Annotated in this window: 49 protein-coding genes, 1 tRNA gene and 1 pseudogene (2 of these 51 cut by a window edge); 20 read left to right on the forward strand and 31 right to left on the reverse strand. The window is 63.4% G+C overall.

The window, feature by feature from the left end; translation table 11 throughout:
* Positions 1-2,730 carry the 3' portion of a [protein-PII] uridylyltransferase gene (locus ACV1FX_RS23320; RefSeq protein ID WP_473119908.1) on the forward strand. The gene continues 60 nt to the left of window position 1, outside the view, so the window shows 2,730 of its 2,790 coding nt (coding positions 61-2,790); its start codon lies beyond the left edge, outside the window; the stop codon is at positions 2,728-2,730.
* A gap of 26 nt (positions 2,731-2,756) precedes the next feature.
* Here ACV1FX_RS23320 and ACV1FX_RS23325 read toward each other — a convergent pair whose 3' ends face one another.
* Positions 2,757-3,284, reverse strand: coding sequence for a methylated-DNA--[protein]-cysteine S-methyltransferase (locus ACV1FX_RS23325; RefSeq protein ID WP_473119909.1), 528 nt, complete (start codon positions 3,282-3,284; stop codon positions 2,757-2,759).
* A gap of 181 nt (positions 3,285-3,465) precedes the next feature.
* Between ACV1FX_RS23325 and ACV1FX_RS23330 the strand changes: the two genes are divergently transcribed.
* The gene (locus tag ACV1FX_RS23330; protein WP_473119910.1) at positions 3,466-4,692 is read left to right on the forward strand and encodes an ABC transporter substrate-binding protein; all 1,227 of its coding nucleotides are present in this window, start codon (positions 3,466-3,468) and stop codon (positions 4,690-4,692) included.
* A gap of 148 nt (positions 4,693-4,840) precedes the next feature.
* On the opposite strand, the gene ACV1FX_RS23335 is transcribed toward ACV1FX_RS23330, so the two are convergent.
* Entirely contained in the window at positions 4,841-5,266 is a 426-nt protein-coding gene (locus ACV1FX_RS23335) for a DUF1330 domain-containing protein (RefSeq protein WP_473119911.1), read from the reverse strand.
* 167 nt (positions 5,267-5,433) lie between these two features.
* Between ACV1FX_RS23335 and ACV1FX_RS23340 the strand changes: the two genes are divergently transcribed.
* On the forward strand, positions 5,434-7,650 hold the full coding sequence (locus ACV1FX_RS23340; RefSeq protein WP_473119912.1) for a transglycosylase domain-containing protein: 2,217 nt from the start codon (positions 5,434-5,436) through the stop codon (positions 7,648-7,650).
* 326 nt (positions 7,651-7,976) lie between these two features.
* Here ACV1FX_RS23340 and ACV1FX_RS23345 read toward each other — a convergent pair whose 3' ends face one another.
* From ACV1FX_RS23345 to ACV1FX_RS23360, 4 genes are all read right to left on the reverse strand, one after another.
* Complete coding sequence (locus tag ACV1FX_RS23345; protein ID WP_473119913.1) at positions 7,977-8,816, reverse strand: M48 family metallopeptidase; 840 nt, start codon at positions 8,814-8,816, stop codon at positions 7,977-7,979.
* Between the two features lie 206 nt (positions 8,817-9,022).
* Positions 9,023-10,351 carry a polyhydroxyalkanoate depolymerase gene (locus ACV1FX_RS23350; RefSeq protein ID WP_473119914.1) on the reverse strand — a complete coding sequence of 443 codons (1,329 nt, stop codon included), beginning with the start codon at positions 10,349-10,351 and terminating at the stop codon, positions 9,023-9,025.
* Positions 10,352-10,472: 121 nt separating this feature from the next.
* Positions 10,473-11,291, reverse strand: coding sequence for an ABC transporter permease (locus tag ACV1FX_RS23355; RefSeq protein ID WP_473119915.1), 819 nt, complete (start codon positions 11,289-11,291; stop codon positions 10,473-10,475).
* Positions 11,288-12,094: an ABC transporter ATP-binding protein gene (locus ACV1FX_RS23360; RefSeq protein ID WP_473119916.1), complete on the reverse strand. Its 807-nt coding sequence runs from the start codon at positions 12,092-12,094 to the stop codon at positions 11,288-11,290. The genes ACV1FX_RS23355 and ACV1FX_RS23360 overlap by 4 nt, the downstream gene beginning before the upstream one ends.
* A gap of 109 nt (positions 12,095-12,203) precedes the next feature.
* Here ACV1FX_RS23360 and ACV1FX_RS23365 point away from each other — a divergent pair, with 109 nt between their 5' ends.
* Together ACV1FX_RS23365 and ACV1FX_RS23370 are read left to right on the forward strand one after the other, a co-directional pair.
* Complete coding sequence (locus ACV1FX_RS23365; RefSeq protein WP_473119917.1) at positions 12,204-13,526, forward strand: ActS/PrrB/RegB family redox-sensitive histidine kinase; 1,323 nt, start codon at positions 12,204-12,206, stop codon at positions 13,524-13,526.
* 225 nt (positions 13,527-13,751) lie between these two features.
* The gene (locus ACV1FX_RS23370) at positions 13,752-14,306 is read left to right on the forward strand and encodes an ActR/PrrA/RegA family redox response regulator transcription factor (RefSeq protein WP_254101122.1); all 555 of its coding nucleotides are present in this window, start codon (positions 13,752-13,754) and stop codon (positions 14,304-14,306) included.
* Positions 14,307-14,487: 181 nt separating this feature from the next.
* On the opposite strand, the gene ACV1FX_RS23375 is transcribed toward ACV1FX_RS23370, so the two are convergent.
* Entirely contained in the window at positions 14,488-14,979 is a 492-nt protein-coding gene (locus ACV1FX_RS23375; RefSeq protein WP_473119918.1) for an MmcB family DNA repair protein, read from the reverse strand.
* A 184-nt stretch (positions 14,980-15,163) separates the two neighbouring features.
* Between ACV1FX_RS23375 and ACV1FX_RS23380 the strand changes: the two genes are divergently transcribed.
* Complete coding sequence (locus tag ACV1FX_RS23380; protein WP_473119919.1) at positions 15,164-16,864, forward strand: alpha-amylase family protein; 1,701 nt, start codon at positions 15,164-15,166, stop codon at positions 16,862-16,864.
* Positions 16,865-17,087: 223 nt separating this feature from the next.
* Here the strand turns inward: ACV1FX_RS23380 and ACV1FX_RS23385 are convergent, their stop codons facing one another.
* Positions 17,088-18,689: an alpha-amylase family glycosyl hydrolase gene (locus tag ACV1FX_RS23385; RefSeq protein WP_473119920.1), complete on the reverse strand. Its 1,602-nt coding sequence runs from the start codon at positions 18,687-18,689 to the stop codon at positions 17,088-17,090.
* Between the two features lie 173 nt (positions 18,690-18,862).
* On the opposite strand from ACV1FX_RS23385, the gene ACV1FX_RS23390 reads away from it, so the two are divergent.
* Positions 18,863-19,537: an MBL fold metallo-hydrolase gene (locus ACV1FX_RS23390; RefSeq protein ID WP_473119921.1), complete on the forward strand. Its 675-nt coding sequence runs from the start codon at positions 18,863-18,865 to the stop codon at positions 19,535-19,537.
* 12 nt (positions 19,538-19,549) lie between these two features.
* Here ACV1FX_RS23390 and ACV1FX_RS23395 read toward each other — a convergent pair whose 3' ends face one another.
* The gene (locus ACV1FX_RS23395; protein ID WP_473119922.1) at positions 19,550-19,915 is read right to left on the reverse strand and encodes a winged helix-turn-helix transcriptional regulator; all 366 of its coding nucleotides are present in this window, start codon (positions 19,913-19,915) and stop codon (positions 19,550-19,552) included.
* A 130-nt stretch (positions 19,916-20,045) separates the two neighbouring features.
* On the opposite strand from ACV1FX_RS23395, the gene ACV1FX_RS23400 reads away from it, so the two are divergent.
* Positions 20,046-20,348 (forward strand): hypothetical protein, encoded by a 303-nt coding sequence (locus ACV1FX_RS23400; protein WP_473119923.1) that lies wholly within the window; start codon positions 20,046-20,048, stop codon positions 20,346-20,348.
* Between the two features lie 68 nt (positions 20,349-20,416).
* Here the strand turns inward: ACV1FX_RS23400 and ACV1FX_RS23405 are convergent, their stop codons facing one another.
* Both ACV1FX_RS23405 and ACV1FX_RS23410 read right to left on the reverse strand, forming a co-directional pair.
* A complete protein-coding gene (locus ACV1FX_RS23405; RefSeq protein WP_473119924.1) occupies positions 20,417-21,613 on the reverse strand; it encodes an extracellular catalytic domain type 1 short-chain-length polyhydroxyalkanoate depolymerase in 1,197 nt (398 codons plus the stop codon).
* Between the two features lie 178 nt (positions 21,614-21,791).
* The gene (locus ACV1FX_RS23410; RefSeq protein WP_473119925.1) at positions 21,792-22,136 is read right to left on the reverse strand and encodes a hypothetical protein; all 345 of its coding nucleotides are present in this window, start codon (positions 22,134-22,136) and stop codon (positions 21,792-21,794) included.
* A gap of 192 nt (positions 22,137-22,328) precedes the next feature.
* Between ACV1FX_RS23410 and ACV1FX_RS23415 the strand changes: the two genes are divergently transcribed.
* From ACV1FX_RS23415 to ACV1FX_RS23440, 6 genes are all read left to right on the forward strand, one after another.
* Positions 22,329-23,570, forward strand: coding sequence for an LLM class flavin-dependent oxidoreductase (locus tag ACV1FX_RS23415; protein ID WP_473119926.1), 1,242 nt, complete (start codon positions 22,329-22,331; stop codon positions 23,568-23,570).
* A 120-nt stretch (positions 23,571-23,690) separates the two neighbouring features.
* Positions 23,691-25,067, forward strand: coding sequence for a cytochrome P450 (locus ACV1FX_RS23420; protein ID WP_473119927.1), 1,377 nt, complete (start codon positions 23,691-23,693; stop codon positions 25,065-25,067).
* 421 nt (positions 25,068-25,488) lie between these two features.
* On the forward strand, positions 25,489-26,451 hold the full coding sequence (locus tag ACV1FX_RS23425; RefSeq protein WP_473119928.1) for a sensor histidine kinase: 963 nt from the start codon (positions 25,489-25,491) through the stop codon (positions 26,449-26,451).
* Between the two features lie 221 nt (positions 26,452-26,672).
* Complete coding sequence (locus ACV1FX_RS23430; RefSeq protein ID WP_473119995.1) at positions 26,673-28,409, forward strand: putative bifunctional diguanylate cyclase/phosphodiesterase; 1,737 nt, start codon at positions 26,673-26,675, stop codon at positions 28,407-28,409.
* A gap of 279 nt (positions 28,410-28,688) precedes the next feature.
* Positions 28,689-31,799, forward strand: coding sequence for a bifunctional diguanylate cyclase/phosphodiesterase (locus tag ACV1FX_RS23435; protein ID WP_473119929.1), 3,111 nt, complete (start codon positions 28,689-28,691; stop codon positions 31,797-31,799).
* 179 nt (positions 31,800-31,978) lie between these two features.
* A tRNA-Arg gene (locus ACV1FX_RS23440) sits at positions 31,979-32,055 on the forward strand.
* Between the two features lie 101 nt (positions 32,056-32,156).
* Here the strand turns inward: ACV1FX_RS23440 and ACV1FX_RS23445 are convergent.
* The 8 genes from ACV1FX_RS23445 to ACV1FX_RS23480 all read right to left on the reverse strand — a co-directional run bounded on the left by ACV1FX_RS23445 (position 32,157) and on the right by ACV1FX_RS23480 (position 41,649).
* Positions 32,157-32,912: a hypothetical protein gene (locus ACV1FX_RS23445; protein ID WP_473119930.1), complete on the reverse strand. Its 756-nt coding sequence runs from the start codon at positions 32,910-32,912 to the stop codon at positions 32,157-32,159.
* Positions 32,902-35,367: an HsdM family class I SAM-dependent methyltransferase gene (locus ACV1FX_RS23450; protein WP_473119931.1), complete on the reverse strand. Its 2,466-nt coding sequence runs from the start codon at positions 35,365-35,367 to the stop codon at positions 32,902-32,904. Before ACV1FX_RS23450 ends, ACV1FX_RS23445 begins: the two co-directional genes overlap by 11 nt.
* The gene (locus ACV1FX_RS23455; RefSeq protein WP_473119932.1) at positions 35,364-35,813 is read right to left on the reverse strand and encodes a MerR family transcriptional regulator; all 450 of its coding nucleotides are present in this window, start codon (positions 35,811-35,813) and stop codon (positions 35,364-35,366) included. The genes ACV1FX_RS23450 and ACV1FX_RS23455 overlap by 4 nt, the downstream gene beginning before the upstream one ends.
* A gap of 638 nt (positions 35,814-36,451) precedes the next feature.
* Complete coding sequence (locus ACV1FX_RS23460) at positions 36,452-36,805, reverse strand: hypothetical protein (protein WP_473119933.1); 354 nt, start codon at positions 36,803-36,805, stop codon at positions 36,452-36,454.
* Positions 36,806-37,128: 323 nt separating this feature from the next.
* On the reverse strand, positions 37,129-38,820 hold the full coding sequence (locus ACV1FX_RS23465) for a methyl-accepting chemotaxis protein (protein ID WP_473119934.1): 1,692 nt from the start codon (positions 38,818-38,820) through the stop codon (positions 37,129-37,131).
* A gap of 833 nt (positions 38,821-39,653) precedes the next feature.
* Positions 39,654-39,947, reverse strand: coding sequence for a hypothetical protein (locus ACV1FX_RS23470; protein WP_473119935.1), 294 nt, complete (start codon positions 39,945-39,947; stop codon positions 39,654-39,656).
* A gap of 224 nt (positions 39,948-40,171) precedes the next feature.
* Positions 40,172-40,912, reverse strand: a complete 741-nt coding sequence (locus ACV1FX_RS23475; RefSeq protein ID WP_473119936.1) for an SDR family oxidoreductase — start codon at positions 40,910-40,912, stop codon at positions 40,172-40,174.
* Positions 40,913-40,962: 50 nt separating this feature from the next.
* The gene (locus ACV1FX_RS23480) at positions 40,963-41,649 is read right to left on the reverse strand and encodes a DNA-3-methyladenine glycosylase I (RefSeq protein ID WP_473119996.1); all 687 of its coding nucleotides are present in this window, start codon (positions 41,647-41,649) and stop codon (positions 40,963-40,965) included.
* A gap of 185 nt (positions 41,650-41,834) precedes the next feature.
* On the opposite strand from ACV1FX_RS23480, the gene ACV1FX_RS23485 reads away from it, so the two are divergent.
* Complete coding sequence (locus tag ACV1FX_RS23485; protein WP_473119937.1) at positions 41,835-42,662, forward strand: metallophosphoesterase family protein; 828 nt, start codon at positions 41,835-41,837, stop codon at positions 42,660-42,662.
* Here ACV1FX_RS23485 and ACV1FX_RS23490 read toward each other — a convergent pair.
* From ACV1FX_RS23490 to ACV1FX_RS23505, 4 genes are all read right to left on the reverse strand, one after another.
* Entirely contained in the window at positions 42,601-43,086 is a 486-nt protein-coding gene (locus ACV1FX_RS23490; RefSeq protein ID WP_473119938.1) for a cyclic nucleotide-binding domain-containing protein, read from the reverse strand. The two genes, ACV1FX_RS23485 and ACV1FX_RS23490, sit on opposite strands and share 62 nt — an antisense overlap.
* Before the next feature lie 110 nt (positions 43,087-43,196).
* Positions 43,197-43,928, reverse strand: coding sequence for a di-trans,poly-cis-decaprenylcistransferase (locus ACV1FX_RS23495; protein ID WP_473119939.1), 732 nt, complete (start codon positions 43,926-43,928; stop codon positions 43,197-43,199).
* 29 nt (positions 43,929-43,957) lie between these two features.
* Positions 43,958-44,332 carry a transcriptional regulator gene (locus ACV1FX_RS23500; RefSeq protein ID WP_473119940.1) on the reverse strand — a complete coding sequence of 125 codons (375 nt, stop codon included), beginning with the start codon at positions 44,330-44,332 and terminating at the stop codon, positions 43,958-43,960.
* Positions 44,319-44,936: a hypothetical protein gene (locus tag ACV1FX_RS23505; protein ID WP_473119941.1), complete on the reverse strand. Its 618-nt coding sequence runs from the start codon at positions 44,934-44,936 to the stop codon at positions 44,319-44,321. Before ACV1FX_RS23505 ends, ACV1FX_RS23500 begins: the two co-directional genes overlap by 14 nt.
* Positions 44,937-45,138: 202 nt before the next feature.
* Here ACV1FX_RS23505 and ACV1FX_RS23510 point away from each other — a divergent pair, with 202 nt between their 5' ends.
* Positions 45,139-46,380, forward strand: a complete 1,242-nt coding sequence (locus tag ACV1FX_RS23510) for a S1C family serine protease (protein ID WP_473119942.1) — start codon at positions 45,139-45,141, stop codon at positions 46,378-46,380.
* 115 nt (positions 46,381-46,495) lie between these two features.
* Here the strand turns inward: ACV1FX_RS23510 and ACV1FX_RS23515 are convergent, their stop codons facing one another.
* From ACV1FX_RS23515 to ACV1FX_RS23530, 4 genes and pseudogenes are all read right to left on the reverse strand, one after another.
* Entirely contained in the window at positions 46,496-47,233 is a 738-nt protein-coding gene (locus ACV1FX_RS23515; RefSeq protein ID WP_473119943.1) for a DUF899 domain-containing protein, read from the reverse strand.
* A gap of 15 nt (positions 47,234-47,248) precedes the next feature.
* Positions 47,249-47,581, reverse strand: a pseudogene (locus tag ACV1FX_RS23520) (SRPBCC family protein); the annotation flags it as partial.
* 11 nt (positions 47,582-47,592) lie between these two features.
* On the reverse strand, positions 47,593-48,042 hold the full coding sequence (locus ACV1FX_RS23525) for an ArsR/SmtB family transcription factor (protein ID WP_473119944.1): 450 nt from the start codon (positions 48,040-48,042) through the stop codon (positions 47,593-47,595).
* Positions 48,043-48,207: 165 nt separating this feature from the next.
* Positions 48,208-49,182, reverse strand: coding sequence for a Bug family tripartite tricarboxylate transporter substrate binding protein (locus ACV1FX_RS23530; RefSeq protein WP_473119945.1), 975 nt, complete (start codon positions 49,180-49,182; stop codon positions 48,208-48,210).
* Between the two features lie 103 nt (positions 49,183-49,285).
* Between ACV1FX_RS23530 and ACV1FX_RS23535 the strand changes: the two genes are divergently transcribed.
* Positions 49,286-49,714 carry a VOC family protein gene (locus tag ACV1FX_RS23535; protein WP_473119946.1) on the forward strand — a complete coding sequence of 143 codons (429 nt, stop codon included), beginning with the start codon at positions 49,286-49,288 and terminating at the stop codon, positions 49,712-49,714.
* 118 nt (positions 49,715-49,832) lie between these two features.
* Here ACV1FX_RS23535 and ACV1FX_RS23540 read toward each other — a convergent pair whose 3' ends face one another.
* The 3 genes from ACV1FX_RS23540 to ACV1FX_RS23550 form a co-directional block, all read right to left on the reverse strand.
* Positions 49,833-50,927, reverse strand: a complete 1,095-nt coding sequence (locus ACV1FX_RS23540) for an HD-GYP domain-containing protein (RefSeq protein ID WP_473119947.1) — start codon at positions 50,925-50,927, stop codon at positions 49,833-49,835.
* Between the two features lie 364 nt (positions 50,928-51,291).
* Positions 51,292-53,577 carry a xanthine dehydrogenase family protein molybdopterin-binding subunit gene (locus ACV1FX_RS23545; protein WP_473119948.1) on the reverse strand — a complete coding sequence of 762 codons (2,286 nt, stop codon included), beginning with the start codon at positions 53,575-53,577 and terminating at the stop codon, positions 51,292-51,294.
* Positions 53,574-54,065, reverse strand: a complete 492-nt coding sequence (locus ACV1FX_RS23550) for a (2Fe-2S)-binding protein (RefSeq protein WP_084808318.1) — start codon at positions 54,063-54,065, stop codon at positions 53,574-53,576. Before ACV1FX_RS23550 ends, ACV1FX_RS23545 begins: the two co-directional genes overlap by 4 nt.
* Before the next feature lie 312 nt (positions 54,066-54,377).
* Between ACV1FX_RS23550 and ACV1FX_RS23555 the strand changes: the two genes are divergently transcribed.
* From ACV1FX_RS23555 to ACV1FX_RS23565, 3 genes are all read left to right on the forward strand, one after another.
* Positions 54,378-55,163: an alpha/beta fold hydrolase gene (locus ACV1FX_RS23555; protein WP_473119949.1), complete on the forward strand. Its 786-nt coding sequence runs from the start codon at positions 54,378-54,380 to the stop codon at positions 55,161-55,163.
* Positions 55,160-55,498 (forward strand): hypothetical protein, encoded by a 339-nt coding sequence (locus ACV1FX_RS23560; protein WP_473119950.1) that lies wholly within the window; start codon positions 55,160-55,162, stop codon positions 55,496-55,498. The genes ACV1FX_RS23555 and ACV1FX_RS23560 overlap by 4 nt, the downstream gene beginning before the upstream one ends.
* 186 nt (positions 55,499-55,684) lie before the next feature.
* Positions 55,685-56,356, forward strand: coding sequence for a dienelactone hydrolase family protein (locus ACV1FX_RS23565; RefSeq protein WP_473119951.1), 672 nt, complete (start codon positions 55,685-55,687; stop codon positions 56,354-56,356).
* A gap of 154 nt (positions 56,357-56,510) precedes the next feature.
* Here the strand turns inward: ACV1FX_RS23565 and ACV1FX_RS23570 are convergent, their stop codons facing one another.
* Positions 56,511-57,125, reverse strand: partial view of a polysaccharide biosynthesis/export family protein gene (locus ACV1FX_RS23570; RefSeq protein WP_473119952.1) — the 3' portion only. Its footprint extends 126 nt past the window's final position; the window shows 615 of its 741 coding nt (coding positions 127-741); the start codon falls outside the window, past its right edge — the gene reads right to left on this strand; the stop codon is at positions 56,511-56,513.

Genomic DNA, 57,125 nt, shown 5'->3' on the forward strand with positions numbered 1-57,125 from the left:
GTGACCGCCGCAGTCGACGCGCTCGCCGCAAAGCATGAGGGACGCGAGGACGCGTTCCGCACGGCGATGGCGCAACTGCTCAAGACAGAGCTGATCGCGGCGCGCGCGGAAGCGCAGAAGATCCTGCTGAAGGACCGCCACGGCCGGCGCTGCGCCGAGCGGCTGTGCCACGTGCAGGACGAGATCATCCGCATCCTCTATTCGGCTGCGACCCGCCATCTCTACCGCTCGCCGATCCCGACCGGCGCCGAGCGCATGGCCGTGGTGGCGACCGGCGGCTATGGCCGCGGCCTGATGGCGCCGGAATCCGACATCGATCTCTTGTTCATCCTGCCCTACAAGCAGACGGCCTGGGGCGAGCAGGTGGCCGAAGCCATCCTCTATTGCCTCTGGGACATGGGCCTGAAAGTCGGTCACGCCACGCGCTCGGTCGATGAATCGATCCGGCAGGCGCGCGGCGACATGACCATCCGCACCGCGATCCTGGAGACGCGTTTCCTCACCGGCGACCAGCCGCTCTATGACGAGCTGGTCGCGCGCTTCGACAGGGAGGTGGTCCAGGGCACGGCATCGGAGTTCGTCACCGCAAAGCTCGCCGAGCGCGAGGAGAGGCATCGCCGCGGCGGCCAGTCGCGTTATCTGGTCGAGCCCAACGTCAAGGACGGCAAGGGCGGCCTGCGCGACCTGCACACGCTGTTCTGGATCGCGAAATACGTCTATCGCGTGCGCGACACCGACGAGCTCGCCGAGCGTGGCGTGTTCGACGCGCAGGAGTACCGCACCTTCCGCCGCTGCGCCGACTTCCTCTGGTCGGTGCGCTGCAACCTACATTTCTACTGCGGCCGCGCGGAGGAGCGCCTCTCCTTCGACCTCCAGCGCGAGATCGCGGTCCGGCTCGGCTACACCTCGCATCCCGGCATGCAGGACGTCGAGCGCTTCATGAAGCATTACTTCCTGGTCGCCAAGGAAGTCGGCAACCTCACCGCCATCCTGTGCGCGAAGCTGGAAGACCAGCAGGCCAAGCCCGCGCCGGTGCTGAGCCGGATGATGGCGCGCCTGCGGCCAAGCACCGTGAAGCGGCGCGTGCCCGACAGCGACGACTTCATTGTCGACAACAATCGCATCAACCTGGCCGCACCCGACGTGTTCAAGCACGATCCGGTCAACCTGATCCGCATCTTCCGCCTGGCGCAGAAGAACAACCTCGCCTTCCATCCCGACGCGATGCGCAACGTGACGCGTTCGCTGGGCCTGATCAACGCGCAGCTCCGCGAGAATCCCGAAGCCAACCGGCTGTTCATGGAGATCCTGACCTCCAATGACGCCGAGACCGTGCTGCGGCGGATGAACGAGACCGGCGTGCTCGGCCATTTCATCCGCGCCTTCGGCAAGATCGTCTCGATGATGCAGTTCAACATGTATCATCACTACACGGTTGACGAGCATCTGATCCGCTGCATCGGCTTCCTGCAGGACATCGAGCGCGGCAACATCGAGGAATTCGCGCTCGCCAGCGACCTCATGCGCAAGACGCGGCCCGAGCACCGGCCGGTGATCTATATCGCGACGCTGCTGCACGACATCGCCAAGGGCCGGCCCGAGGATCACTCCATCGCGGGCGCCAAGGTGGCGCGCCGGCTCTGCCCGCGGCTCGGCTTCAGCCCGGCCGATACCGAGCTCGTGGCCTGGCTGATCGAGGAGCATCTGACCATGTCGACGGTCGCGCAGTCGCGTGACCTCTCCGACCGCAAGACGATCGAAAACTTTGCCGCCGTGGTGCAGTCGGTCGAGCAGATGAAGCTGCTCACGATCCTCACCACCGCCGACATCCGCGGCGTCGGCCCCGGCGTGTGGAACGGCTGGAAGGCGCAGCTCCTGCGTTCGCTCTATTACGAGACCGAGCCGGTGCTGACCGGCGGTTTCTCCGAGGTCGACCGCGGCAAGCGCCTCGCCGCGGCGCAGGCCGAATTCCGCATCGCCTTCGCGGAGTGGCCAAAGGATGAGCTCGATGCCTATGTCGGCCGGCACTATCCGGCCTACTGGCTCAAGGTCGAGCTGCCGCGCAAGATGCGCCACGCACGCTTCGTGCGCGCGAGCGAGCAGGCCGGCCACAAGCTCGCGATCAATGTCGGCTTCGACGAGGTGCGCGGTGTCACCGAGCTGACGATCTTCGCCGCCGACCATCCCTGGCTGCTGTCGATCATCGCGGGCGCCTGTGCGTCCGCCGGCGCCAACATCGTCGACGCCCAGATCTACACCACGACCGACGGACGCGCACTCGACACCATCTCGATCTCGAGGGAATACGACCGCGACGAGGATGAGGGCCGCCGTGCCACGCGCATCGGCGAGATGATCGAGGACGTGCTGGAAGGCAAGCTGCGGCTGCCCGAGGTGGTGGCGCGGCGCACCGTGCGCAGCAAGGCGCGCCCGTTCGTGATCGAGCCCGAAGTCATCATCAACAACCAGTGGTCCGACCGCTACACGGTGATCGAGGTCTCCGGCCTCGATCGCCCCGGCCTGCTCTACGAGTTGACCACGGCGATCTCCAAGCTCAACCTCAACATCGCCTCCGCCCATGTTGCGACCTTCGGCGAGCGCGCGCGCGACGTGTTCTACGTCACCGACCTCCTCGGTGCGCAGATCAACGCTCCGACGCGGCAGGCTGCGATCAAGAGCGCGTTGACACATGTGATGGCCGGCGAGAAGGCGGTCCAGCCGGCGGCGTGAGGCGGCAAGTCGCGCACTACTCTCGGCTACACCTCCACGCCCTCATGCCTCAGCAGCCAGCGTTTGCGCGCGAGGCCACCGCCGTATTTCACCAGCGATCCATCAGCGCCGATCAGGCGGTGACAGGGCAGCACCACGCTGATCGGATTGGAGCCGTTGGCATGACCGACGGCGCGCACCGCCTTGGGCATGTCGAGCTTTGCGGCCAACGCGCCATAGCTCATCGTCGTGCCTGAGGGGATCGCTGCGAGCGCCGTCCAGACCTTGCGCTGGAACGGCGTGCCGGCGACACGCCACTTGATGGTCTTGAGCTTCGCAAGATCACCCTCGAAATAGTTGGATAGCGCCGATCGCATGTCGGCCGGCGCGCGCAGCGTGCGCAAATCCGCCGCACCGTAATGCAGGCGCAGCAGCTCGCGCATGCGGTGCTCGTAGTCCTCCCAATCGAGCGCGCGCAGGACGCCATCGGCGTCGACAACGAGCAAGGCGGTCCCGATCGGCGTCGCGAGGTGATCGAGGCCAAAGGCTTCCGGAGACTGTATCGGCTTCACCATGATCATCTCTGCCAAAACGAGCTGGCACATTGTCGCGGCACGCCCGTCGACGCCACCCGAAAGCTGATGCGCCTTGCGCAGAGGCGGGGCTTCCTCCACAATTCCGGGCAGAGATGGCACCGCTCAAATCGGGTGGAAACAGACCATCGGCACATAATTCCGTCAGGAGGAAGATTCCGAGATGAACAATCGTCTAGCTTACTTGGCCGCCACGGCGACCTTCGCCCTTACACTCGCGGCCTCGCCGGCGCTCGCCCAGAAGAAATACGACCCCGGCGCCAGCGATACCGAGATCAAGATCGGACAGACCAATCCGTTCAGCGGGCCGGCCTCTGCCTATGCCACGATCGGCAAGACCCAGGCGGCCTATATGAAGATGATCAACGATCAGGGCGGCGTGAATGGCCGCAAGATCAACCTGGTCCAATATGACGATGCCTATTCACCGCCGAAAGCGGTCGAGCAGGTCCGCAAGCTGGTCGAGAGCGACGAGGTGCTGCTCACCTTCCAGCTTCTCGGGACGCCCTCGAATGCGGCCGTGCAGAAATACCTCAATTCCAAGAAGGTGCCGCAACTATTTGCCGCCACCGGCGCATCGCGGTTTACCGACCCCAAGAACTTCCCGTGGACGATGGGGTACAATCCCAACTACTTCGTCGAAGGCCGTATCTACGGCCAGTACATCATCAAGAACCATCCGAACGCCAAGATCGGTGTCCTCTATCAAAACGACGATCTCGGTAAAGACTATCTGAACGGCATCAAGGCCGGCCTCGGCGACAAGGCCGCCGGCATGATCGTCGCCGAAGCCTCCTACGAGGTGTCCGATCCGACCATCGATTCACAGATTCTCAAGATCAAGGACGCGGGCGCGGATCTTTTCTTCAGTGCGACGACGCCGAAGCAGGCAGCGCAGGCGATCAAGAAGATCTTCGAGCTCAACTGGCATCCGATTCATATCCTCGACATCAACTCCGTCTCGGTCGGCGCGGTGATGAAGCCGGCGGGGCTCGAAGCGTCCAAGGGCGTGATCAGCGTGAACTACGGCAAGGATCCGCTCGATCCGACCTGGAAGGACGATCCGGGCATGAAGAAGTATTTCGAGTTCATGGCAAAGTACTATCCCGAAGGCGACAAGGATTCGCTCTTCAACGCCTACGGCTACTCGACGTCTCAATTGATGGTCTATGTGCTGCAGAAGTGCGGCGACGACCTGACGCGCGAGAACGTCATGAAGCAGGCGACCAGCCTGAAGAATGTTCAGCTCGATCTGGCGCTGCCGGGCATCGTCGCCAATACGTCTCCGACCGATTACCGCGTCAACAAGCAGCTTCAGATGATGAAGTTCAACGGCGAGCGTTGGGAGCTGTTCGGCCCGATCCTGGAGGATGCGGGTCCGGCAGGTTAATGGTCGCGAGAAGACCGTATCAACAACGTCATGCCCGGGCAGAAGCGCGTCTTCGCGCTAGATGTTCCGGGCATCCACGTTCTTGAGGCGAGATAAAGACGTGGATGGCCGGGTCAAGCCCGGCCATGACGCCATGAGAGACCGAGTGTTACGCCGGTATCTCTCCGAAGTTCTTCCCCACAGGCAGCACTGCGTGCCGGATCAGGCGGGAATCCTCCACCGCGGCTTGCCGATGCTTGACCGCTTCGCGATAGACGGGATCGCGGATCATCTCGACGAAGGCGCCCACGCTTGGGTATTCGGCGATGAAGCAGTGGTCCCAGCGTTCCTCCTGCGGACCGATCAGCATCAGCTCGAACTTGCCCTGCCAGACGATACGGCCGCCGAGGCGTGTGAACACCGGGCCGCTTTCGCGACCATAGGCCGCATAGGCCTCGGCACCGGACGCTTTCCGGCCGTCCGGATAGGCCGCCTCCTTGCGGAGGCGCACCAGGTTGAGCATGTGGATCGGGCCCGGGCGGTTGTTCTCCCGGAATTGCGCGAACACGTCCTTGGTCGGATCGATATGGCCCATCGGAGTTCCCTCTCGTCGATGGCTTGATCCTAGCTTTGCCGCACGCTTCGCGGAACCACCGGCGCGGGTCCGCCTCATCTCCTAATCCCGCGTTAAGCTTTGCGTAACCGGGCCTTAAACAGCCACAGCTAGCGTGCGGCGGGGCGGACTGACCGGGCGTTTTGTGGATGGCGTGGGGAAAGAAAAAAAGCGGGCGCAAGGAGCCGCTGTTTGGCTTGCCCGCAGCGCTGGCCGATCTGCGCCTGACGGCTGCCGATCGCATCCCCAATGCCTCGGACGACAAGCCGAAAAAGTCAGCCAGCAAGCCCAAGCGCAAGAGCGATGATGACAATGACGAGCCGCCGCGCGAACGGAAAGCACCTGTGAGCCGCGGCAACGCCAAGCGCCGATCGAAATCGCGCTTCAGTGCGAGCATCGGCCGCCTGTTCTATTGGGGCGCGGTGCTCGGCCTGTGGGGCGTGATCGCCGTGGTCGGCGTCGTGATCTGGGTCGGCGCCCACCTGCCGCCGATTCAATCGCTGGAAATTCCCAAGCGCCCGCCGACGATCCAGATCGTCGGCATGGACGGCAGCGTGCTGGCGCAGCGCGGCGAGATGGCCGGCGCCAATGTGGCGCTGAAGGATCTGCCGCCATATCTGCCGAAGGCCTTCATCGCCATCGAGGATCGCCGCTTCTATTCGCATTTCGGCATCGACCCGGTGGGCATCCTGCGCGCCGCCGTCACCAACGTTCTCCATCGCGGCGTCTCACAGGGCGGCTCGACGCTGACGCAGCAGCTCGCCAAGAACCTGTTCTTGACGCAGGAGCGCACCATGCAGCGCAAGCTGCAGGAGGCCGAGCTTGCGATCTGGCTGGAACGCAAGCACTCCAAGAACGAGATTCTGGAGCTCTACCTCAACCGCGTCTATTTCGGCTCCGGCGCCTATGGCGTCGAGGCGGCCGCGCAGAAATATTTCGGCAAGTCGGCGAAGAACGTCACCGTTGCCGAGGCCGCGATGCTCGCGGGCCTCGTCAAATCGCCCTCGCGCCTTGCGCCCAACCGCAACCCCGAAGGCGCGGAAGCGCGCGCGCAAGTCGTGCTCGCCGCGATGGCGGATGCAAAATTTATCACCGAAGCGCAGGCGCAGGCCTCGATCGGCCATCCCTCCTACAACGTGAAGCCGGCGGGCGCCGGCACGGTGAACTACGTCGCCGACTGGATCGGCGAGGTGCTCGATGATCTCGTCGGCCAGATCGACACGAGCATCGTGGTTCAGACCACGATCGATCCGAAGCTGCAAAGCCTGGCGGAGGCCGCCATCATCGACGAGCTCTCGGCGAAAAGCGTGAAGTTCAACGTCAGCCAGGGTGCGCTGGTGGCCATGACGCCGGACGGCGCGGTGCGCGCCATGGTCGGCGGCCGGAACTATTCCGACAGCCAGTACAACCGCGCCGTGACGGCCAAGCGCCAGCCGGGCTCCTCGTTCAAGCCGTTCGTCTATCTGACCGCGCTCGAGCAGGGATTGACGCCCGACACCATCCGCCAGGACGCGCCGATCGAGGTCAAGGGCTGGAAGCCCGAGAACTACACCCATGAATATTTCGGCGCGGTGACGCTGACCCAGGCGCTCGCGATGTCGCTCAACACGGTCGCCATTCGCCTCGGCCTCGAGGTCGGGCCGAAGAACGTGGTGCGGACCGCGCACCGGCTCGGCATCTCCTCGAAGCTCGAGCCCAATGCCTCGATCGCGCTCGGCACCTCCGAGGTCTCGGTCGTCGAGCTGGTCGGCGCCTATGCGCCGTTCGCCAATGGCGGCCTCGCCGTGTCGCCGCATGTGGTGACGAAGATCAAGACGATAGAAGGCGGCAAGCTGCTCTACATGCGCCAGGGCGACGAGCGCAACCAGGTGATCGAGCCGCGCTATGTGGCGATGATGAACACGATGATGCGGGAGACGCTGATCTCCGGCACCGCCAAGAAGGCGGAGATCCCGGGCTGGATGGCCGCCGGCAAGACCGGCACCAGCCAGGATTACCGCGACGCCTGGTTCATCGGCTACACCGCCAATCTCGTCACCGGCGTCTGGCTCGGCAATGACGACAACTCACCCACGAAGAAGGCCACCGGCGGCGGCCTGCCGGTGGAAGTGTGGTCCCACTTCATGCGCGCCGCGCACGAAGGCGTGCCGGTGGCAAACTTGCCGAACTCGCAAGTCGGCTGGGGCCTGTCGAACCTCGCGCAGGCAGCCTCGCAAGTGTCACCTCCGACAGCGGCTGCGCCTGGACCCGCACCGGCAACCAATAGCGGCTATCGCCCGCCGCCGACGCGCGCCAACGCGCGGCCGGAGGCGGCAGCGGGGCTCGACGGCTGGCTGATGGACCGGTTGTTTGGCGGGAACAGGTAGAGTCCGCCTAGGGTCGTTGCGTCCCCAAAACAAGAGTCTCGAAAACAACCCATGCAAAGTGGCCGGCCGGACCGCTGTGATGCACGGTGGATTGTACGAAATTATTGATACGGCGGGGCAATCCAGAGGCCCGGCGCAATCATCGCAGCGTGTGAAGTGAATCGAGCGAGGCGCGTGAACGTGGCCTCGTTCTCAAATGTCATTCCCCGCGCAGGCGGGAAATCCAGGACGCCGCGGCCTATCGATTCCAGCGAGACCGTTTGGGAGTACTGATCGCCCGGTCAAGCCGGGCGATGACAGCGTCAAATATGGCTGGCAGCTTAGACCTAATCCTCGATCCCGTAGCGATGCAGGTCGTTGCCGTGCGTATCGAGCCACTTTTTCGCGCGCTCCATCGATGGGCACACCTTTCCGCAGACGCGCCAGAAGCGCGGCGAGTGGTTCATCTCGACGAGATGGGCGACCTCATGAGCTGCGAGATAGTCCAGCACGAAGGGCGGCGCGAGGATCAGGCGCCAGGAGAACGACAGCGAGCCCGCAGAGGTGCAGGAGCCCCAGCGGCTGGACTGATCGCGGATCGAGAGCCGCCTGACGCGAACGCCGAGCTCGGCGGCATAGGCTTCCGCCGACCGCTGCAAATCGTGACGCGCCTCGCGCTTGAGGAAGTCATGCACACGGCGATCGATATGTTCGACGCCACCGGCAACGCAGATGATGCGCTCGCCGCTATCGCGCGTCTCGGTCCACACCGTGCCGCGCACGCCGGCGCGATGCACGATCCGATGCGGCAAGCCTCGAAGCGGTATCACAGTGCCCGCCTGGAACGGCGCGGCCTTCGGCAAGCGCCCAAGGCGCGCGGCAATCCAGGCGCCGTGACGCTGCGCGAAGTCTTTTGCCTCCGCGAGCGTGCCGCGCGGCGGCATGGTGAGGATCGCTTCGCGATCGCTCGGATGAATTCTGAGCGTATAGCGCCGCGCGCGACGATGCCGGCGCAGCCGGATCGCGAAGAATTGCGACCCGTGATGGATCACAAAGGTCTTGGGTTCGTGAGGCCGCCGATAAAGGAGCGCGCGAGTGGCCATGTCTGTCAGTCCGGGGAGGAGAAGTTCGCCCGGATTCTGCCATAACCGCCGCCAGGGAAAGCGCTCGGCGCAAAAACAAATCATTTGCCCAATATACAGGGGTTGGCAGCCCGGGAGCCCCTATAGACTGGGGTTGGAACCCGATTTTTTCGCCCCCGCCCGGCGCATGCTGGGGCCCCAAAATCTGAGGCCCCGCTCACTCCTAGAAGACTACCTAATTACCTCGAATCTGAGGGGAACCGGGACCTGCTCAAGGCCCCTCCCGAGCGCGGGAAACCCGAAAAAGCGGCCTATTCGGCCGCCAGCGCCAATGAAGCCTTCGGATTCGCCGCCGAAATCATGAAATCGTGGATGCGCGGCACGATTTCCGACTTGAAGCGCGAGCCGTTGAATACGCCGTAATGTCCGACGCCCTTCTGCACGTAATGCACGCGGCGATGATCGGGGATCGAGCTGCACAAACCATGCGTCGCTTCGGTCTGACCGAGACCCGAGATGTCGTCGTTCTCACCTTCCACCGTCATCAGCGCAACGCGCGTGATCTTGGTGGGATCAACCCGCGTACCGCGGTGGGTCATCTCACCCTTGGGCAGCGCGTGCTTGACGAACACGGTGTCGACCGTCTGCAGGTAATACTCGGCGGTCAGGTCCATCACCGCGAGATATTCGTCGTAGAAGTCGCGATGCTTGTCGACGAGATCACCGTCGCCCTTCACCAGATTGGCAAACAGCTGCTTGTGCGCATCCATGTGCCGGTCGAGATTCATGCTGATGAAGCCGTTGAGCTGCAAAAAGCCCGGATAGACGTCGCGCATCATGCCCGGATGCGGGAACGGCACCTTGGTGATGACGTGGTTTCGGAACCAGTCGATGCCCCGCTCCTCGGCAACCTTGTTCACCGCGGTCGGATTGCGGCGGGTGTCGATCGGGCCGCCCATCAGCGTCATCGAGGTCGGCACGAACGGGTCGCGCCGCGCTTCCATGATCGAGACGGCAGCGACGACGGGAACGGAAGGCTGACACACCGCCATCACGTGGGTGTTGCCGCCGAGCACATGCAGCATCTCGATGACGTAGTCGATGTAGTCGTCAAGATCGAAGCGGCCTTCGCTCAATGGGACCATGCGAGCGTCGGCCCAATCGGTGATGTAGACCTCATGCGCGGGCAGCAGGGCCTCGACCGTGCCGCGAAGCAGCGTCGCGTAATGGCCGGACATCGGCGCCACGATCAGCACGCGCGGCTGCGCGCTGCGCAGCGGACGGGTAAACTTGCGATCGAAATAGAGCAGCCGGCAAAACGGCTTTTCCCAGACCGGGCGGACCTCGACAGGGACGCGGATGCCGTTGACCTCGGTGTCGTCGAGCCCCCATTCCGGCTTGCCGTAGCGGCGCGTCGTGCGCTCGAACAACTCGCAGGCTGCAGCCAGCGACTTGCCAACGTCGGTGTGCGACCACGGATTCAGGGGATTCTGAAACAGGATCTTGGTGGCGTCGGTGACCGCGCGCGCCGGATTGAGAGAGGCATGCGCCATCTCATACATCCAGTACATCGGCGTCGTTAAGACCGGACTGCCTTCGGCCACCAGGGGGGGTGCGCCGCCAAACTCACCAATAGGCATATCGTATATCCTCTCGCATCGCAGCATACTGCCGAATGCGTAATATTGCGTCAATGCATGGTTCCGTACATGTACGGGCTCTACGTCGCAAAAACGAGCCTGAATCCACGGGAAAGTGAAGCTATTCACCGCTGGAGAGCAGCGAGCCGTGCTTCTTGGCGCTGCGCAAAAGGGCAAGGAATGCCCAGAAAGATGCCGCCAGAAGCCCCGCATTGATGGCGAGCGCATCGAGCATCAGGTCGGCGCGGAAGCTTTGGTCGATCAGGAGCGCCCGCATCCCCTCGAATACGTAGGTCGGCGGCAGCGTCCAGGCGACAATCTGCAGCCAGTGCGGCAGCACGCTGACGGGATAGTAGATGCAGGCGAGCGGCATGATCGCGAACATCAAGGTCCAGACGATGCTTTCGGCTCCGAGCCCATTCCGCAACACGAGGCCCGAGACGAAGATGCCGACCGCCCAGCTCGTGAAGATCAGATTGCAGAAGAAGGCGATCAGCGGCAGGCCGAGGCTGTAGACATTGAAGTGAAACAGAAACAGCGCGAGCAGCGTCATCGGGATGACGCCGATCGCGAGCCGGATCAGGCTCATGACCATGAGCGCGAGCAGGAACTCGATCGGCTTGAGCGGGCTCATCATGAGATTGCCGATGTTGCGCGCCCACATCTCCTCCAGGAAGGAGATGGAGAAGCCGAGCTGGCCCCGGAACAGGATGTCCCAGAAGATGACGGCGCCGATCAGCGTGCCGCCGGCCCGCGCGAAGAAATTGGCGTTCTGCGCGATGTAGAGCTGGATGAAACCCCAGGTGATGACCTGGAGCGCCGGCCAGTAGAGCAGCTCCAGAAGGCGCGGCCAGGACGACATCAACAGGTACCAGTAGCGCAGGATCATCGCATTGATGCGATGCATCGCCAGGCCGCGATGAAGGGAAATCTCGCTCATCGCACCGCCTCCCGCGCCGCTCCGTTGCTCCGGCCGCGCGCGACGTCCAGGAACACCTCTTCCAGAGTGGCGCGGTTGTAGCGGGCCATGATGGCGTCGGGCGTATCGTCGTCCTCGATGCGGCCGCGCTTCATGATGATGACGCGGTCGCAGAGCCTCTCGACCTCGAGCATGTTGTGCGAGGCGAGCAGGATGGTGGCGTTATGGGCCCTGCGGTAGGCCTCGAGATGCGCCCGCACCCAGTCGGCCGTGTCAGGGTCGAGCGAGGCCGTCGGCTCGTCCAGCAGCAGCAGCTCGGGCTGGTTGATCAGCGCCTTCGCCAGCGCGACGCGGGTCTTCTGCCCGGCCGAGAGCTTGCCGTTGGCCCGGTCGAGGAATTCGTTGAGATCAAGATCGTCGGCGAGCTGCGCGATGCGACCGGACAGATCCTTCACCGCATAGAGCTTGCCAAAGATCGTCAGATTTTGCCGAACCGTAAGCCGCATCGGCATGTCGACATAGGGACTTTCGAAATTCATCCGCCCGAGCACGTCGGCGCTCTGTTCGGGCATCCGACGCCCCAGCACCCGCACGCGGCCGGAAGTCGGCAGCACAAGGCCCATGATCATCGCGATCGTCGTGGTCTTGCCGGCGCCGTTGCCGCCGAGCAGGCCCGTGATGCTGCCGCGCGAAAGCGAAAAAGAGATATCGTCGACCGCGCGGGTCTGCTTGTAGACTTTGACGAGATGGTCGACCTCGATCGCCGCGGACAGGGTGCTGTCCGCGACAGTCGGCCGGCTTGAAGCCTTGTCATTCTCGGTCATGCTGGGCGTTCTTCTGCTATTGCGGCGGCAAGCGCAAGACTTGTAACCAGTCGGATTGTGTGAGCCACCCCCGTTTGCGATCCGAGAAGGCAGTGCCCAATTGGCCGACATGACTGAAATTGCCGCGTCCGAGTTTCGCCATTCGCAGCGACATATCCGCCTGGATACGATCCTGCGGTTGCGCTGGCTTGCGGTGCTCGGGCAGCTCGCCGCCATCTTCATCGTGGCACAGGGGCTGGAATTCAACGTTCCGATCATCCCCTGCGTCACCATCATCGGGCTGTCGGCGGTGCTCAACCTCGCCCTGCAAATGGCGGTCAATCCGATGCAGCGGCTGGAGGGCATCCACGCGGCCGCATTGCTGGCGCTGAACATCGTGGAACTGGCCGGCCTGTTGTTCTTCACCGGCGGATTGGAGAACCCGTTCTCGTTCCTGTTCCTGGCCCCGGTCCTGATCTCCGCGACGGCGCTGCCGGCCCGGCTCACCTTCGGCCTCGGCCTGCTGGCGGTCGCCTGCGCCTCGATCCTGTTCTTCTTTCATCTGCCGCTGCCCTGGGACAGCGACGATCCCCTGGTGCTGCCGCCGATCTACCTGGTCGGCGTCTGGCTTTCGATCGTGCTCGCGATCGGCGTCACCAGCCTCTACTCCTTCCAGGTGACGGAAGAGGCGCGCAAGCTCGCGGACGCGCTCGCCGCGACCGAGCTGGTGCTGACGCGCGAGCAGCACCTGACCCAGCTCGACGGACTTGCGGCCGCGGCCGCGCATGAGCTCGGCACGCCGCTGGCAACCATCTTCCTGATCTCGCGCGAATTGGAGAAGACGGTGGAGGATCCGAGCTTCGCCGCCGATCTGAAAACCCTGCGCGAGCAGACGCAGCGTTGCCGCGACATCCTGAGCAAGATCACCCAGCTCTCCTCCACCGGCGCGCCGTTCGATCGCATGAAGCTGTCGGAGCTGATCGAGGAGGTCGTGGCACCACACCGCGATTTCGGTGTCGCCATCAAGGTGCGGATCGCGGTGGCGGCCACCATGGAACCGGTCGGCTCGCGCAATCCCGCGATCCTCTATGGTGTCGGCAATATCGTCGAAAATGCCGTCGATTTTGCCCGCACCACCGTCGAGGTGAACGCCTGGTGGAATAATGACAGCATCGAGATCGTGATCTCCGACGACGGTCCCGGCATTCCGCCCGATCTCCTGAACCGGATCGGCGAACCCTATCTGTCGCGGCGGCGCCTGCAGGATGACAGCGGAGGCGAACGTCGCGGCCTGGGGCTCGGGGTGTTCATCGCGCGCACGCTCCTGGAGCGCACGGGTGCGAAGGTCTCGTTTACCAATCGGACGTTCCCCGAGCATGGTGCCGTGGTGCAGATCGCATGGCCGCGCGAGCGTTTTGAGGCTACCGAGACGACCGAAGAAACAATAGGATAGACCGCGACCTTGCGTCGCACTCCGCGGGCCCTCGACTTATGGCGGCCTTGGCAGCGCTTGATTGCGACGCCATATGTTCCAAAGCGCGATGAGATCGGGATGAACCGTCGTCGCGCTTTGGGTTGTTGTTTGAGCATGATCTTTTCGGAAAATCGCGTCGTACTTTGCGCTAACGCGGCCCTTCGGGTCCGGATCATGCTCTAGCGTTGGAGAGAGGACGAAACCTTGAACGCCATCGCCGAACTGAATGAACAGGCCGACCGCTCGCTCTTGATCGTCGAGGACGACAAGCCGTTCCTGGAGCGCCTGTCGCGCGCCATGGAGACGCGCGGCTTCACGGTGACCTCCTGCGATACCGTCTCGGACGGATTGGCCGAGATCGGCAAGGCCGCGCCGGCGTTCGCGGTCGTCGACTTGCGGCTCGGCGACGGCAACGGCCTCGATGTGGTCTCGGCGCTGAAGAAGAAGCGCCCCGACGCGCGCGCCATCGTGCTCACCGGCTATGGCAACATCGCAACCGCCGTGACCGCGGTGAAGATGGGCGCGATCGACTATCTCTCGAAGCCGGCCGACGCCGACGACGTCGTCGCCGCCCTGCTTTCGACCGGCACTGAAAAGTCCGAGCTGCCGGCGAATCCGATGTCGGCCGACCGCGTGCGCTGGGAGCACATCCAGCGCATCTACGAGATGTGCAACCGCAATGTCTCGGAAACCGCCCGCCGCCTCAACATGCACCGCCGAACCTTGCAGCGCATCCTGGCCAAGCGCGCGCCGCGGTAGTTCCGCACTCAGCATTCTCTCACCGTCACCCTGAGGCGCTCGCCTTGCAAAGCAAGGCGAGCCTCGAAGGGCGACGGCCCGGCTGCATCGCGGCCGTTCATCCTTCGAGGCTCGCCCAGCGGCGCAATTGCGCCGCAAGGCTCGCACCTCAGGATGACGGAGAAACAGATTCGCTCCTACCCTACTCCCAAGACTCGGCATGGCCCTGCGGATCGACCAGGCGGTTGATCCGGAGCGCGGCCGCCATGGCGAAGCGCAGCGTCATCTGCTTGCGCGTCGGCGCCGGCAGCTTGTGCTCGGGCGCCTCGCAGGCGAGATGCGCGCCATAGGCATCCGCGATGATCAGGCCGGTGTCTTGCGGGAAGATCTCGCAAGGCAGATCCTGCGTGAAGGCGAAGAACAGCCGGTCGCAATGGGCGCGGTACTCGTGCCATTTCTGGTCGGCGCGCAGATCCTCGACCGATGACTTGATCTCGACGATCCAGATCTCGCCGCGTTCATTCAGCGCGACGAGATCGGCGCGGCGGCCCGACGGCAGCGGCAGTTCGCTGATGCAGGAGAAGCCGAGCGAGCGCAACAGCCGCGCCGTGCCGCGCGCGACAGCAAGCGCAGTCTCGGACTGGCGGCCGTCGGTCGGCGGCACGAGCGCAATGTGGCGGGCGGTGTTGTCCATGGGGCAAGTCTAACCGATTCCAGTTGCTGCGCACACTGTAGGATGGAGACGGGCTGTAGCCTATTCTCAGTGTCGTCCCGGCCTTCGCCGGGACGACACTGAGTGTGAGGTGGGAACCTCATCTTTGCCCAACACTTATCACGCAGCCACTCACCGCCGTGCGGACCAGCGAGGCTGCCCCGACATGATCGACGACCTCTGGTACAAGAACGGCGTCATCTACTGCCTGTCCGTTGCCACCTACATGGATGCCAACGGCGACGGCGTCGGCGACTTCAAGGGGTTGTTGCGGCGGCTCGATTATCTGCACGGCCTCGGCATCACCGCGATCTGGCTGATGCCGTTTCAGCCCTCGCCTCACCGCGACGACGGCTACGACATATCGGACTATTACGGTGTCGATCCGCGCTACGGCACGCTCGGCGACTTCGTCGAGTTCACTCATGGCTGCAAGCAGCGCGGCATCCGCGTCATCATCGATCTCGTCGTCAACCATACCTCCGACCAGCATCCCTGGTTCAAGCACGCGCGCGGCTCGAAGGACTCGCCCCATCGCGACTGGTATGTGTGGTCCGACAAGAAGCCCGCGAACGCAGCCAAGGGCGTGGTGTTTCCCGGCGTGCAGAAATCGACATGGACGCGCGACAAGGAAGCGGGCGCCTGGTACTTCCACCGCTTCTACGATTTCCAGCCCGATCTCAACACCTCGAACCCGCGCGTCCAGGCGGAGCTTCTCAAGATCATGGGCTTCTGGATCCAGCTCGGCGTCTCCGGCTTCCGGATGGACGCCGTGCCGTTCGTGATCGCGACCAAAGGGCCGAAGGTCAGGACGCCGACGGAGCAGTACGACATGCTGCGCTCGTTCCGCGAATTCCTGCAATGGCGCGAGGGTGACGCGATCATCCTTGCGGAAGCCAACGTGCTGCCAAAGACCGACATGGAGTATTTCGGCAGCGACGGCGACCGCATGCACATGATGTTCAACTTCCACGTCAACCAGCACCTGTTCTATGCGCTGGCCTCGGCCGACTCGCGCGCGCTCGCCAAGGCGCTGAAGGCGACCAAGCCGCGGCCGGCCTCCGCCCAATGGGGCATGTTCTTGCGCAACCATGACGAGCTCGATCTCGGACGCCTGACCAAGGCCCAGCGCGACCTCGTGTTCAGATGCTTCGGGCCAAGCAAGGACATGCAGCTCTACGATCGCGGCATCCGCCGTCGCCTCGCGCCGATGCTCGGCGGCGACCGGCGCCGGCTCGAGCTCGCCTACAGCCTGATGTGCACGCTGCCCGGGACGCCGGTGATCCGCTATGGCGACGAGATCGCGATGGGCGACGACCTGTCGCTGCCCGAACGCTCCTGCGCGCGCACGCCGATGCAATGGTCGACCGAGCCGCATGCCGGCTTTACCGACAGCAACAAGCCGGTCTCGCCGGTCATCGACAAGGGACCGTATGGCTTCGAGCACGTCAACGTCGCCAAGCAGCGGCGCGATCCGAACTCGATGCTGAACTGGACCGAGCGCATCATCCGCATGCGCAAGGAGGTGCCGGAGGTCGGCTGGGGCGACTTTGAGGTCATCGCCGTGCACGACCCGGCGGTCTTCATCATCCGCTATGACTGGCGCAACAATTCAGTGCTGTTCGTGCACAATCTCGACGAAAAGCCACGCGAGATCGCGTTCTCGACGAAGCTGCCGGCGGGCCATGGCGGCCTGCTGATCAATCTCCTGGCGGAAGATCACAGCCGCGCCGACAAGCGCGGCCAGCACCGCGTCGTGCTCGAGCCCTACGGCTATCGCTGGTACCGCGTCGGCGGGCTCGATTATCTCCTGAAGCGGAGCGAGATCGACACCAAGGCGATGCGGAAAAGTAGGCATGGGGCGTAGGTAAGGTCTCTCCCCAAGTGTCGTCCCGGCGAAGGCCGGCCCATTACCACAGGGAGCAGTTTGGCGAAGACTCGGGGTTACCGGCTTCGCGCCGCAACTCCTCCCTGTGTTTATGGGTCCCGGATCTGCGCTCCGATTCGCTATGCTTGTCCGGGACGACGACCGTTAACGCTGCATTGTCTCCATCCATCATTCCAGGCTCGCGCAGCCCGGGACGACAAAATCATCGCACCGGCCCAATCACCACACCTTCGTTGCCGCGCAGGTCCAGCACGCCCTCGAGCTCCTCATTCTCGCGGTCGAGGAAGGTCGAGAGCAGGATCTCGCTGCCGAACGGCACCGCGCTGGTGGTGACGGCGACCGGGTCGGGGCCGAGATTGAGCACCACGACCAGCGCTTCGTCGCCGGCCTGCCGGCGATAGATCAGGAGATCGCCTTGCGCGGCGATCGGATGATAATCGCCCGCAACCAGCGCCTGATGCGCCTTCCGCAAGGCAATCAGGTGCTTGTAGAGATTGAGGATCGAGAACTTGTCGGCGTCGAGATCGACCACGTTCTCATGAACGTGGATTTCCGGCAACGGCAGCCACGGCGTGACCTCCGAGAAGCCACCAAAATTCGAGGAATCCCATTGCATCGGCGTGCGGCAGCCGTCGCGGCCGACGCCGATGCCGGGCACATTCTTCTCGAAGGGATCGCGGACATCCTCGGGCGCGATCGCGACCTGGTTCATTCCGATCTCGTCGCCATAGTAGAGCGTGGGCGTGCCGCGCAGCGTCAGCAGCAGCATGGCGGCGACGCGTGCCTGCTCCGCCCCGACGCGGCTTGCGACGCGCGGCCGGTCGTGATTGCCGAGCACCCAGTTCGGCCAGGCCCCCTTCGGCAAGGCCTTCTCGTAATCCTCGATGATCTTCTCGATCGAGCGCGCGCTCCAGAAGGTCGAGAGCAGTGCGAAGTTGAACGGCATTTGCGCGCCGGTGAGATCGTTGCCGTAATAGGCCATCAGGCGATGCAGCGGCAGGTAGATTTCGCCGATCAGGACGCGCGCGCCAAAGGCGTCCGTGACGCGCCGCATCTCGGCGATCACGTCGTGCACCTCGGGCTGGTCGGTCGAATATTGCGTGAGGATTTTTTCATTCGGCGGCCGGCCCTCGACATAGTACGGGTTCGGCGGGTTGTCGCGGAAGTCCGCGTCCTTGATCAGGTGCCAGATGACGTCGACGCGAAAGCCGTCGACGCCCTTCTCCAGCCAGAAGCGCATCACGTCATACATCGCCGCGCGAACCTGCGGATTGCGCCAGTTGAGGTCCGGCTGCCGATCGAGGAAGGCATGGTAGTAATATTGACCGGTCGGCTCGTCATAGGCCCAGGCACTGCCGCCGAACTCGGACAGCCAGTTGTTCGGCGGGCCACCATCGGGCCCGCCATCGCGCCAGATGAACCAGTCGCGCTTGGGGTTATCGCGCGAGGAGCGGCTGGCAATGAACCAGGGATGCTGGTCGGAGGTGTGGTTCGGCACGAGATCGAGGATCAGCTTCAACCCGCTCTGATGCGTGGCCTCAAGCAGCGCATCGAAATCCTCCAAGGTGCCGAACAGGGGATCGATGCCGGTGTAATCCGAGATGTCGTAGCCGAAGTCGGCCATCGGCGAGCGGAAGACCGGCGACAGCCAGATGGCATCGACGCCGAGCGATTTCACGTAAGGAAGGCGCTTGAGGATGCCGGCGAGATCGCCGACCCCGTCACCATCGGTGTCCTGAAAGGAGCGCGGGTAGATCTGATAGAAGATGCCGTCGCGCCACCAGTTCTCGTCGCCCTGTGCCATGCCGCTATCGCCACCTTCGAAATCTGCCTCGCGCCAAGCAACGCGCAGGCTGCGCCGGGGTTCAGACCAGCAGGCCTTTGAGACGGTCGTGTGACCGCGCAAGCGCCTGTTCCGGCGTCCGGGATGTCGAATCTTTTGCTTGGCGGGCCGCCAAAAATCGGCATTGTGAGGCCATGACCGAGCAAACCGAACAATCGCAGGCGGCGAAAGCGGGCGCCATCATCGTTCCCGTGACGCTGTTCGAGCAGAACTGCACCATCATCTGGAACGAGCCCAGCAAGAAGGCCGTGGTGATCGATCCCGGCGGGGACGTTCCAAAAATCCTGGACGCGATCAAGCAGACCGGCGTGACCGTGGAGAAGATCTGGCTGACGCACGGCCATATCGATCACGTCGGCGGCGCCGCCGACCTGCGCGATGCGTTGAAGGTGCCGATCGAAGGCCCGCACGTCGCCGACAAGTTCCTGCTCGACAATGTGGTCGAGAGCGGCGCGCGCTTCGGCATGACCGGCGTGCGCAATTTCGCGCCGGACCGCTGGCTTGAGGAAGGCGACACCGTCGAGATCGGCGACCTCTCCTTCGACGTCCTTCACTGCCCGGGACACTCGCCCGGCAGCGTCGTCTTCTTCAACAAGGAGTTGCGCTTTGCCCATGTCGGCGATGTCCTGTTCGCGGGTTCGGTCGGCCGCACCGACCTGCCCGGCGGCAGTCACGCAACGCTGATCGACTCGATCAAGACGAAACTCCTGCCGCTCGGCGATGATGTCGGCTTCATCTGCGGCCACGGTGCCGGCTCGCGCATCGGCCATGAGCGGATGACCAACCCGTTCATCACCGGCGAGCTGTAGATCCGGGCTGTCCTACTCCGCGGCATCTGCGAGCGCCGCGGGCTCGCTCAAGTGCCGCTCGCCCCAGTCGCGGATCGCGGATATCACGGGCACGAAGCTCTTGCCCTTGCGGGTCAGGCGATACTCGACCTTGGGCGGCACCACGCCAAAATCCCGGCGGTCGATCAGCCCGCTCTCGGTGAGCGCCTTCAATTCGCGGCTCAGCACGCGCGGGGTGATCTCCGCGCTGCCCGCGGCTCCTCGCAGCAAACCGCTCCTGATCTCGCCATAGCGGCGCGGGCCGTCCTTCAGGTCCCACACGATCCTGAGCTTGTATTTACCGGCGATCATCTTCTGAAAGGCTGCGACCGGGCAGCTCCGCAATGCCGCTTTCGCCATCTCGTCACCTCCCTACGCTCACGGGAGGATAGGAAGGCTGCGAAAAAAGTCCATACTATCAATTTTGTCCATACTTGCAGGACTGCTCCCAAGGCGCAGATGATGACGCACAAGACGAAGGGAGCGTCACATGAAGCACTTCATGATCAAATACCAGCTGAGGAACGGCGCGACGGAGGCCTGGCACCAGGAGATCGGCCGCTTCATCAAGGCGATCAACGAGGATCCGGAGCTGAAGGGCCGGATCGGCTATCGCTGCATGAAGAACCGTGACGACGACAGCTATTTCCACCTTGCCAGCGTTGCCGACGATGCCGCGCAGAAGACGCTGCAATCGCGCGACTTCTTCAAGCACTATACCGAGATGGTGCGAAAGGTCGCCGGCGGCGAGGTGACGGCGACGCCGATCGAGCTGATCGATCAGACGGCGTAGCCAGTAACTCGACCCGTCGTCCCGGGGCGCGCAAAGCGCGAGCCCGGGACGACGAGTTGGGATTGGATCTACTTTATCAATCCTGCAGCCGTCAGTGCGCGGGTGATGACGGCGCTGAGGTCGAGGCCACGCCTGGCCTTCTTGCTGGGCTTGGCCTTGAGCTTGGCCTTGCCTTGCGGCTCGGTGACGGCGGTGCGGATCGACCTTGCAAGATGCGGCGCGGGCGTCAGGGCCGGCGCCGGCTTCGCCGCCGCTGACGGCTTCTTCGCCGGCTCGGCATTGCGGATCCAGTCGGTCAGGCCGAAGAATTTTGCGATGTGGTACGACGAGGAGATGCCGGCCTCGATCAGGAAGGCGCCTTCGATGCCGTAGCGATGATCGTTGTCTGCGACGCCGAGCGGCGTGCCGTGCGCCATGTTGGTGATGGCGAAGGATTCGACGATGGTCTCGCCGTCCGCATTCCACCAGGCCTGGCGCGGATAGCCGTCGACGACGGTCTCCGCCATTGGCGTCAGCGGCAGGTCGTGCAGGTCGAGCCACTGCTTGACGATCTCGTCGGCATTGCCGGGATTGACCGTGCGATCGGCGCTGCCGTGCCAGACCGAAATCTTCGGCCAGGGACCGCGATGGTCGGACGCCTTGCGCACGAGATCGCCTAGCTCGCGAGCGGGGCGCTCGGGCGAGTGAAACATGCCATCCAGCGCCTGACGCAGATTCGACGCCACGCCGTAAGGCAGTCCTGCAATGACCGCGCCGGCCGCGAAAACCTCGGGATAGGTCGCGAGCATCACCGAGGTCATGCCGCCGCCGGCAGAGAGGCCGGTGACGAAGATTCGGCGCGCATCGATGCCGTGAGTCGTGACCATGTGCGCGATCGCCTCGCGAATCGAGCTCGCCTCGCCGCTGTCGCGCGTCGTGTCTTCCGGATTGAACCAGTTGAAGCAGGTGTTGGCGTTGTTGAGGAGCTGCTGCTCCGGCATCAGGAGCGCGAAGCCGTAATGCTTTGCAAGCGTCGACCATCCCGCGCCGAGATCGTAACCAGCCGCCGTCTGGCCGCAGCCATGCAGCACGACGACGAGCGCGCGCGGTTGCTGCAATTGCGCCGGCACGTACGCCAGCATGCGCAGATTTCCGGGATTAGAGCCGAATCCCGTGATCTCCGTCAGCGGGCTGTGCTGGCCCGCGCCGCGCAAGCTTTCAGCAAAGCGCAGACCGTCCAGCTTTGGCAGACGTCTTAAGAGATCGACATTCCTGGTTAACGACACCGACAGCTCCTGATGGGGCGACTTCCAACGTCACCCCAGAACAGATAGTTGCTGCGGCGCAAAATAAAAAGTGTGTGTGGAGTTCAGGCATCCGGGAATCCACGGGGATTCCCCGAAATGCCTCAACTTCGAGCATGTGCACGACGCATCCATGTCAGAAATGCGACGCAGATCATGATTAACGTCGTAAACGAGGCGAGTGCGACGAAGAATGCTGCACGTGATGAGTGCTCGATTCGACGGCGAAATAGAGCGCACCGATGGAAGCGACACCGGCCGCATTACCGATCTGAATGGTTGTGCCGTACATGCCGGATGCCGAGCCTGCCGCGACAGGCTTCACCGTCGAGAGCACGGCCCCCGAGAGCGGCGCCATCACGAAGCCCTGGCCGTAACCGAAGACGATCATGGTGAGCGCGAGCATGATTGGCGTCGGCGCGTCGACGCAAATGGCGAGCGGCGCAGGCGCGGCTAGGCCTGCGATCTGAAGCGCGCAGCCCTCGATCAGCACCATGGTGTGCATCGGAGCGATTACCTCAGAGGTAGGATTTGTGGGATCCGGCCACGCTTCACCTTGCCCCGCTTGCGGAGAGAGGAAGAAGAAAGACACATGGCTTGCATTCCGCCGCGCGGGAGACGGTGTGATTGCGTTCGCATGCGCGAGCACGTAGCCTTCCGGACCTAACAAACAGAAACTTCAACCGGAGAGAACGCGATGGCGCGCCTGAATTTCGGTGCCTTTCTTGCCCCGCATCACCCGATCGGGGAGCACCCGATGCTCCAGTTCCGGCGCGATCTCGACCTCGTCGAGCAGCTCGACGCACTCGGCTATGACGAGTTCTGGTGCGGCGAGCACCACTCCTCAGGCTGGGAGATGATCGCCTCGCCGGAGATGTTCCTGGCCGCAGCCGGCGAACGGACCAAGCGCATCAGGCTCGGCACCGGCGTGGTGTCGCTGCCTTATCACCATCCCTTCAACGTCGCGCAGCGCATGGTGCAGCTCGACCACATGACCGGCGGACGCGCGATCTTCGGCTCCGGCCCCGGCGCGCTTGCCTCCGACGCGCACACGCTCGGCATCGACCCGATGACACAGCGCGACCGCCAGGACGAAGCGATCGCCATCATCCGCCGCCTCTTCAACGGCGAGCGCGTCACCGCCAGGAGCGACTGGTTCACGATGAACGACGCCGCGCTCCAGCTGCTACCGCTCCAGGAGGAGATGCCGTTCGTGGTGGCCTCGCAGATCTCGCCGTCGGGCATGACGCTCGCCGGCAAATACGGCATCGGCATCATCTCGCTGGGCTCGATGACGACGCAGGGTTTGATGTCGCTGCGCCAGCAATGGGAGTTCGCCGAGGACGCCGCCAGAAAGCACGGCACCAAGGTCAATCGCGCCGACTGGCGCGTGCTGCTGACCTGGCACATCGCCGAGACGCGCGAGCAGGCGCGCCGCGAGGCCGGCGCCGGGCTGATGCGCTGGCACAACGAATATAATGTCGGCACGTTGCAGAGGCCGGGCCTGACCGCGTTCTCCTCGCCCGACGAAGCCGTCGACAAGACCGCGTTCGTCGACGGCGCGGCCTCCACCATCGGCACGCCCGATGATCTCGTCAAAACCATCAAGAACGTGATGGAAGTGTCCGGCGGCGTCGGCGCCATCATCGGCTTCGTGCACGACTGGGCCAATCCGGAGGCCACGCGCCGGAGCTGGGACATGGTCGCGCGCTATGTAGTGCCCGAGATCAACGGCTACATCGACGGACTTCACCGGTCGCAAAAATTCGTGATCGAGAACCGTGCGATCTTCGAACGCGCGGGGCAGGCGGTGATGGCCAAGATCATGGAGAACGAGAAGGCCGCCGAGGCCTTGAAGCAGACCGGCCCGGGCCGCGTCGCAATACCCGCCGTCAACGCGCCGGATTTGCAGAAGGAGGCGGCGAAACGGCAGGCCTAGGGTCCGCGGCATTTGCTTGCGAACGCCGTCACATCGTTTCCGCGTCAACTGTGCTATGCTGACCGCGTAGCCGGGCGCGTGGTCGCGTGATCCCGTTCGGTCAAAACCGGAGCTCCCGCCATGTCGATGCAGAGTGTGGCCTCGCCTGCGATCAGCTGGACCGCGCCGAAGCGCAACGAGCTCAAGCATATTCCGGGCGACGAGGGCTGGCCGATCATCGGCAAGACGTTCCAGGTGCTGGCGGATCCCAAGGGCCACATCGAGGCATGCGGGGCGAAATACGGTCCGGTCTATCGCACCCATATTTTTGGCGAGACCAATGTGATGCTGCTCGGGCCGGAAGCGAACGAGCTCGTGCTGTTCGACCAGCAAAAGCTGTTCTCCTCGACCCATGGCTGGAACAAGGTGCTCGGCCTGTTGTTTCCGCGCGGCCTGATGCTGCTCGATTTCGACGAGCACCGGCTGCATCGCAAGGCGCTGTCGGTTGCCTTCAAGTCCGGGCCGATGAAGTCCTATCTCACCGATCTCGACAAGGGCATCGCGGCGCGGGTGGCGCAGTGGAAGACGAAGCCGGGCGCGATGCTGCTTTATCCGGCGATGAAGCAGCTCACGCTCGATCTCGCCGCGACCTCGTTCCTCGGCGCCGATATCGGGCCGGAGGTCGACGAGATCAACCGCGCCTTCGTCGACATGGTGGCGGCCGCCGTCACCCCGATCCGCCGCCCCCTGCCCGGCACGCAGATGGCGCGCGGCGTCAACGGACGCAAGCGCATCGTCGCCTATTTCAAGGCGCAGATTCCGCTGCGCCGCGCGAAACAGGGCGGTGAGGACCTGTTCTCGCAGCTTTGCCACGCCACCCATGAGGATGGCGCACTGCTTTCCGAACAGGACATCATCGACCATATGAGCTTCCTGATGATGGCCGCGCATGACACGCTGACCTCATCCCTGACATCCTTCATCGGCGAGCTCGCGGCGCATCCGGACTGGCAAAGCAGGCTGCGCAACGAGGTCATGGCGCTCGAGCTGCCGCCCGGCGCACCGACGAGCTTCGATGATCTCGAAAAGATGCCGCTGTCGGAGATGGCGTTCAAGGAGGCGCTGCGGATCAAGCCGCCGGTGCCTTCGATGCCGCGCCGCGCGATGCGCGACTTCACCTTCAAGGGCTTTACGATTCCGGCCGGCACGGCGGTCGGTGTCAATCCGCTCTACACTCATCACATGAACGACATCTGGCCGAAGCCGGATCAGTTCGATCCCTTCCGCTTCACCGAGGAGGCGCAGCGCAACCGCCACCGCTTTGCGTGGATACCCTTTGGCGGCGGCGCGCATATGTGCCTCGGCCTGCACTTCGCCTACATGCAGGCGAAATGCTTTGCCCGGCACTTCCTGCAGAATCTCGAGGTGTCCCTGGAGCTCGGCTACAAGCCGGACTGGCAGATGTGGCCGATCCCGAAGCCGCGCGACGGATTGCGGGTCCTGGTAAAGGCGGCGTGAGATCGCAGGGATCGTAGGAGATCGTAGGAGATCGTAGGCTGGGCAAAGCGAAGCGTGCCCACCTCTTTGATCGCAATCGTGGTGGGATGGTGGGCACAGTGCGCGAAGAGCGCGCCTTTGCTCACCCTACGGATTGCTTCGCTGTCGTCCGGCAGCCTCACCTTCCGGTATACGCGGCCTCGCGATCACAATTTTGGCACCTTCAGCGACAAAGACTCCCACTGGTCGCTCCAGCCTGCCCATGGGATGTTCCTGTTTTCGAATGATTTGAGGCCACTCGACCGGCTCCACGCGGTGCCGTCGTTCCAACGGCCAATATCCGCGCCCGCCAATGCCGAGGCAAGCTATGCTTGCGCAGGCGGCCTGTGCATCGCCTTCATTTGCATCCCCCCTTCACGTTCGCTTTGCGGTTGAACGGCAGATGATGAAACTGGTCGACGAATTCCGGAAAGGCTGGCTCGGCATCTCGCCGCCGTCGCTCGCGCTCAGCATCGGCTTTGCGACCATCTGTCTCGCGCTTGCGACGCTGGTGCGCTGGGGCCTCGCCCAGGTGCGGCCGGACATCTTCTTCACGCCATATTTTCCGGCCGTGTTCTTTGCAGCCGCGTTCGGCGGCCTGCGCATCGGTGTCATCACCGCGCTGATCGGCGGCGTGCTCGGCGTCAGCCTGAATTTCGGCGACGCCCATGCCGACACCGCGCGCTTCGTGCTGCTCGTGCTGTACTGGGCCGTCACTGCGCTCACGATCTGGGGCGTCGAGCACTACCGCTCGCTCCTGATCGAGCAGCGGCGGATTTCCAAGCGCCTGATCGAGGAAGAGGAGTATCGCAAGCTCCTGGTCGACGAATTGCAGCATCGGCTCAAGAACAAGCTCTCGACCGTGCATGCGGTGCTGCACCAGGTGCTGCACGACCAGCCGCAGGTGTGGGCCCGGGTCGATCCGCGGCTGCGGTCGCTGGCGGCGACCGACGATCTGATCGCGCGGGTCGACAATTCCGGCTGCGACATCCGCGACCTCCTGATCTCCGAGCTCGGCCCTTATGGCCATGTGCGCTTCTCGCTGAACGGCGAGCGGCTATACCTGCCGGCCAAGCTCGCGGTCACGCTGTCACTGATGTTTCATGAGCTCGCCACCAATGCGAGCAAATACGGCGCCTTTTCCGCGCCACGCGGTCTGCTGCAGGTGTCCTGGAACGTCTCCGACGATCGTCTCGCCATCACCTGGGACGAAACCGAAGGACCCAGCGTCGACAAGGTCTCGGCGCCGGGCTTCGGCACCAAATTGTTGAAATCGGCACTCCTCGCCTTCGACGGCAAGACCGAGATCTCATACTTGAAGAGCGGCGTTCATTGCATCATGCAATGTCGCATTCCCAAATCCTGACACTTTGGCGGCAACGCGAAAGCGGGCCGCGCGCATCCCTCGCAGTTTCGCGAGTGCCATTGACGCTCTGTTAATGACGATGGGCGGCGTGCGTGTCGGCGCGAACAGGTTGTGGAAACCACACCCGTATTTCTGCGTATCCCTTAACCAAAACTAAGAGGGACTTCGGCAAGATCGCGCCATTACAAAGCCGCGCCCGAACAGCAAGATTCATGAATTCTATGGACGACAGCAAATACTCCGGCGCGACTGATGCCGAGCTCGGATTCCTCAAGGAAATCGTTAGAATGCTGCCTGCCGGCGTGACCGTGCAGGACGCGCGCGGCGAGATGATCCTGGTTAACGACGCTGCAGCCCGTCATCTCGGCATCGATGGCAGCCGGCCCTCGCCGGACATGGTCCAGCGCCAGGAAGCATGCCAGCAGGCGATGCAGGCCGGACAGCCCGTGGTCATCGAGGAATCCCTCCACCTCGGAAGCGCACGCCAGGTCCTGCTCACCACCCACCGTCCGGTCCGCCTTGACGGCCGCGACCTCCTCATCTCCGCCTCCTCCGACATCACCGAGCAGAAGAATTTCGAGGACCAGCTGTTTCGCTCGGCCTATTTCGACGAGCTCACCGGCCTGCCTTCCCGGCGCGTGATCGAGCATCGCGTCAACGGCATTCTGGGGCGTGAGCGCAAAGGCGAGCGATTTGCGCTCGCCTTTCTCGACATCGACAATTTCAAGCACATCAACGACTATTATGGCCACTCGGTCGGCGACGCGCTGCTGGTCGAACTGTCGAAGCGGCTCGGCCGCGACCTGCGCGAGACCGACATGCTGTCGCGGATCTCTGGCGACGAATTCCTGCTGCTGCTCTCGCCGATCGAAAGCGAAGAGGAGGTCGCCGAATTCATCCAGGCGACGCTGAAGCGCCTCACCGCCCCCTTCTTCATCGATTCCTCCGAGATATTCGCTTCCACTTCGGTTGGCGTCAGCCTCTATCCCGATCATGGCCGCTCCTTCGAGGTGTTGCGCCAGAACGCCGACATCGCGATGTACCGCATCAAGAACGACGGCAAGGGCGCCGCGGCGTTCTTCGACGCCGGCATGGAGCGCGAAGCCCTCGCGCGCATGAAGATCGAGCAGTCGTTGCGCCTCGCGATCCTCGAGAAGCGCTTCTGCTGCGCCTTTCAGTCCAAGGTCGACATCAGGACCCAGGCCGTGAAGGGCATCGAAGCCCTGGTGCGCCTGCGCGACGATGAGGGCGTGATCCAGGCGCCTGGCTCATTCATCAACCTCGCAGTCGAGCTGGGGCTCATCGACGAGCTCAGCCACCTCGTGCTGGCCGAGATCGTGAGGTCGATCGACCTGATCAATGACACCTTTGGCGCGGAAGCGAGCATCAGCATCAACATCGCCGCCAAGCAGGCCGGCAATTCCGAATTCATGCGCTCTTTTGCGCAGGCACTGGACGCAACCGGCTTCCCGAAACGCTTCATGATCGAAGTGACGGAGGACGCCTTCGTCGCCACGAATCACTTCCAGTCAGAGATCCTGCCGATGTTCCGCAAGCTCGGCGTCGGCATCTCCATCGACGATTTCGGCATCGGCTTTTCCTCGCTCTCGGCACTTGCCGACATCACGGCCGATGAGATCAAGATCGACCGCTCCTTCATCACCGACATCCATAAACGCCCGCGCAGCCAGGGCATTTTGCGCGCGATCGAATCCTTGAGCGAAGCACTGGGCATGACGGTCATCGCCGAGGGCCTGGAATCCTATGAGGAGCTGGCCTATCTTCAGGCCGCGACCAAGATCCGCTTTGCGCAGGGCTATTATTTCGCCCGGCCGATCTTCCTGGAAGAACTGAAGCTCGCAACGCCCGCTGCCAGCGAGGCCCGCGTCAGCATCGCAAGCCGCCCCGCCCAGCAAAACCGCCAGGGCTATTCACGCGCGAACGGATACCGGCGCTAGAGCTGACCGTACCCGGGCGCGTTCCCGCAAAGTAAGAAGCGGTGGTACCTCGCGACAAACGCGCCGCGACGGTGCGAGCCGCCCGTTAGGCCGGCATTAACGATGCCGCTGCGCCCGCTTCACGCGTGCAATGCGCGCCCCCTCATGCGACACCGCATGATTCATAGCTTGCCGCGCCGGCCCACGACCTTGTGGTAACGGATTAAGGCTTGGGTAACCGGCTTTCCTAAGGTTTGGGCCATTTGTGCATAGTATGCGTGTTTCCCTGGGGGAAGGGGAATGCGTCGCGTGCCGTCCACGATAACGAGCAGAATAAGACTGGCCGTGAGGAACGGCTGGGACGCTGCCGTGCGTCGCGGCCCCGTGCTGTGGCTGACGCTGTCCGGCGCACTGCTGGTGGCCGGCATCTTCGTCGTCACCACCATGGCGATCGACGATTTCCGCGAGCGCGCGCTCGTCAACAACGAACGTGAGCTCGAGAACACGGTCGTGTTGCTGACCCGCCATTTCGATCAGCAGTTCGAGGATTCCGAGACTGTCGCCGCCGATCTGGTGGCGCGAATGAATCTCGCCGATATCAGCTCGCCCGAGATGTTCCGCGAGCGCATGTCGAGCGATGAAGCCCATCGCATGCTCGCCAACAAGATCAGCGCCGTGAACTATCTCGGCGACATCGCGATCTACGACACCAACGGCGACATCATCAACTGGTCGCGAAACGACCCGCTGCCGAAGATCAACATCTCGTCACGGGCTTATTTCCAGACCTTCAAATCCGATCCCCGATCCGAGCCGGTGCTGCTCGAAACCGTGCGCAGCCTGATCATCGGCAAATGGACCACCGTGGTGGCGCGCCGGCTGGCGAACCCGCAAGGCGAACTCCTCGGCATCATGGTGCGCCGGATCGATCCTGCGAGCTATCAGAAATATTTCTCCTCGGTCGTGCTCGGCAGAGGCGCGGCCATCTCGCTGTTCGACGGCGGCGGCACGATGCTGGCGCGCTACCCGCATGTCGACGAATTGATCGGAAAGAGCTACGCTAACGCTCCGTTGTTGCAGTCGATTGCGGCCAAGGGCGGTCAACAGACGCTGCGGATCGAGAAAAGCCCGGTCGACGGCCTGGGGCGGCTGGGCGCCGGTGCGTCGCTCGTGCATTTCCCGATCATCGTCATCGCGACCAACACGATGGAAGCGGCGCTTGCAGACTGGCGCGAACAGACCCGCTTCATGATCGTGGCGGCGACGCTGTCGGCCGCGATCATCGCGCTCATCCTCTATCTCATCATTCGCCAGATCAGCCGTCAGAGCCGCGAGGCGCAGGCGCGGATCGAATCCGAAAGGTTGCGGCTCGACACCGCCCTCAATAACATGTCGCAGGGGCTGATCCTGTACGACGCCACCGGACACGTCGTCACCTGCAACCGGCGCTTTACCGACATGTTCGGCCTGTCCTCCGACATCATCAAGCCCGGCTGCAGCATCCACGACGCGATGCACCACTTCAAGGAGCGAAACGCCTTCGAAGGCGACGTCATTGAATTCTGCGCCGGCGTGATGAAGATCGTCGCCGAAGGCAAGACTTCCACCACGATCGACGAGCTGCCCGACGGCCGCGCCTTCCAGATCGTCAACACGCCACTCGCGCAGGGCGGATGGATCGCCACGATCGAGGAGATCTCCGAGCGGCGCAATCTCGAGCAGGAGCGCGACCGCAACTACACTTTCCTGCGCGAGATCATCGACCATATCCCGTCGCAGATCACGGTGAAGGACGCCCGCACGCGGCGGTATCTCCTGGTCAACCGGATAGCCGATGACGTGTTCGGCGAATCCGGCGAATCGATCGTCGGCAAGACCGCGTTCGACATCATCCCGGAGCGGGACGCCAAAACCGTCACCCGCGACGACGACCGCCTGCTGCAATCGCCCGACGAGCTGTTCGTGGACGAGCGGGCCTGGGAAACGCGCACCGGCGGTCGTCGCCACGTCATCTCCAAGCGGATCGGGATTCGCGACAAGGCCGGCGTGCCGCGCTACATCATCAACGTCATCGAGGACGTCACGGCGCGGCGGCAGGCCGACGAGAAGATCGCGCATATGGCGCATTACGACGCGCTGACCGACCTCCCGAACCGGGTGCTGTTCCGCGAGCAGATCGAGCGCGAGCTCAGGAAGGTTGCGGACGGCGAGCAGTTCGCGCTGCTCTATATCGATGTCGACGAGTTCAAGGGCATCAACGATTCGCTCGGCCATCACGTCGGCGACGAGCTGTTGAAGGCGGTCGCGGCCCGCATCCGCGGCTGCCTCAAGCCGGGTGATCTCATCGCGCGCCTTGGCGGCGACGAGTTCGCGGTGATCCAGACCAAGGTCGAGACGTCGGCCGACGTGCTGGCCTTCGTGACGCAAATCCACGAGGCGATCCGGCGGCCCTACCACTGTCTCGGTCATCAGCTCTCGACCGACGCCTCGATCGGCATCGCGCTGGCGCCGCAGGACGGCACGGATCTCGACCAGCTGATCAAGAACGCCGACCTCGCAATGTACGGCGCCAAGGCTGAAGGCCGCCGCACCTATCGCTTCTTCGTGCCGGCGATGGATGCGTGCGCCAAGGCACGCCTTGCGATGGAGCAGGACCTGCGTCAGGCCATGGTCGACGGCGGCTTCGAACTCCACTACCAGCCGCTGGTCAATTTGCGCGCCGGCGAAGTCTCCGGCTGCGAGGCGCTGCTCCGCTGGCGTCACCCTGAGCGCGGCATGGTATCGCCGGCAGAGTTCATTCCCGTGGCCGAAGACACCGGCCTGATCAACGAGCTCGGCGACTGGGTGCTGCGCACCGCCTGTGCCGAGGCCGCAAGCTGGCCCCGCCACGTGCGGATTGCCGTCAACGTCTCGCCGGTGCAGCTCAAATGCGAGACGCTGCCGCTGAAGATTGCGGGCGCACTCGCCGCCTCCGGCCTCGATCCGTGCCGCCTCGAGCTCGAGATCACCGAGGCCGTGCTGATCCGCGACGACGAGGCCGCGCTCGCGATCCTGCACCAGCTCCGCTCGATCGGCGTGCGCATCGCGCTCGACGATTTCGGCACCGGCTATTCGTCGCTGAGCTATCTGAAGCGGTTCCCGTTCGACAAGATCAAGATCGACCGCTGCTTCATCTCCGACATCGCGGAGGGCAGCGGCGCGCCCGTCATCGTTCAGGCGGTGGTCAACATCGCCACCGCCAGCAACATGACCACGGTCGCCGAAGGCGTCGAGACCGAGGCGCAGCGCGAGATGCTGCGCGCCCTCGGCTGCACGGAGATGCAGGGCTATCTGTTCAGCGCGCCGAAGGCCGCGAGCGAGGTGCGAAAGCTGTTCGGGCCGCACAGCGCACGGGTGGCGGCGGTGGCCTGAAGGCGGCTAGGCCGGCGAGGCCGCCCGCAGCCTCGCCCGACAGATCCGCTGCGCGGTCATGGACTTACGGACCACCCACGGCGTGGAGACCCCGGCCGCGCGCCGGTCCAACCAAGGCCGACAAGGGCGCCGAGCGGAGGTTGCCGACCCCGCGCCAATCGGCTAAATGGGGCCTCGCTGCACCCGTAGCTCAGCTGGATAGAGCGTTGCCCTCCGAAGGCAAAGGTCACACGTTCGAATCGTGTCGGGTGCGCCACTTCGGTACCAATCCGAATAAAACTACGAACAATAGCGAAGGGTGGTGCCGGTATTTCGCTCGGCTCCTGTGGATGGCGCGTTGAGATGGTGATGAGCCGTCTACCGCCGTGCGACGCAGCGCGACAATTCTTGGCGCATATAGGAGATAGCAGCGCTTAGCCAGCGTGAGAGCGCTGCCTCGTCGGTGGGCGCGTTTAGGTGATGAGATTCAAACTCAGCGGGACGATCGGACCACCACGGTGCTGCGCTCGCAAGATGCATTCGTTCGAATGTTAGGTGCGCGATGCGGTCCGATAGGGACGGCGTCGCAACGATAGTCTCGAAGTCTTCCAGCGATTCGACGATTTCAGGTTCAAATTCCCGTTGATCCCGTGCTGTATGCAAGCTTTCGAACAAATCAATCTGCCAGTGTGGATGTCCAGCTCCAGAACTTTGGAAGTTTACCCCGGAGCGGTCCCAGTCGCGCAACCCGGGCCATTCAAGTCGGAGCAACTGCGGCTTTACCGGATCTCCCACCTCACCAACGTGTATGGTGAGTCCCGCTTGGCGAAAGGCAAATGGCGCCCGCCCGCTCTCCTGGTCCCATACTTCCTGATATCCCAGCCAAGCGGTGAGACCCGCAGGTAACGCAACCAAAGGGGCTACGCTTGCCACGCCTCGATTGCGCTCGATTCGCTCCACGCCTTCTCCGCGAACCCCCGTCCAGACACCGGCAGCTTGATACTCCGCTTCAATCGTGATTGTCCGTCGTCCGCGACCGAGACCGGCACTCAAAAGGCCGCCAAGTGTTTCCCAGCGCCGATCCAATTGAGCCTTGGTGGCGCGCAAGCGGCGCCGCTCAAGATCAGAGGGCATCAAGCTCGATGCCCCCATAGAGATAAGACACCGTTTCAGCCACGCTGCGGCGCCAGTCGGCCGAACTAAGATCAACTCGTCTACCTAGGCTCCCGAGTGCTCGCACCGCACGGCCCGTAACTGGATCAAACGCCAGAGATTGAAGATCAGGTACCGGTATCGGCGCAACGTGCCGAGCGCTAAGGTCAAATTGGCCGCCGGCGACGTGTGGCGCGTACAAGCCGAGGAGCTTGGCGAACACCGAAGAGTTGCACAGCGCCACAAACGCGGCAAGTACATCGCTCTCGCCCAGTTGTTCAGCGCCTGCTTCGCCTCCATCGGAATTTTGAGAAAGATTGCCGACGATACGTGATTTTAGCGTCCAGACATGGCCCATCACTGCAAAGAATTTCGCGTTATAGTCGCCTACGAACGCTCCCTCAGCGCCAAAGAACTTGGTGAGAATCCGCGGACGAGCGTTGAGGCTCCAAGCACGGGGACGCATCAAGCCCCACCAATCGGTTCGACGCGACTGAATAATGGTCGCACGACCAGCTAACCGCGCGCGGTTCGGTTCAAGGTAGCGCGTAAAGTAACGTGGAACAGTTCGCCGAACGGTCTCTTCATCTGAGAATATCGCTCCACTCGCGTCGTGAGGAAAGAACAGCCAATAGGGTTTCACTATTCGACCGCCTTGGATGGAGTCGGTCATCGTGGCCTCACGAAAGAAGCGACGCTCCTTCGCTGGCAACGCATCGTATTCATCGGCTGTAAGTAACAGCGCGCTGTTGAGCCCGGTCTGAATTCCTTGGGCGATCTCGAACAAGTCACCGACAGATGGCAAGCCGGCCTGAGAGAGAGCTCTAAGAAGCCGCTCGCCCCTCGGGCTCGGGAGACGCCAAGTTGGCCGCACCTTAAGTGCCGCGATCGGAACGGAAAAGACACTCCAGGCGTCTTCCGAAATAACGGCGTGACGAGCGTCATCGCCCATGCGGCGGAGTTGGCGAAGCGCAGCGCTTGTGGCGTGCGGGTCGTTCTCAGTAATTAGCGCAGTGAACTCTCGGCCCGGCTCGTGGCCTTTGCTAAAAACCGCAGCTGCAACTTGCACGAGCGCGTGTGAGAAGAGGCCGAAATCACCGATCGATCCGAGAAAGTGTAGATCGGCAATACCCAATAGTCGCTCGCGCCAAGCGGACGCAGCCTTCAGAGAAAGCAGGCTTGCCGGGAATAGCGTGCCCAGCGCGCCCCCAGGCTTGAGCGCTTCCAGCGCCCGCAGCACGAAGGCCATGCTATAATCACCACGACCAGCACTTTCGGTGCCTAGCGCACTAGCTAATTGGTCGCGCTGCTCAGGCGTTTGAGCCGCGAAACCGATGAACGGTGGATTCATGACGATGACGTCCGCCGATGGTATCCCAAGTTCTCCAAGAGCGTCACCGACCTGGAGCTTAATTTCCACCCCACCAGTCGGTGTCCAATCTTGAAGCGACGTGGCCACCGCAAAGCGTGCCATCGCAATGGCAGCCGGCGAGATGTCACGTCCGAAGAGTTCTAATCGACCAGTAAAGCCAACCCTGCGCAGCGTCCGCAGCGCCTCATGCAGAAAGGCCCCTGAGCCGCATGCTGGATCACAGACCGTCAGCGAATTGCGCTGACTTAGTGGCGGATCGAGACTTTCCAAGGCTCGTTCGACTAGGCTACGTGCGAGGGTTGCTGGCGTGAAGTGTGTGCCTCCGCGACTTTCGCGCGAGACCTCGGAAGCGCCGACCAAACCGAACAAGTCGAAATCGGTTGCACCGCGCAGCAGTTCGAAATGTGCTTCTTGGAACAGTTGACCGCCGGCATGACGTATTGCGAGCGATGGGTGAAGCCGTAGGAGGGACACCGGACCTTGGCGCGCCTCGTCTATAGCCGCACTCAGCCCGCGTGAGTCGAGACTGTCCAGCAGCGTTGCGGCGTCATCAGCCAAGCCATCGCTGGAAATGGGTGACGCAGCCTTCTCGTACGTCAGCAGTCGTGCCAAGGCCGCAGTAAAAATATCCGTAGCACGCACGTCAGGAATGCCTGCTGCGTGCCCAAGCGAACGAAGTCGTCTGAAAAAGTTAATCAGGTGCTCGACGACACCGCGGTTCGATCGAAGCCGGTCCTCGGTAAGGAAGCCGTAGAAGCGCTCAAGGTTACGCTCGATGCTGCCACGTTCGAATACCCGCGCCTCAGTCGGACGGTCCCACCGCAGCACAGCCACCTTGCCGTCAGTGACAGTCACGTGGTGCGGTACATCGCTTGACCAGATCCAATCTGCGGGACCGGGATCGCGCCACAGTTCCTCTTCGGATACCGACATAGCAAAGCTGCCATGGGCACCGTCAAGCAAGACTGAATGCGATCCGGGCGTAGGTGTCTCGTGTTCGAAGAGGGGGGCAACGGCCAACCCAAAGCGGCGCGCCCACTGACCCGCGTCGTCGCGCGCAGTCATCGCCGTAGTCCCACTGCAGGAAACAGCGGAAGTTGGGGCTCGGGCGGCAAGGCAAAATCCTCGGCAATGATCTGCAGGTGCGGCGTCAGTGGCAACAAGAGCAGGGCTTCGGTCGCGATCGACCGGTCTTCGATGAGTCGGGCATGGTCGTGATCTGGGAATGCGACCATCGTGCCCCACAGCCCGGGGAAGGACCGGGCCCCGATTAGCGCTCGGAACTCCGCCAGAGCTCCCTTCCAAGCACCCACTTCTGCGCCGAAGCGCTCGTTGAGTTCGCGTAGCAGCCGGAGCGTGAGCACCGTCTGCCAAGAGAACAGCGCATGTCGCCCGCGGCCCGCGCCTGGGACATCAGGCGCGACGATACCGCGGCGGGCACACCACTCACGTAGCTGGTGGGCCGTCAGGCCGGCCAACCGTGAAGCATCGGCAGCTTGCATCAGTTGCATTTATGAGGGGTATCATACCCGTCATGAATTACAACCGCTTCTTATCCTGTCGGCGGATCGGGTATCCCACAAAGCTCGCGATGGAGCTTAAGCAAGGGTGTCGAGAGAACAGCGCTGAGCAGCTAGGCGCCGAAATTATAAAGATATTTCAATAGTATACGAGTTCGCAGTTTTATTCTGAATGGCGCGCCAGTCTACGCCGGCAGCACGCCAAGTGAGCCGATGGTGTGCATTGCGAAACGGCGTGGAAGCCCTAGCGCATTTCCTTCAAGAGGTGCATGCTGCCGTTCGCGGGGCTATGAGGAGGCTTGGTTATGCGTCACCCATCCAAACCGCTACTCGACAGGGCAATCGCCTATAAGGCCGGCACGATCGGTCTCGGGTTACTTCCCATAGCCATGGCGTTCGCCGCAGTCCTCATACCGTGATCGCAGCGTCTGACACGCGAGCGCAGCCTCGTAACGCTTTCCACGTCCGCGAGCAGCAGTAGGCCCACGTTGCGCGAGCCCGCCAGGCTTTGATCATTTTCCGGCGGGCGTCGCCTTGATCGCGCTCCGCCACAGCGACGATCCTCATCGCAAGACTTGGCTGCTCTACTTCGGCCACGCGCGCGTTGGCGAGCGTGGACGGTGTCCGGCTCAGAGCGGGCAAGCTGTGCCGGGTGCCGGCACGCACCCCTGGCCAGGGACAATCGGTTGTGGCGACGGAAGCGGCGGCCACGGATGGATCGGCACAGGATGGATCGGCACCGGATCGACGGGGATAAGTGGCGGCCACCACGGCAGCGGGGGAGGACCGACATGCACGGGAGGCAGCGGACCGATGATGATCGGCAAGGTGGGGGTCACAACGTTGCTGTCGGCATGGGCAACGCCGACCAACGCACTCACAACAATAAATGAAAGGCAGGACACGCGGAAAATCATTGTTGTCGGCTCCTGTTTAGGTGCACGGCCAATACGATCGCACCGGACAAGAACGAACAATTCCATCGCGTATCGCCAGCGCCAAGCCGGACATGAGAGCTAGAGATAAACGACTAGTCTCAAAGAACTAACCGCACACCGCAGGAGCCCGGCATTCCAAGCACGACGAGACTTCGTTGCCGCGCGCGCACGACCCGCCGTGATCGGCGCTACCGTTGCGGCAAGATTTCTGAAGCAAGGCTTCGGAATCACGTGAAGAGCCGTCGTCGTCCTGCTACGTGCCGGCTCTTTCGGATCCGACCAGTAGCGTCTCGCGTCCGGTCGTCATTCGAGAGTCATTGGCCGCGGCGCGCCCATCAGCGCGCCGATGCCGGGCCTCGGCTCGAACGTTACCCGGCCCTGATGCGGGATATGAAGCCGTCAACTTGCTGTCGCAGCAACGCTCCTTGATCGGCCAACTGATCGGCTCCATTCCGGACGGAACCCGCCGCGCCAAGGGTCCGCTTGGCTCCCTGCTGTACCTCGATAACATTTCCGCTAACGACCTGGGTTCCCGCAGCCGCCTGCTGAATATTGCGGGCGATTTCCTGCGTGGCCGCACTCTGCTCTTCAACGGCGGCCGCAATCGTTCCCGATATCTCGGACATTCGGGTGATGATCGACCCTACCTCGACAATGACCTCGACCGACTGCGCGGTCGACGCCTGAATAGCGCCGATCTGCTGGCTGATGTCGCCCGTGGCCTTGGCAGTCTGGTCAGCGAGCGACTTCACCTCCGCTGCCACGACGGCAAAACCACGGCCCGCGTCGCCAGCTCGCGCGGCCTCGATGGTCGCATTCAATGCCAGCAGGTTCGTCTGGGCCGCGATGGAATTGATCAGCTCAACCACGTCTCCAATGCTGGTAGCGGCACGGGAAAGCTCCCCGACCCTTTCGTTCGCCTGGGCCGCCTTGTCGACTGCCGTCGCAGCGATGCGAGCCGATTCCTGCACCTGACGGCTGATCTCGTTCACCGACGAGCCCATTTCCTCAGTCGCCGACGCGACGGAATGGACGTTAGTTGATGCCTCGTCAGACGCATGCGCCACCTGGGTGCTCAACGCCTGGGCGGTTTCGGCGGTCTCGATCAGCTCGATCGCCGATGCGCGCAGGCTGAGCGCCGAAGACGATACCGAGGTGACCACGCCGCCCACCGCCTCCTCGAAGTTGGCCGCGAGTTGCGCGAGTTCGTCCCGGCGTCGACGCGCAGCGGCCACATTCTCCGCAGCTTTTGCTTCACCTTCCTCCCGCGCACGGCGGGCCGCGTTGTCGCGAATGATGCCCACGGCTGTGGCCATGGCGCCCACCTCGTCGGCACGCCCTTGCCCCGGCACGCGCACATCCATCTTGCCGGCCGCCATTTCCTCCATCGAACCAGTCAACCTCACCAGCGGCCTCACGACGAACAACAAGAGCCCGGCGAGTCCGACGACGATCAGCGCCAGAACGCTGGCGGAGACCCCCCAGACAATCGTCGAATAATAGCTCACTTGATCGGCCGCGGCCTTCTCCAGTGACGTGTTCGCATCATCCGTCTTTTGCGCGATCTGATCGATCACGGCGCGATGCGCAACATAGGCCTTCTCGAGTTTTGGGTAGGCGGTTTGCGCGGCAGCACCATCGCCGCGCTCAAGCGCCGGAATGAATTCGGTCCTGATGACCGTCCAGAACTTCTGAACCTCAACATCCGATTGGACAGCCAGCAACTCCTTCGTCGCCGCGTCAATGTCTGCGCCCTTCCAGAATGCTAGTCGCCGATCATATTCGGTCTGCAGCTTTGCCAGTTTGATCTTGTGCTCGCCCAGGTGCGCGGCATCCCGCGCCGCCAGATTTGCCTCGAGATAAGCTTCGATGATGTATTCCGGTGGCGGCAGAACGTCGGCTACCAAATCACTGCCGAGCTTGATTTTGCCGTAGAGCGGGCCACCGACCCGTAATTCCCTCAATGCGACGCTGTTGACCGATATGATTGCGATGACACCCACGATGATGAGCGCCGCGAAACACCCCATCATGCGTGCAATCGTGATTCTAAGCTTCATTACTTTCTCCCAATGGGTTCGCGACGCGCAATAGCTTTGGCGGATTTTCGATGGACTCGACGACACGCTTCCTCAGATGGCGCTCCGGGATGGCCACGTCGCTGCTTATTCGAGGTCGGGCAGTATCGGAGCGTGGTCGGTCCGGGAAACTTGCCCGGCCGCCTCGCACAGCGAGCAGAAGATTCCCACGATGCTCGCGTGCTGCAGGGCTCATCAATTGGCTGACGATCGTCGGCAACGAGCGCTCACCGCAATCCGTCGAGCGTATCGATATCTTGTCGCAGGCTTTCGATGCGTTTCAGGGAGAGCGAACAGGCATATATCACTTTCACGATTCGGATCGCTTCCGTCGCAGATTTCTTCCTGATGATCGCACTCTAGACCACAGCTCTGTTCGCCTTCCGAACACCCTTCGGTTGCAGGGAATGAGCAACGTATAAGCATGAGAACTAAACCAAATCTTACTGATGGTTTGGGGGCACGGCGTTGCTGTCGGCATGGCAACGCCGACCAACGCACACACAACAAGAAAGGAAAGTCATGGCACGCGGAAAATTATTGCTGTCGCTTCCTGTTTAGGCGCGCGGCCAATACGATCACACCAGGCAGGAAGAACGTTTCTACTGCGCATCGCCGACGCCAAGCCGGACATGCGAGCTCGAGAGATAAACGACTGGTCTCAAAGAATTAGCCGCACACGGCAGGGGCTCGGTATTTCAAGCGCACCGCGACGCGTTGCCGCGCATGCGCAACCCGCCGCGATCGACACTGCTGCTGCGGGCCGCGGCGCGCCCATCAGCGCGCCGCGGCCGTTGCGCTTGAGCAAAGCTCCTTCAATGCTTGCTCGGCTCGAACACCACGATCACGCCGGTCGGCTCCGGCTCGTGCGCCCTGAGGCTGGTCAGTTCCGGATCGCTCCAATCGGCGAGGCTGACGACTTCGCCGGTCCGGCTTTCCATCTCGGACGATTCGGTGGGCTCCAGCACTTTCAACCCGCTTTCATCGACGAAGAACGTGTGGTCTCCGAACAGGCTGTTGAGTTGCGGCACGGCCGGGTGACCGTCGGGTAGCACCTGGGCGCCCAACTGTTTGATGGTCTCCTTGACCTGGATGGCATTCAGCTTCATGAGCCGCTCCATTTCTTTCGGATGCAGTTTTCGGCTTGTCCATGGCGGGCTTCGGTTCACAGGCCTTTCCGCCCGGCTCAGACTTCCGAACAACGCGCGCGCGCAAATGTTCCTTGCCGATGCATTCAAGGACATACGGTTGCATGCGCCACGCTTACGGCGCGAGATTGCCGCGCCATTTGCACGATTCCGACGATCCGTCGCGGGATCGCCACAGGATGCGTCTAGAGATCGAAATTGGTGGGCAGCATGACCACATCGCGAATGGTCATGCTACGTGGCCGCGTCAGCATGAACATCACCACGTTGGCGACCTCACTCGCTTCGAGCAGGCTTCCGGAGTCCCTCGCCTCCTTCAGCTTCTCGGGCGGCCAGTCCGCGATCAGTGCGGTGATGACGGGACCGGGCGAAATCGATCCCACGCGGATGCCATGCTTGAACACCTGACGCCGCACCGTCTGCACGAAGCAGTTGATCGCCCATTTGGACGATGCGTAGACCGGCTCCCAGGGCGTCGGAAAATGGGCCGCCAGCGAGCTCGTGATGATGATGTCACCGATCCGGCGCTCGATCATGTGGGGCAGCACGTCGTGGACGTTCTTCATCACCACGTTGACGTTCAGGTTCAGCATCCGGTCGATCGCGGCGCTGTCGGCATCGACGAGGTCGCCGCCAATATAGCTGCCAGCATTGGCGTGCAGGATGTCGAGCTGACCGGTCTTCTCCAGAACGCGCGGCAGCAGCGTGGCGCAGTCCTTCGGCTCGAGCAGGTCGATGAGGAGCGGAATCGCGGCATCGCCGAGCCTGTTGCAGATCGCCTCCAGCGCGGCGGCGTCACGGTCGACCAGCACCACGCGCGCACCGGCGGCCAGCATCGCCTCGGCACTCGCAAGGCCAATGCCCGACGCAGCCCCCGTCACGACAGCAACCTTGCCTTCCAGATCTTTAGCCGGATCTCTTGTCATGGGTGCTTCTCCCTGTTCGGCTCTTCGTCCGGCGCCTGCTGCGGCGGACGTCACTCCCCGCGGTTTTCTCCCACCGACAACGCGCAGATGCGCGAGAGATGCGCGTAGGGCAGGCCCGTCTCGTTAGCCCAGGCATTGAATTGCGCCTGCACCTTGGCGAGGTCGCCCTTCGACTTCACCTCCTCGGCGATGTCGAGGCCGGCATCGCGCAGGCACGCGACGACATCCCTGGAGGTGACAAAACCATCCCAGCCGACGAAGCGCAGCAGCATCTGGCCGGTGTTGCCCCCGAGCCGGCTGCCGCGCTTGGCGAGAAGATCAAGCAGGCCGACCTCGTCCGAGGCCGGCCATTTCGCCAAAAACTTGCCGAAGCTGCCGTGCTCTTTCGCGATCTCCTGCACGAAGGCCGCGTTCTCGCGCACCGACAGGATCTTGGCACCATTGCGCACGATGCGGGCATCGCGCATCAGACCTTCCCAGAAGTCCTCGGGCTGAAAGCTCAGCTTGGCAGGCTGGAAGCGCAGGAAGGCCTGCTCGAAGCCGTCCCATTTCGTATCGATCACGCTCCAGGCAAAGCCGGCGCAAAACACCCGCTTCGTCATCTCCGCGAGAATGCGATCGTCAGGCAGCTTGGCGAGCGCCTTTGCATCGGGCTTTGCGGGCAGCAGCTTCTCCAACTGCTTGGGCCCGCCCTTGCGTTTCTCGGCCCGGGCGCGAATGGTCTTGAACGAGGTCATGCGGTCACCTGCCAGATCACCTGCCATCAGGCCGCGCCTACGACATCAGAGTTCGCCGGAGAGGTCCAGCCCTTGACGATTTGCCGCGGCCGCGGGCCGGCCGGGCTGGTCTGCTTCTTGCTTTTCGAAACGCCGGAATTCCTGCATTTTGTCATGTCCCGATTATCTGACCTGACGGATTTTCAATGCGCTGCCTGGTCGTCGCCGACCTGCATTACTCGCTGCCGCAGCTCGACTGGCTCGTCAGCGCGGCGCCACAATTCGACCTCGTCATCTTCGCCGGCGACGCGCTGGACATCTCATCGCTGGTAGATTTTCGCGCGCAGATCGTGGTGGTGAAAAAATACCTCGCGATGCTGTCGCGCCAAACTCCTGTCATCCTGTGCTCGGGCAATCATGACCTCGACGAGCGCAATGCCGAGGGCGAGAAGATCTCACGCTGGATCACGGAGGTCCGCGAGCTCGGCATTGCCTGCGACGGCGACGACTTGCGGATCGGCGACACGCTGTTCACGGTCTGCCCGTGGTGGGACGGGCCGCTGGTCAAGGCGCGCATTGCCGGGCAGCTGGGCAATGCCGCCGCAAGACGGCCGCAGCGCTGGATCTGGGTTCATCACGCGCCGCCTTCGAATTCGCCGACGAGCTGGGGCGGCAAGCGCTTCTTCGGCGACGTCGATCTCGTGCAATGGATCTCGGAGTACCAGCCGACCATGGTGATCTCGGGCCATGTGCATCAATCACCTTTCATCACCGACGGCTCGTGGTACGACCGGCTCGGCACCACCTGGGTGTTCAACGCAGGCCTCCAGCACGGCCGGCCGCCGACCCACATCGTGCTGGATCTCGATGCGGACAAAGCGTTCTGGCTCGCGGCAGACGAAGCGCAATGGATCGATCTCGATGCGCCTCTGCGGCGGCCGGCGGCGGCAATCATTGAGCCGCCCGGCTGGCTTACATCCTTGGATCGGATTGCCGATCTGAGCCTGGCGCAACCTCCTGCTGCGGCAGGTTGATCATGCTTTGCAGGACGTCGCCGACCATCGCCAGATGGTTGCCCTGCCCGGCATACTGCCGCTTGAGATCGGCAAGATAGGTGTTGGCGACGTTGAGCCGCTGCGCCAGCAAGCGCGCAAGCAGAAGTGCGACCTCCGGCTTCTGGATCAGGAATGAGGCGGCATCGTCGAATTCGTAGATCACGGAATCGATGCAGGCGCGCACCGTTGCGGTATGCGGTTGTTGGAGCAGCACCGACATCTCGCCGAACACGGCGCCGGGCTCCGCGATGGTCGCAACCACGGTGCCGCCCTTGATCACCTCGAGCTTGCCTTCCATCAGCACGTAGAGGTGCCCGGAGGCGCCGCCCTCGGTCAGGATCAGCGTGCCCGCCGGAGCCTGCCGCTGCGTTCCGCCAGTGCAATAATCCAGGACTGCGCGCATATCGAAATCCCCTGTCGGCCAGAGACTAGGCACGGGCGCGACCGGCGTCGAAGGAATAAAAGCAGCGGACTTGCTCAACTTTTCGGCATCGGCGACCATACCGCATCGCATCACAGGCTCGGCGCAGGCTCCAGCGGCAGAGACTGCAAGCCGCCGAAGCGGCGTTCCCTGCGATGGAAGGAGGACAGCGCCTCGGCGAGATCGACGGCATCGAATTCGGGCCACATCCGCTCGGTGAAATGCAGCTCGGCATAGGCGCCTTCCCACAGCAGGAAGTCCGACAGCCGCTTTTCGCCCGAGGTGCGGATAATGAGATCGACGTCGCGCAGCGATGCCTCGCCGGTGACGAGCTGCGAGAAGGCCTCGCGGGTGAGGCTGGTCAGCGCGGCCGCCTTCGCGGCGGCGTTGAGGATGGCGTCGCGCGCGGAATAATCGACGGCGATGCGCAGATGCAGCGCGTTGCCATGGGCGGTCGCGCGCTCGGCACCGGCGATTGCCGCGGCAATGCCCTCGGGCAGGCGGTCGCGGCGGCCGATCACTGAGAGTCGCACGCCGTTCTTGACCAGGCTCTGCACCTCGCTTGCGAGATAGAAGCGGAGCAGCGTCATCAGGGCTGCGACCTCGGCCTTGGGCCGGCGCCAATTGTCGGTCGAGAACGCGTAGAGCGTCAGCGTGCCGATGCCTTGCTTGGGGGCCGCTTCGACGATGCGCCTGATCGTCTCGACGCCGGCCTCGTGGCCGCGGACGCGCGACAGGCCGCGCCGTGTCGCCCATCGTCCGTTGCCGTCCATGATGATGCCGACGTGAAGCTTTTCGTTTGCCTGCGTGACGTCACTTTGCATCGCAAAGTCTCCGGTCAAAAAAGGGGGGATCAGGTCGAGATGATGCCGAGGCGGCCGAGCGGCGCCGCCTCGCGGCCGGCGGCCTTGGCGGCATCGCGCACAAGGCGTTCGAGCACGGCGAGATAGTCGAGGAAACGGCGGCGACCGGCCTTGGTCAGCCGGCAGGTGGTGTGGGGACGGTTGCCCTCATAGCCCTTGGTCACGTCGACGAGGCCGGCCTCCTGCAACACGGCGAGATGCCGGCTGAGATTGCCGTCGGTCAGGCCGCAAAGCTGCTTGAGATCGGCAAAGGCAAGTCCTTTCGGATGCGCCATCAGCGAGGTCAAAAGGCCAAGCCTCGCCTTCTCGTGGATGACGCGATCGAGCCCTTCATAGGAGAAAGGCGCGCTTTCAATCTTCGACATCATGGTCTCCGGACGCAACGTAGAGAATCCCGGCCATCAGCGACTGCCCGATCACGAACGGCAGGCCCATGGTCCAGGGCGAGAGCGTGTGGGTCTGGCTCGCCAGCACGACCACCGCGAAGCCCGACACGAAATACCAGGCGCCCGCCAGCGCCACGCTGCGAGGCAGCGAGCGGACGGAGGCAAAAATGCCGAGCGACACCAGGATCTGCCACAGGCCCGGCAGCAGCCAGAGCGTTTCGGCTGAGAACTTCCACAGCACCACCGCGAGCAGGACGCCGGCAACACCGGCTGGCAGGAATTGCTCGATCGCCTGGTAGATCATGACGTCGGCAAGACCGGAGTGATGACGGCGCGAACGCGCGCGCATCTCGATCCAGATCGTGGCGCCGGAGAGCACCGCCGCAAGACCCCAGCCGAGGAAGAAGGCGAGCGGATCAGTGGTCGGGTTGTCGATCAGGAGATATTGGAGGACGGTGGTGATCAGCGCGAGCGCGCCCGTTGCGGCCATCGTTGCCGGGCCGTAGCCTCGAAAGGCGGTGCCGGCTGCGATCTGGCTGCGGATCGCCACGATATCCGCCAGCGCCTTGTCGAGATCGCGCATCTGCAACGTCGAGCCTCGCTTCGCCCTCGCACCCGATTCGGGCGCCCCTTTACTTTGTATTGCAAAGCATACCGCTTCACAAAGTAAAAGCAAGAGCGCAATCGTCCGGCCGGGCGACGGACGGCGCCGAACAACTGTCGGTTGCGCATAGGCGGATCGGACAGTTAAGATGCGGCACAAGAAGCATTCCGGGGGCTTTGCAATGTTGAAGTGGGCTGTGGCGTGCGCGCTGCACGTTTTTCTTGTCGGGTTTGCCAACGCTGCGGGACCGTTCGGGTCCGTCAATATCGGCAATTGGGTCGGGGGCGCGTTCAGTAACGATCAGACCGGTGCCTTCTCTCATTGCGCCGCGACGACGCCATATGCAAACGGCGTGATCCTGGTCGTGAGCCAAAATGCCGCCGGCACATGGTCGCTAGCCTTTGCGAGTCCCAGCTACCACTTCAACAAGGGCGAGAACGCCGCGATCGACGTAACCTTTGACGGGCAGGAGCAGGCCAGGCTGTACGCCACGGCGTATCAATCCAACATGCTCACAGCCATCATGCCGCTCAATGTTGTGCGTACGTTTCAGAAGGCGAGCCTGATGGTGGCGACGGCCGGCCGCGCCGCTCTGAATTTCGATCTGACCTCGACCGGGCCGGTAATTGCGGCCTTGGCCAATTGCGTGACCAAGGTGAAAGCCGACGGGCTAGACAAGGCCGGCGATTTCACAAAAGGCGCGGCGAAGCCGGCGGCCACGGCGGACAAGCAAGGTGCACCACCGGCCAGCAAGCCCGGCAAGGCCAAGAGCGGCTTTGGCACCGGCTTCGTGGTCAGCACTAGCGGACACATTGTCACCAACAACCACGTGATCGACGGCTGCAGCGAGCTCAAGGGCAATCTCACTGGCGAAGCCGCGATGGTGTTGCGCGTCGTGTCGAGCGATGCGAATAACGATCTGGCTTTGTTGCAGCCGTCATCGACGGTGGCATTCAAGGATTTTGCCCGGATCCGCGATCGCTCATTCCACTCCGGCGATTCCGTCGTCGCGATCGGCTTTCCCTATCATGGCTTGCTGACGTCGGACTTCACCGTGACGACCGGTATCGTGAGCTCGCTCAGCGGCATCCACAACGACACACGTTTCCTGCAAATCAGTGCGCCGGTGCAGCCCGGCAACAGCGGCGGCCCGCTGTTCGACAATGGCGGTCAGATCGTGGGCGTGGTCACAGGAAAGCTCCCGGGATTGCGCATCGCCGCGGCCACCGGCAACATCCCGGAAAACATCAACTTCGCCATCAAGACCGGCGCACTGCGCGACTTCCTCGACAATTCGGTGGTGCCCTACCAGACCGCCGAGTCGAAGGGCGAGCTCAAGACCACCGACATCGCCGGCAACGCCCGCGCCTATACGATGCTGATCTCGTGCACCGGGACGGAGCAGGCCGACGCAAAGCGATAGGTGTTGTGCGAGGCATGCTGCCTCGTCAACCTTCGCTGTCAAGCGCGCACGAGGCGGGCGATGACACGAAGAATGTAGATAGTGCTTGCCAGAAGCATCAGCAGCCGTCCGGGACCTAGCTGTGGCAGCACGCCGCCTTTGCCGCAGCAGGCTCGTACTGGTCGCGCAGCCGCACCCAGTCCATCGGATAGGGCAGGCCTTCCTCGTGACGGCCGAGCGGCGTGAGATCGAGATACTGGTAGGCCGCGTTCATCATGTCGAGACCACGGGCGAAGCACGAATAGGTGTGGAAGACGGTGCCGGCCTCGTCACGGAAGAACACGCTGATGCCGGGCAGCTCGGGACCGTAGAACCGCGTGGTGCCGAAATTGTATTTCGGCTCGCCGTTGTCGATCTCTTCGCGCGTGAACGTCACGCCGTAGTCGTGATTGAAGTCATTGCCGCCCGAGGAGACCCAGTCGAAGGTCCAGCCCATGCGCTTCCTGAACGCCTCGAGCTTGGCGACCGGCGCGAGTGAGATCGCGACCATGGTGGTGTCGCGCGCGGCCAGATGCGGCACCATGCGCTCGAAGCCATCGGCCCAGAACGAGCAGCTCTTGCAGGCCGCGTCCCAATCGGGCGCGAACATGATGTGCTGCACGACGAGCTGCGGACGCCCCTTGAAGAGGTCGGCGAGCGTCACCTTGCCGTTCGGGCCATCGAATACGTAGTCGCGGTCAAGCTTGACCCAGGGAAGGTTGCGGCGCTCCTCCGCGAGACGCTCGCGCGCCTGGCTGAACTCCTTCTCATGCGCCAGATGGGCCTTGCGCGCGTCGATCCACTCCTGGCGGGAAACGATCTGATGCTGCTGCATGATGAACTCCGTTGATCAGGCGACGAAGGCGTCGAGCTTGTCGAAGAACGAGCTCCAGCCGCGCTGATGGTTGTCGCGTGCGGTTTCGTCGAAGAACTGGGCATGATGGAAGATCATCAGCGTGCCGCCGTTGTCTGGCTTGAACGAGATGGTGACGAGCGACTCGCGTTCCGGCGTCGAGTGCCAGGCCCAGGAGAACACCAGCCGCTCGTTCGGCACGACCTCGCGGTAGATCCCGCCGGCCTCGAAATATTCGCCGTCGTCGCGGGTGAAGCTGATGCGGTAGCGGCCGCCGGTACGGACATCGAGTTCGGCCTGCACCGTCGCGGGCTTGATGTTCGGCGGGCCGAACCACTGCGCTAGCTGCTCGGCCTGCGTCCACGCGGCGTAGACCCTTTCCGGCTTCGCGCGGAGCCTGCGCGTGAGGGTGAGGCTTGGACGTTCGCCGCTGCCGGCTGCGGCTGCTTGGTTGACGGCCATGGGTCTTCCTCCACAAAAGCTGCAAGGCGATCGAAATTGTCGGACCAGAAGCGCGCGTAGCGATTGAGCCAATTCATCGCCTGCTCCATCGGCTGCGCGGTGAGCCGGCAGGCGACCGTCCGCCCGGTCTTCTCCCGCACGATCAGGCCCGCATCCGACAACACCTCGAGATGCTTCATGATCGCGGGGAGCGAGATCGAAAATGGCGCGGCCAGCTCGCTCACCGACAGGCCGTCCTCCTCGACGAGCCGCGCCAGCAACGCGCGCCGCGTCGGATCGGACAGCGCCGCAAAGGTTCGATCCAGCGTCTCGTCCCGATACTTAACCATATGGTTTAGTATAAGCGGAAGCGCGACGACGTCAAGCGCGACTGCGCGTACACTCCTCCGCACGAGTGCGTGATCGTGCGCGGGCCCGGGACCCGGTTCCGGCCCGCGCATGAAAAAGCCCCGCCTCGCGGCGGGGCTTGCGTCGTGCGCTAGCTACGGAGATCGCTACTCGACCTTCAGGCCGGCGAACTCGACGACCTTCTTCCACTTGTCGGTCTCGGCCTTGATCATGTCGCCGAACGCGTCCGGCGTCTGCACGAGCGGCTCGCCGCCGAGCTCGACCAGGCGCTTGGTCATGTCGGGCTCCTTCATGATCGTGTTGATCTCGCTGTTGAGCCTGGCGATGATCTCCTTCGGAGTGTTCTTCGGCGCGCCCATGCCGAACAGTGCGCTCGCCTCGTAATTCGGAACGGTTTCCGCGATCGCCTGCACGTCGGGCAGTTGCGAGGAACGGTCGGCGGTGGTGACGCCAAGCGCGCGAAGCGAGCCGGAGCGGATGTGCTGGATGATCGAGGGCATGTTGTCGAAGATCACCTGCACCTGGCCGCCCAGCATGTCGGTGATCGCGGGCGCCGCACCGCGATAGGGCACGTGCTGCATCTTGCAGCCGGTCATCGCCATGAACATCTCGCCGGACAGATGCACCGAAGTGCCGTTGCCCGAAGAGGCCATGTTCACCTTGCCGGGATTGGCCTTCACATATTCGATGAACTCGGCGACGTTCTTCGCCGGCACGTCCTTGTTCACGGTCATCACGTTCGGCACTCGCTGGAACGAGGCGACCGGCGCAATGTCGCGCACGAAGTTGAACTTGAGATTGGCGTAGAGCGAGGCGTTGATGTAATTGGCCGGGTTGACCAGCAGCAGCGTGTAGCCGTCGGGATCGGCATTGACGACGGACTCGGTGCCGATATTGTTGCCGGCGCCGGGCTTGTTCTCGATCACGAATTGCTGGCCGAACTTTTCCGACAGCCGCTGGCCGATCAGCCGCGCCAGGATGTCGGTGGCGCCTCCGGGCGGATAGCCGACGACCCATTTCACCGGCCGCGCCGGATAATCCGCCGCAAAGGCCTTTGACAGCGGCGCGGTTGCAAGCGGAGTGACGGCGAGCAGGCCCAGCGCGGTGCGGCGTGTGATCATCTGAAGTCTTCTCCCAGTTTGTTGTTCTTGAAGGCAACGCGTTGTAACAAAGCCCGCCGGTGACGAGAAGTGCGCTACCGGCATCGCGACGAAAGGATAAGGCATGTCCGTCACCGTTCAGGCCCTCGATCACCTCGTCATCAACGTCGCCGACGTCGCGCGCACCGCCGAGTGGTATCGCAAAATCCTCGGCATGGAAGTCAGGGTGTTCGACCCGGGCGGCGGCAAAGCGCCGCGGACCTCGCTTCAGTTCGGCAACCAGAAGATCAACGTCCGGCCGCGCGATGCCGACAAGGTGGAGTGGTTCACCGCGGACCACGCGACTGCCGGCAGCGAGGATCTGTGCTTCCTCACCACGGCCACGCCCGACGACGTGGTGGCGCATCTGACCGCGCATGGCGTCGCGATCGAGGAAGGCCCGTCGGCCAGGCAGGGCGCCCGCGGCATGTTGCGCTCGGTCTATTGCCGCGATCCCGACGGCAGCCTGATCGAGATTTCGTCGTATGAGGATGGCGGCCGGCAGAATTCGTAGGGTGGTTAGCCCCCGCGGCTGCGCGAGGCGCAGTCCGCTAGGCGTAACCCACCATGGCTGCGGGCGAGAAAGTGGTGGGTTACGCTTCGCTAACCCATCGGCAGCGGAGCCTGTTTCGTCAGAACGATCCCAGCGCGACCGGGCGGAAGGCCTGCACGAGCTGCTGGTCCAGCTTGCCGCCCATGCCCTCCAGCATCGCGAAGGCGCGGGAGTGCGTGAAGGGCATGCGATAGGCGCGCTTCTCGACCAGCGCCGCGTAGATGTCGACGATTGTCGTCAGGCGGACGATATCGCTGATCTGGTTCGAGGAGAGCTGGTTCGGATAGCCGCTGCCGTCGAGGAACTCGTGGTGGTGCAACACCACATCGAGCATTTCCGGCGGGAAGCCGCCTTGCGCTGCCAGCGCCTCGTAACCGCGGCGCGGATGCTGACGGACCTCATCCATCTCCTCGTCGGTGAGCTTGCCGGGCTTGTCCAGCAGCGCTGACGAAACGAAGGCCTTGCCGACGTCGTGCAGCAGAGCGGCGCGGGTCAGGCGGCGCTGGTCGTCCTCGCGCATGCCGAGATGCTGCGCGAAGGCGACTGCAAAGCCGGTGACGAACAGACAATGCCGGTAGCTGCCGACATGATGGCAGCCGACGGTGGTGAGCCACTCGCGCAGCGAGGAATGCTTGATCGCCTTGAGGATCTTGTTTTCGGCAGCGATGACGTCGTCGAAGGTCAGGGGCACGCCGAGCGGCAGCTTCTCGAACATTTTCGCCAGCACGCCATGCGCCGCCTCGACGCCGCGGTTCAGCGTCTTGCCGCGGTCGCTAGCGTCGTAGGTGGTGGTATCCGGAAACGCGGCGCGGATGCGCTGCAAGATGGCCTCGGGTTGCAGCGGCCGCGAGATCGTGTCGGTGGCTCCTAACGCCCAGGCCTGCATGGTGCCGTGGTGAAGCGCATCCGCCAGCACGAACAGCCGCGGCATCGAACGATAGGCATCGCCGCGCAGCTTGTTGCGTACGCGCTGCACGCTTTCGGGTGAACGCAGATTGATGTCGACGACGAGACCGGAGAGGTCGCGCGAGGGCTGCTCGGGGATCTCCTGCGTCGTCACCGTCGAGACATCGCCGACCGCCTTCAAGATGCTGGCGAGCTCGGTGCTCGCATCGCTCCGGTCGGAGGCGAGCAGAAGCCGGCGTTTGGCGGCGGATTTGGCTGGCGCGTTCATGGCTTCCCCAAAAGCAACTGAAACAGGCAACTGAAAAGAGCACTGTGCTCGACTGCACCAATCTAGCGGCATCAGGTTCTCCGGCCCTTAATGCGCGTGCTGAACGGGAACCTGAGGCATTTGTTCAAATTTGAGGGATTTTGCCGAGGTGCCGACGGGTCGGAAAGTTTCGCCACACTTACCGCCGTCATCACCCGCGAAAGCGGGTGATCCAGTATCCAAAAGGCGGCGGAGTGATGCGGAGAAGCCGCGGCGTACTGGGTGCCCCGGTCACGACAGCGAATATGCAGATACAGCGTCCCGGAAAAAATCCGCCGGAGGCTGGCCTCCGGCGGATCGTCTCGATCGCAGGGCTGCGGCCTGCTTATGCCTTCATGTTCGCCTTCACGGCCTCCGCCGTGATCGGCAGTGCTCGGACGCGGGCGCCCGAGGCGTTGAAGATGGCGTTGCCGATGGCCGGGGCGACCACCGTCACCGCGGGCTCACCGACGCCGGTCGCCTTCTCGCCATTGGCGATCACGGCGACCGCGACTTCCGGCATCTGGCTCATGCGGAGGGGCGTGTAGCTGTCGAAATTGGTCTGCTCGATGCCACCGTCCTTCAGCGTCGCCTTCTCGTACAACGCAAGCGACAGGCCCCACAGCGCCGCACCCTCGACCTGGGCTCGGATGTTGTCGGGATGCACCTGCGTGCCGACGTCGGTCGCAACCGTGAGCTTCTTCACGGTCACGGCCCCCGACGGCGCGACGGCGACATGCGCGACGCACGCCGTCCAGCTTGCGGTCGCACGTTCCTGCGACGACACGCAGGCCACGCCCATGCCTTCTCCCTTGGGCAGCTTCTTGGTGCCGTAGCCCGCAAGGCCCATCGCGGCGAGCAGCGTGTTGCGCAGCCGCTGTGCGCCGCCGTCGTTCTTGCCCGCGCCGTCGAGCAGCGAGATGCGAAGCTGGGCGGGATCCTTGCCCGTCGCAGCCGCGATCTCGTCGATCATGCTTTCGACGGCCCAGAAGGTCCACCCCGGTGCCACCGAGCGGAGCTGACCCGACGGGGTGGCGTTGTGCGCTATCTCGTTCTTGATCGCCCGCACATAGTGATTGGGCACGGTATAGAAGAAGTCCGACCCGTTCACCGTGAAGCTATCAAGCGGGCCCTTCTTGTCGACCGAGGGCGTCAGGAAATCGGGGATTCCCCAGCGCGCCGTCGGCCAGGCCGAAACAACGTCGTGGCTGATCGCGACGATCTTGCCGTCGCCGTCCACGCCGGCCTTCACTTTTTGGTAGGTGAGCGGACGCGAGAAATCCATCGTCATGTCGTTCTCGCGCGAGTAGATCACCTTGACCGGCTTGCCGACGGCCTTGGCCGCCTGCACCGCCGGCACCATCATGTCGGCATCGAGCCGCCGGCCGAAGCCGCCGCCGAGCCACATCTGGTGCATGACGACGAACTTCGGATCGATCCCGGCGGCACCAGCGGCGATCGCGCCGGAGCGCGTCGCGAACTGGTTGCCGGAATAGATGTGCAGGATGTCGCCCTTGAACTCCGCGGTGGCGTTCATCGGCTCCATCGGCGCGTGGATGTTGATGTTGGTGGTGTACTCCGCCTCCAGCACCTTGGCCGCCGAGCCGAACGCCGCATTCGGATCGCCGTCCTTGACGAAGTACTGGCCGGAATCGTCAAGGCCCTGAAGCCGCTTCGCCTCGTCGAGCAGCGACTGGCTCGACAGCTTTGCGTTTGGACCGCCGTCATAGGCGATCTTCAACGCGTCCGCGGCCTTGCGCGCGTTGGCGTAGGTGTTGGCGACAGCCACCACCCAGCCGGTCGTCGTGCCGGTCTTGTCATCCAGCGTGACGGCCTTGATGAAGCCGGGCACCTTCCTGGCGTCGCTATCGTCGACCGACTTCACGGTTGCGCCGTAGCGCACCGGCGGCGTCACCACCTTGCCGTAGACCATGCCAGGCAGCATGACGTCGATACCGTACTTGGCCGTGCCGTTGGTCTTGGAGGGAATGTCGAGCTGCGGCACCGACACGCCGATCATGGTGTATTGATCCGGCGTCTTCAGCGTGATCGCCTTGAGCTCGTCGGCCGTGAAGGTCTTGGTCGCCTTGCCGCTCTTGACGACCTCGGCAAAGGTCATCTGCTTCTTCGACTTCGGATGCGAGATCACGGAATCGCGCACCACGAGCTCGCCTGCCGGCACGCCCATCGACGTCGCAGCGGCGTTCGTCAAAGCGATGCGGCCCGCGGCACCCGCACGGCTCATGGCGTCGAAGTTCATCATGGTCGACCAGCTGCCGCCGGTGATCTGCGCACCCAGTACGGGGTCATTGAACTTCGGATCGTTGGAGGCGAGCTGCACACGCATATCTTTCCAGCCGGCTCCCAATTCCTCGCAGACGATCTGCGCCATGGTGGAAGCGATGTGCTGGCCCATGTCCGCCTTGCCGCAGGTCACGGTGACGAGACCATCCTGCGAGATCGCGTACCAGACGCTCGGCTCGAAATTGGCGGGCGCCGCAGCGAGCGCTTCGCCGATTCCGGGCACGCCGGCATAGCCGAGCACGAGGCCGGTGGCGGCGGTGCCGACCAGGAAGGAGCGGCGGCTGAGATCCGATGTCTCGGGCGTGACGTTCTTCACGTGCTGGTTCATGTGGGCCTCCGCTCGTTGCCGGAGGCGGACGCGGTGCGCATCTCGGTTGCGGCCCGCATGATCGCCTTCTGGATCCGTGAATAGGTCATGCAACGGCAGAGATTGCCGTCCATGTGCGCAACGACCTCTTCCTTGGTCGGGTTGGGATTCTTTGCCAGCAGCGAAGCGGCCTGCATGATCTGCCCTGACTGGCAGTAACCGCATTGCGGGACCTGCTCGGCGATCCACGCCTTCTGCAAGGGGTGATCGCCCTTGGCGGAGAGACCTTCGATGGTGGTGATCTTCTTGCCGGCGACGTCGCCGACCATGGTCTGGCACGAACGCACGGCTTCGCCGTTGACGTGCACGGTGCAGGCGCCGCACAGGCCGGCACCACAGCCGAATTTCGTGCCGGTCATCTGCAATTGCTCGCGGATCGCCCAAAGGAGCGGCGTATCGTTCGCCGCATCCACGGACATACTCCGCCCGTTGATGGTGAGAGTAGGCATGGTTTCTTCCCTTGCCGGTGCATGAAGCCGCTTACGGCGGCAACTTGTCCGACCGACACCCACCGGGCTTGCGTCGGCCTTGGGCGCAAGAATGATCGCGTTCGTTTGCCTAGGCAAATGCAATTTGGAATCGGTCGAAACGAACGTGATGCACGCATCACCGTTGTGCGTTGCGACAGGGCCGCTGGTGCAAACCGCCTGACGGAATAAGCGGCAAGTTCGCGCGACGCATGCATGCCATCGCGGCGCGACGGTACCCTCGAAGTAACCCATCACGCTAGGATGTTCGACGAACGAACATGGATGGGCGCGATGCCACGGATCGATCGGGACGGAGTTGCGATCCACTACGAGGTCCACGGCAGCGGCCCGCCGCTGCTTCTGACCCACGGCTATGCATCCACCTCGGCGATGTGGCATGGGCAGATCGATGCGCTCGCGAGTCACTGCACGCTCGTGTTGTGGGACATGCGCGGCCATGGCCAGTCGGACTATCCGGACAACCCCGCCGCCTACAGCGAAGCGCTGACCGTCGGCGACATGGCTGCGATCCTCGATGCGATTGGCGCAGAGCGCGCCATCATCGGCGGGCTCTCGCTCGGTGGTTACATGTCACTGGCCTTCTATCGCGCGCATCGCAAGCGCGTGCGAGCGCTCCTGATCATCGACACGGGCCCCGGCTTCAAGAAGGACGATGCGCGCGAGGCCTGGAACGCGCGCGCACGCGCCACGGCCGACAAGCTCGATCGCGAAGGCCTGAACGTGCTGGCGTCCGCGAGCCGCGAACGCGCGACCGCCAGCCACCGCGACGCCAGGGGGCTCGCGCTCGCCGCGCGCGGCATGCTGACCCAGCGCGACGCGAAGGTGATGGAGCTTTTGCCCGACATCGAGGTGCCGTCGCTGATCGTGGTCGGCGCCGACGACACGCCGTTCCTGGCAGCGTCCGACTACATGGCCGCAAAAATCCCCGGCGCACACAAGGTCGTGATTCCCGCGGCCGGGCATGCCGTCAACATCGATCAGCCGCAGGCTTTTGTTGACGCGGTGGTCCCCTTCCTGAAAACTCTGCCGCACGAGGCGGAGGAACCTGAACGATGAAGCCGACGATGGTGGCAACTGTCGCGATGACGCTGGGCATGATGATGGGCGCTGTGCATGCCGAGCAATGGGCACCGCCGCGCCTGCCCTTCGTCATGACATTGTCCAACACCGCGCCGCTGGCGTTCGGGATGGATGCCACCCAGGCGGCACAGGCACTGGGCCAGCCGCTGCAATATGTTCGCGGTCGTCCCGGAAACGAGATCTACCTCGCCCTGCGCAATCTCGGCGGAAGCCGGCTGATCCCCTACCGCCACCGCCTGTTCCTGCAATTCCGCCATGGTCGCCTCGCAGGATGGAAAGAAGACTACGGCGAGAACTGGATGTGGGAGTAGGACCACGCAGACCCGCCTCCCCTCATCCTGAGGAGCTTGCAAGGCCAGCGTCTCGAAGGATGAAGGCTCCGCTGCGGCCGCCTGGCCTCTATCCTTCGAGACGCACTCCGCTGGAGCGCTCCTCAGGATGAGGAGCCAGAGCGGAATTTCCGGATCGTTCAACAACCAACAACGAAGGACAACCTCGTGGGACAAGACATCAAACTGACCGCCTCCGACAATTTCCAGTTCGGTGCTTATCGCGCCGACCCTGCAGGCAGCCCGAAAGCCGCGGTGGTGGTGATCCAGGAGATTTTTGGGGTCAATCATCACATTCGCTCGGTCTGCGACCGGCTCGCCAAGGAAGGCTATGTCGCGATCGCGCCGTCGATCTTCGATCGCACATCGCCCAACTTTCAGTCGGGCTATTCGCCCGACGAGATCGCCGAGGCGCGCAAGTTCGTCGCCGATCCCGACTGGGCGGCGATGCTGCGCGATACGCAAGCCGCGATCGATGCGGTGAAGAGCGTCGGCCCGGTCGGCATCATCGGCTTCTGCTTAGGGGGAAGCATCGCCTATGTCGCCGCGGCGCGCCTGTCCGGCCTCTCGGCGGCAATCGGCTATTACGGCGGTGCCATCGTGCGCTTCGCCGATGAAAAGCCCAAGGTACCGACGCAGCTGCATTTCGGCGAGAAAGACGCCGGCATTCCCCTGTCCGATGTCGAGACCATCAAGAGCAAGCGGGCGGACGTCGAGGTGTTCATCTATCCGGGTGCTCAGCACGGCTTCCATTGCGACGAGCGCGCGAGCTACGACAAGGCCAGCGCCGATATCGCCTGGCCGCGCAGCATGGCGTTCTTTGCGACGCATTTGAAATAGAGCGCAAATCTCTCGCCTTCATCATTCCGGGATGGCCCGAAGGGCCAGGCCCGGAATCCATAACCACGAGCCGGGATTATGGATTCTCAGATGCGCAATTGCGCATCATAGCTCGCGACTTTCGTCGCGCCCCGCAATGACAATGATGAAGGAGTTAGAACCAGCGCTCGCCGACGTACACCGTGTCGCCCGGGCCGACGGCGGTACCGAGCGGCACCACGGCGCGCATCGCGCCACCGGCATCGCTGCGGGTCACCGTGACCACGTCGCGCTTGGCGCGCGGCGAGAAGCCGCCGGCGATCGCGACCGCGCTCTCGACGGTCATGTTCGGCACGTAGGGATATTGGCCGGGCGCGGCGACTTCGCCCAGAATGAAGAAGGGACGATAGGCTTCGATCTCGACCGCCACCGACGGCTCGCGGATATAGCCGTTGCGCAGGCGCGCGGCGATTTCGGACGCGAGCCCCGCCGTGGTCCGACCGCGCGCCGGCACCGCGCCGATCAGCGGCATGGTGATCGCGCCGCCGGCATCGATCGCGTAGGTGTTGGTGAGACCTTCCTGGCCGTAGATCACGACGCGCAGCTTGTCGCCCGCATCGAGATGATAGGACGCGTCGTAACGCGCTGGCATGGGCATCGGCGCGGCATAGCCGGCCGCGACTGGTGCGGGAGCTGCGGCAAAGGAATTGCGGAGCGCGCTGATGGCACCGCCACCGGAACCGTCGGCGACCGGCTGCGGCACGCCGGGCTGGCCATAGGCCATGTAATC

The organism is Bradyrhizobium ingae (assembly GCF_055791185.1).

Coding starts and splice junctions, on each gene's coding strand:
- ACV1FX_RS23325 (WP_473119909.1), bottom strand. CDS start 3,284: ATGGTGAAGCCGATACAGTCTCCGGAAGCCTTTGGCCTCGATCACCTC.
- ACV1FX_RS23330 (WP_473119910.1), top strand. CDS start 3,466: ATGAACAATCGTCTAGCTTACTTGGCCGCCACGGCGACCTTCGCCCTT.
- ACV1FX_RS23335 (WP_473119911.1), bottom strand. CDS start 5,266: ATGGGCCATATCGATCCGACCAAGGACGTGTTCGCGCAATTCCGGGAG.
- ACV1FX_RS23340 (WP_473119912.1), top strand. CDS start 5,434: ATGGCGTGGGGAAAGAAAAAAAGCGGGCGCAAGGAGCCGCTGTTTGGC.
- ACV1FX_RS23345 (WP_473119913.1), bottom strand. CDS start 8,816: ATGATTTGTTTTTGCGCCGAGCGCTTTCCCTGGCGGCGGTTATGGCAG.
- ACV1FX_RS23350 (WP_473119914.1), bottom strand. CDS start 10,351: ATGCCTATTGGTGAGTTTGGCGGCGCACCCCCCCTGGTGGCCGAAGGC.
- ACV1FX_RS23355 (WP_473119915.1), bottom strand. CDS start 11,291: ATGAGCGAGATTTCCCTTCATCGCGGCCTGGCGATGCATCGCATCAAT.
- ACV1FX_RS23360 (WP_473119916.1), bottom strand. CDS start 12,094: ATGACCGAGAATGACAAGGCTTCAAGCCGGCCGACTGTCGCGGACAGC.
- ACV1FX_RS23365 (WP_473119917.1), top strand. CDS start 12,204: ATGACTGAAATTGCCGCGTCCGAGTTTCGCCATTCGCAGCGACATATC.
- ACV1FX_RS23375 (WP_473119918.1), bottom strand. CDS start 14,979: ATGGACAACACCGCCCGCCACATTGCGCTCGTGCCGCCGACCGACGGC.
- ACV1FX_RS23380 (WP_473119919.1), top strand. CDS start 15,164: ATGATCGACGACCTCTGGTACAAGAACGGCGTCATCTACTGCCTGTCC.
- ACV1FX_RS23385 (WP_473119920.1), bottom strand. CDS start 18,689: ATGGCACAGGGCGACGAGAACTGGTGGCGCGACGGCATCTTCTATCAG.
- ACV1FX_RS23390 (WP_473119921.1), top strand. CDS start 18,863: ATGACCGAGCAAACCGAACAATCGCAGGCGGCGAAAGCGGGCGCCATC.
- ACV1FX_RS23395 (WP_473119922.1), bottom strand. CDS start 19,915: ATGGCGAAAGCGGCATTGCGGAGCTGCCCGGTCGCAGCCTTTCAGAAG.
- ACV1FX_RS23400 (WP_473119923.1), top strand. CDS start 20,046: ATGAAGCACTTCATGATCAAATACCAGCTGAGGAACGGCGCGACGGAG.
- ACV1FX_RS23410 (WP_473119925.1), bottom strand. CDS start 22,136: ATGCACACCATGGTGCTGATCGAGGGCTGCGCGCTTCAGATCGCAGGC.
- ACV1FX_RS23415 (WP_473119926.1), top strand. CDS start 22,329: ATGGCGCGCCTGAATTTCGGTGCCTTTCTTGCCCCGCATCACCCGATC.
- ACV1FX_RS23420 (WP_473119927.1), top strand. CDS start 23,691: ATGTCGATGCAGAGTGTGGCCTCGCCTGCGATCAGCTGGACCGCGCCG.
- ACV1FX_RS23425 (WP_473119928.1), top strand. CDS start 25,489: ATGATGAAACTGGTCGACGAATTCCGGAAAGGCTGGCTCGGCATCTCG.
- ACV1FX_RS23430 (WP_473119995.1), top strand. CDS start 26,673: ATGGACGACAGCAAATACTCCGGCGCGACTGATGCCGAGCTCGGATTC.
- ACV1FX_RS23435 (WP_473119929.1), top strand. CDS start 28,689: ATGCGTCGCGTGCCGTCCACGATAACGAGCAGAATAAGACTGGCCGTG.
- ACV1FX_RS23445 (WP_473119930.1), bottom strand. CDS start 32,912: ATGCCCTCTGATCTTGAGCGGCGCCGCTTGCGCGCCACCAAGGCTCAA.
- ACV1FX_RS23450 (WP_473119931.1), bottom strand. CDS start 35,367: ATGACTGCGCGCGACGACGCGGGTCAGTGGGCGCGCCGCTTTGGGTTG.
- ACV1FX_RS23455 (WP_473119932.1), bottom strand. CDS start 35,813: ATGCAACTGATGCAAGCTGCCGATGCTTCACGGTTGGCCGGCCTGACG.
- ACV1FX_RS23460 (WP_473119933.1), bottom strand. CDS start 36,805: ATGGAATTGTTCGTTCTTGTCCGGTGCGATCGTATTGGCCGTGCACCT.
- ACV1FX_RS23465 (WP_473119934.1), bottom strand. CDS start 38,820: ATGAAGCTTAGAATCACGATTGCACGCATGATGGGGTGTTTCGCGGCG.
- ACV1FX_RS23470 (WP_473119935.1), bottom strand. CDS start 39,947: ATGAAGCTGAATGCCATCCAGGTCAAGGAGACCATCAAACAGTTGGGC.
- ACV1FX_RS23475 (WP_473119936.1), bottom strand. CDS start 40,912: ATGACAAGAGATCCGGCTAAAGATCTGGAAGGCAAGGTTGCTGTCGTG.
- ACV1FX_RS23480 (WP_473119996.1), bottom strand. CDS start 41,649: ATGACCTCGTTCAAGACCATTCGCGCCCGGGCCGAGAAACGCAAGGGC.
- ACV1FX_RS23485 (WP_473119937.1), top strand. CDS start 41,835: ATGCGCTGCCTGGTCGTCGCCGACCTGCATTACTCGCTGCCGCAGCTC.
- ACV1FX_RS23490 (WP_473119938.1), bottom strand. CDS start 43,086: ATGCGCGCAGTCCTGGATTATTGCACTGGCGGAACGCAGCGGCAGGCT.
- ACV1FX_RS23495 (WP_473119939.1), bottom strand. CDS start 43,928: ATGCAAAGTGACGTCACGCAGGCAAACGAAAAGCTTCACGTCGGCATC.
- ACV1FX_RS23500 (WP_473119940.1), bottom strand. CDS start 44,332: ATGTCGAAGATTGAAAGCGCGCCTTTCTCCTATGAAGGGCTCGATCGC.
- ACV1FX_RS23505 (WP_473119941.1), bottom strand. CDS start 44,936: ATGCGCGATCTCGACAAGGCGCTGGCGGATATCGTGGCGATCCGCAGC.
- ACV1FX_RS23510 (WP_473119942.1), top strand. CDS start 45,139: ATGTTGAAGTGGGCTGTGGCGTGCGCGCTGCACGTTTTTCTTGTCGGG.
- ACV1FX_RS23515 (WP_473119943.1), bottom strand. CDS start 47,233: ATGCAGCAGCATCAGATCGTTTCCCGCCAGGAGTGGATCGACGCGCGC.
- ACV1FX_RS23525 (WP_473119944.1), bottom strand. CDS start 48,042: ATGGTTAAGTATCGGGACGAGACGCTGGATCGAACCTTTGCGGCGCTG.
- ACV1FX_RS23530 (WP_473119945.1), bottom strand. CDS start 49,182: ATGATCACACGCCGCACCGCGCTGGGCCTGCTCGCCGTCACTCCGCTT.
- ACV1FX_RS23535 (WP_473119946.1), top strand. CDS start 49,286: ATGTCCGTCACCGTTCAGGCCCTCGATCACCTCGTCATCAACGTCGCC.
- ACV1FX_RS23540 (WP_473119947.1), bottom strand. CDS start 50,927: ATGAACGCGCCAGCCAAATCCGCCGCCAAACGCCGGCTTCTGCTCGCC.
- ACV1FX_RS23545 (WP_473119948.1), bottom strand. CDS start 53,577: ATGAACCAGCACGTGAAGAACGTCACGCCCGAGACATCGGATCTCAGC.
- ACV1FX_RS23550 (WP_084808318.1), bottom strand. CDS start 54,065: ATGCCTACTCTCACCATCAACGGGCGGAGTATGTCCGTGGATGCGGCG.
- ACV1FX_RS23555 (WP_473119949.1), top strand. CDS start 54,378: ATGCCACGGATCGATCGGGACGGAGTTGCGATCCACTACGAGGTCCAC.
- ACV1FX_RS23560 (WP_473119950.1), top strand. CDS start 55,160: ATGAAGCCGACGATGGTGGCAACTGTCGCGATGACGCTGGGCATGATG.